This is a genomic window from Legionella parisiensis, from assembly GCF_001467945.1.
Taxonomy (GTDB): domain Bacteria; phylum Pseudomonadota; class Gammaproteobacteria; order Legionellales; family Legionellaceae; genus Legionella; species Legionella parisiensis.
Map to the genome: position 1 here is coordinate 750,792 of NZ_LNYQ01000013.1, position 57,671 is coordinate 808,462.

Here is a 57,671-nt window from a genome sequence, read left to right on the forward strand (position 1 = left end):
CATTTTTGTCTGTCGCACTTCTAGTTAGAATTGGCCGCCGCCGCCAAAAAAGTTCTTTTCATTTTCTATGGGCATTGGTGGGGCAGCTAGCTATAACAAAATAACAATAATTCAAAAAACAATGCTAAATGAATTTAATAGAAGAGCACGTTATTTTTCCCATAATTAGAATTAATCCTGCTTCATTACAATATCTATGTAATCCAGATAAAAAGCCTGTTAGGATGGTTGTATACCCCAAACTAACTAGATAATTCAACTTTAAAAGTATAGGGCAAAATTGTGCGAAAATTAAATATCGGCAATTACCTTCTGATTGCATTCCTGTTTCCAACGATTGCTTTTGCAAAAATTATCTATGGTGAGGTAATTAAAATCTCAGATGGTGATACTCTCACCATCTTAACCAATGAAAATAAACAAATAAAAATAAGACTTTCTGAAATTGACGCTCCTGAAAAAAATCAGGCCTATGGAAAGGCTTCAAGGCAATCACTTGCTGCCCTCTGCTTTAGGAAACACGCTGTTATCAATTCAATAGGCAACGATAGATATGGACGTACCTTAGGAAGAGTCAGCTGTGATGCTATTGATGCAAATGCCGAACAAATTAAAATGGGTATGGCTTGGGTGTATGACAAATATGTTACAGACAAAAGCCTTTACGACTTACAAAAAACTGCCAAGAACCAAAAACAGGGACTCTGGGCTGATGAAAATCCGACCCCCCCTTGGTTATTTAGACGTAACCAATTTCAAAGGGGTTCGATCTGACAAAAGTTGCTCACTCTATCCATGTGTTTTCTAATATTGAATCGTTCTAATGCGCTAACAGGATCGACAGTATTAATTTGATTAAAGTTAATTTCGACCCATTTACTCAGCTCAATTTCTACTGAAATAATATACATGTCTTCAATTACTCCAGTTGCAACATTATTGTGCTGAACATAACCCGATAAAATAATTTTTTTTAAGGCTGGTAAGGCTGCAAATATTTCTCCTGTTATGCGAAATAAAATAGCATGTACCAAATGACAAAAATCTTTTCTTGATTGAGTATCCGACCTTTCCTTAATTAGTAACTTATATCCTCTAGAGGGTATCTCCGCATATTTTTTAGGCATGCAAAGGTAATTGTAAAAATCCACTCTGAAGATAAGAACAACCATTCATTGCCTTGATAAATGGAACGCTCAGTTTCAACAATAGCTAAAAGAAGTGACAAAATAATTATGATCGTAATTATTTTATTTAGGACAGATAAACCTGGTGATGTCCTTAAAGCAGGATCTAATGATTTTGCAATCTTTTGTCTTAATGACATATCCTCATCCTTATGATAAATAATCCTTACATGTAGACGCTTTAACTAGGGGAGTATCGGGTAGGTAATAAACTAAACTTCCTAAACTAAGAAACTACTAGTGTGATTCTCTTATAAGAATTACACAACTTGCGATAATCACAGCAAATTTTAAACTATCTAATCCTCCATTACCCATAGTTTCAAAAATACAATTACAAAGTACATCCCAATCTTATTGCTTTAGCCAATTCGAGTGCATTTGCATAGTAGTCATGCCTATATCCATACCTTAAATTTCAAATTTATATATACTAATCAATGATATAGGATAGTTCTCAAGGAAATTGATTTTAATCGCAATTTTAAGTATGTAAGAGTTGCAATTTGCAGCGATTTATATGCCTGGATTGTAACGCATCTTACAGTACTATCTTATTTACAAATGAAATAATAATCTCAATATGCTGCAGTATATTTTATACAACTCCTGGAAATTATCTCCACTGTAGAATTAAAGGAGGCTTATGAGAAGTGGGTAATGTATTTCCTGATGGCCAACCAAGGATAATTGGAGCTACAGCAGTCATTTTTGTAGGGATCTCCAGCTCTTTTTTCCATTCTGGTAAATTTAATGCTGGGACTGCAAAACCAACCACACAGGAAGAAAGACCATAAGTAAGCGCAGCAAGCATTAAGTTTTCAGCTGCTAACCAGCAGTCGGCACTGACAAATTTTCCTTTGAAGGTACTGTATATGACAATTAAAGTACGGGCATTATAAAATACATTAAATTCCTTTTGTTGTACTACTTTCAAGACGTGCTCCTCTTGTAAATCTAGACTTTTCTTTTTATTATCCATGGTTAAAAGCTTAGCACTTTCTGATATACGATCTAATAAAGATTTATTCTGGATGACTACAAATCCTCTAGATTCTTCATGAAGTGCTGAAGGGGCATGTGTCGCAGCATCTAAAAGCTGATGAATAATTTCTGAGTCGACTTTTTGGGGTAAATAGTTACGGACAGCTCTGCGATTATATATAGCATCTATTACATCTATTTTGTATCGATTAATTGATTCTACATTTTCCATGGCCTGCTCCTGCTCTTGTTCCGAAGTGCCTATTCATAGCTTATTATAGCAAATTTTAGAAGTTACATTATTGACATTGATTATTCCAAAAACTCCGTGCGAATTGGTTTCTACTCTTTCATTGTTGGGTTTATTTACAATAGTTGTTTAATTCTTTTTTTAATTGAGCGGCAAGCTTTTCAACGGCACTTTGGACACATGGAGAAAGAGTTGAGTCCATAACAATAACATCTATTTCAATTCCATAAAATATGATGTTGTTGGGTAAAGTATTAAGCGCACTGGCTAATTGGAGTGCTTGCAAAACTCCTAGGTCGTGAGTTGAGAATTGATTCCCCGGAGCAATGATATCGTCCTTTTTAAACTGATGTATCGTTCCTATCCCTTTATTTGATTTTATTGCATCAATGAGAAACACTGTATGTGCATCATTTATTAATTCAAGCAGACGAATTCCAGGGCGATCGTAACTTTCTATCATCACGTGTTGAATTATTTCGGAGGGTAAGACGATTTGCTGCTTTAAGGTTTCTATTACTTTCCAGCCAGCCTGATCGTCTCCAAAGGGGGAGCCAATACCTAAAATTTTTATCAGATTCACTCTCGACTCACTTTGATATGTAAAAAATGTGTTGAACAAGAAATGCAGGGATCATAATTGCGTATAATCATTTCGCTGTAGGAACGTAATGAATCTTCATCTTTATCCAAGCCAAATTGCGATAAGGAAATCGAGAGATCCTCCTCAATGCGAGCTTGGTTTTGGCTGGTGGGCGGGACGATTCGGGCTGTTTTAACTTGCCCTTTTTTATCAAATCGATAATGCTGCCATAAAAAACCCCGTGGTGCTTCCGTGCATCCAATTCCTATTCCGGAGCGCGGATTAATTTCGTGAGGAAAAGAAGCTTGAGGCGTTTCATACTGCTCTAAAATACGAATGGACTCCAAAACACAGTAATAAATTTCGACAGCCCTAGCAATGATACTTTGGTACATGTTATTTGAAGGGAAGTTGATGTTTAAATTTTGTAAAAGGAGGTGTATGGGTGTTGGTAAGTGGCCAAAACAATTATTGACTCGTGCTAAAGGCCCCACTAAGTAAGGTTTATTCTGCAATAGACAATGTAAGGCATTGGAGTAGGGAACTTGGCTTTCTGTGAAATAGGCATCAAATTCATCAATGCTAATATTTAACCCCTGGTTCGATACCAGCCTGCCTTCATTAAAAGGGTATTCGGTAGGGTGATAGAGTGAAACATAAGTAAATTCGTGTGAATTATTTGGCAGGTTAAGCCCAGCAAGCCAACGGATTAATGCATCACAGTCTTCAACTCTCTCCTTTGCAATTTCTAATAGTAAATTAATTTCAGAAAAGGAAGGAGCCTTATAAAATCCACCCACACAAGCTCCAACAGGATGCACGGAGCGGCCACCGAATAACTTGATTAAATCATTACCAAATGCTTGAAGACGCATGCCTCGACGTACTTCTTCTGGATGGATTTTTGCCATTTCAGGTGCTGATTTGAAACCTAAAAAATCGGGAAGTGCTAAAAAATGAATATGCATGCTGTGACTTTCTAGCCACTCACCGCAATAAAACAAACGACGCATGCTGCGCACCCAAGGGGTCGGTTGAATACCAAAACAATTTTCTATTGCTTGAGTAGCGCTCATTTGGTAGGCAACAGGGCAAATACCACAAATACGAGCCACAAAATCCAGGACATCCGTATAACTCCTTGCCTCCAGAAATTTTTCAAATAACCTGGGTGGTTCATAAATTTTCAACTTTAATGTTTTAATTTTATTATCACGAATTTTAACTTCTAGCGCCCCCTCTCCCTCCACGCGTGCTAAGATAGGAACATTAATTGAGATGTTTTTACTCATTGATGATTTTAATTCCCTTAAAATAGTTCCCTGCTGAATTAAATGCAGGAGCTTGATTATTAATATGGAAAAATTTTTGGGAAATAACTTTTTTACTCATTCCAAGAAGTTCAAACCTGTTTCCCAGAGATTTGGTATTTGGATTGTCTTTTGGCCCATAACATGCATAACATCCGCGTCCAATTGATGGGCAAAGAGAGCCGCAACCTGCTTGGGTTACTGGACCCATACAAGGTTGTTTTTGAGTCACCAGCACACACACATTTCCTTTACGTTTACATTCCATACATTCAGAGTCTCGCTTGATACGAGGAGAGGCATTTGATAATAAAGAGCGAATTGCCTCTAATACTTGTTTTCCATTAACTGGACAGCCCCATAATTCCCAGTCTACTTTAACATGGTGGGAAATTGCAGTTGAGGTGCTTAAGTGTTGAATATAATCTGGTGATGGATAAACACTATTCACCCATTCTTTAGAGTCAATCACTTGACGTAGACCCTGGATACCTCCTGCGGTAGCACATGCGCCAATCGTAATAAGGTATTTGCTGTTATCTCGGATTTTTTTGATTCGAACCTCTTCTTCAGGTGTTGAAATGCTACCTTCTACAAAAGCTATATCTATTGCGGCATTGTTATCTACTGCTCCTGCTTCTGAAAAATGCTCGATATCAACCAGATCAAATAAAGTAAGCAAGGCCTCTCCGGCATTTAAAAATGCCAGTTGACATCCATCACAAGATGTAAATTTATGCACTGCCACGCGTGGTTTCATGATAGTTAAAATCCTGGCACATTAAATAACTCCTTAATTTCTGAATATGCAAAAACAGGACCATCTTTGCATATAAAAAAACCACCATATTGGCAATGACCACATTGTCCAATTCCACATTCCATATTCCGTTCCATACTCATATAGATGTTATTTTCAGAGACATCTTTCTTCTTAAGTAGATTAATTGCTGTGTGCATCATGATTTCAGGCCCACACATCATTACTACTGTATTTTCTGGATTCAGATTGATTTTATTAATCATATCCGTGACATAGCCAACACTCCATGGCCATTTGGGGCCTGCTTGATCTGCTGCAATATGAATTTCAGTATCAGGTGATTTTTCCCATACTGCATATTTTTTCCTAAAAATAAAATCATCACTGTGTTTCACACCTTGTAAGATACTTAAATTACCATATTGTTTTCTTCTTGCTATGACATAATCAATAATAGACACGGAAGGTGCGCAGCCAAGCCCTCCTGTGAGCACAATAATATCTCTATTTTGTGTTTGCTCAAGAGGCCAACCACGTCCATAAGGGCCACGAACGCCGATTCTATCTCCTGCTTGTAGTTTCTGTAATGCCCGGGTTACTCGACCTACAGCCCGGATGGTATGAGTCAGAATATGTTTTTTTTCTGGATCAGAAACAATAGAAATAGCTACTTCCCCAACCCCATAAAGGTAGAGCATATTAAATTGGCCAGGATAAAAATTAAATATGTCATGATGTGAAGGCTCAAGAAAACGCAAATGCAGGGTAAAAATAGTAGCTGACTCCTGGACACGCTCTATAATTTCAGCTTCAAGTGGTAAATAAGGATCATTTGGTTGAATCACTGTGTTGACTCCTTACATTTGATTCACCTGAAATCGCTGCCAATTCTTCAGTAATGTCAATCCCAACAGGACACCAAGTCATACATCGCCCACAGCCAACACAGCCACTCGTATCAAATTGATCAAACCAGCTGCCTACTTTATGAGTTAGCCACTGTCTGTATTGTTTTCGAGTATCTTCACGAAGTACTTTTCCATTTAAATTACTATGGCCTGTTGTAAAACAAGAATCCCACTCTCGTTGATGTTCACTTTGGGTACCATCTAAGCTAGGTTTTTCTACTTCAGTATGGCAAAAACAAGTAGGGCATACCAACGTACAATTCCCGCAAGACAGGCATCTTTGCGCTACTTCATCCCAACGCGGGTGATTTAAATTGGAAAATAGTAAATCACGTAACTCACGTTTGTTATTTAAAGGGATTCTTTTGTTTTGCATTGCGCCAGCTTGAGCTACATTGCCTCTTGCCTGGTCGCATTGGTCCGTTTTCGCTTCTAATAAATTTAAATTGCTAACAATTTTCTCGCCACGTTCACTACCTGAGATGATCACAAAACCTTCAGCGATTTCAGTCATAAGGATGTCGAAAGGATTTCTAACTTCAGGCCCAGTTTCTGCTGAAACGCAAAAACAATTATCAGAGGAATAAGTACAATGTACCGCAACGATAAATAATTGCTCACGGCGTTTTTTATAGCGTGGATCAGGATGTGCGCTTTCAATAAATACTTTATCTTGAATACTCATTGCTACTAGATCACAGGAGCGCGCACCAATGAAAGCAATGGGCATTTCATCTGCTTGATGGGGTTTAAACGTTAATTTTCCCTCCGTGTTACGTTCCACTTTCCATACTGTTTCATGAGGTTTAAATAATACGGGTTTTATTGCTTGAGGGCCGTTTGCAAAAGCAAAAGCCTTATGCTCAGGAATTTTTTCTAAACTGTAACTACCCGGAGTTTGGGTATCGCGCACTCCCCAGGGCAACTGATCTGCATGTTTGAGTACATCATAAACAATAGCCCCATCTCGTATTTGAGGGCCAACGCAGGAAAAACCAGCATCTTGTAACGCTTGAAACAGGTTTTGCAATTGCATGTAAGGTAAAAAATAGGATGTCATAAAAATTCCTTTAACAAATTCGTGGCAATTGCTCTCCTGCCAGCCAGTCTATAATTCTCATTCCGCCCAGTTTGGTTTTTAATTGAACAAAATGATGCTCATCTTCAATGACTTCACCAATATCTTCCGCATATAGACCCAGGGGATGTGAGCGCATCGCTGTTAATAGTTTGTGTGCATTATTGGCGGCGCAAATAGCAATTAGTTTTCCTTCATTAGCAACGTATAGAGGATCCAGACCTAGTAGTTCGCAGGCACTGGCGACTTCAGTTCGAATTGGTATTTTATTTTCATCAATTTTAAATCCAACTTTTGATTGTAATGCTAATTCATTTAAGGTTGTTGCAAGTCCACCACGGGTAGGATCACGTAAACAATGGATATCAGATACAACATCGGTCATGCAGCGCACCAAATCATGCAGCGAAGCAGTATCGGATTGTATTTTTGTTTGAAATTGCAAATTATTACGATGTGCCATAATCGCAATGCCATGATCACCTATATATCCACTGACAATGACGCGATCTCCCGGATTTGCCCGATCACCTGAAATATGAACTCCTTCTGGTAGCACCCCAACCCCAGTGGTAGTAATAAAAATGCCATCTCCTTTACCGCGTTCAACTACTTTAGTATCACCAGTAATAATTGCGACATCGGCCTGTCTTGCTGCATTAGCCATGGATTCTACAATTTTTTGCAAATCAGCAAGTGGAAATCCCTCTTCTATTATGAAACTGGTTGATAAGTATAATGGTTTGGCGCCAGCCATCGCGATATCATTAATTGTTCCGTGAACAGACAAAGAACCAATATCACCTCCGGGAAAAAACAAAGGTGAAATAACATAAGAGTCCGTTGTCATAACCATTCGGCCTAATGATACTGAAAAACAGGCTTGATCATTTTTTTGAGCTAACCATTGATTGTTAAAAGAGGCCAAAAATAATTGATCGATTAATTGAGCCATAACCCGGCCACCACTACCATGAGTTAAATTAATTATTCCTTCTTTAAAATTAAGTCTGGGTGCTTTTATTTTTTTAGTTATTGTGGCTTCTGTCATCATGAATTTATCCGTCCGTAAGCATATACTGCGGCACATGCACCTTCGGAAGAAACCATACATGAGCCTAATGGATTTTCCGGCACACATGCTGTAGCAAATAATTTACATTCTATTGGTTTTTTTACGCCTCGGAGTACATCACCACAAAGACATTGTTTGTGTTCCTGTGAGATAGAGTCAGGTAATTGAAAACGTTGTTCTGCATCAAACTCAGCATATTCCGCTCTGATTTTTAAAGCACTTTTTTGAATAAATCCAAGACCTCGCCATTCAAATTGATCACGTAACTCCAAAACTTCGGCCATAATTTGTTGAGAGGTTGCATTGCCTAAATGATTCACTGCACGAGTATACTGAATTTCTACTTCACAACGTTTTTCATTAAGTTGTTTAATTAACATTAAAATAGAGTGTAACAAATCTAAAGGTTCAAAACCTGAAATCACAATTGGCTTATGATATTTTTTACACACTGCTTCATAGGGCTTACTTCCAATAATAATGCTGACGTGTGCGGGACCAACAAATCCATCTAATTTAACCTCGTTGGATTGTAGTAAGCTTTCCATAGCGACAGGCGTTAAGACATGATTACAAAAAACACTAAAATTAGAGCATTTCAATTTTTTTGCTTGTTTTATTACCCATGCTGTTGGTGGTGTCGTCGTTTCAAAGCCTATGGCAAAAAAAATCACGTCCTTTTGAGGGTTTTCCTGAGCTATTTTTAAAGCATCATTCGTTGAATAGATCATTCGAATATCAGCCCCTAGTGCTTTGGCATGTAATAGATTTTTTTGTCCAGTGCCAGGAACACGCATCATGTCTGCATAAGTAGTAAGAATAACATTGGGTAAAGAGGCTAGGGCAATCGCTTTATCCGTAATCGCCATTGGTAATACACAAACCGGGCATCCTGGCCCATGGATCATCTCAATGTTATCAGGGAGGAGGCTTGGAATCCCATAACGATGTATGGCATGCGTATGTCCGCCACAAAACTCCATAAATTGATAGTGCTGATTGGAGCATACCTGGATAGCAATTTCTTTAGAAAGTGCTTTCGCAAAGTCGCCGTTTCTGAAGTCTTCGATGTATTTCATATCGAGTCATCCTGTGTCATTTGTGCAAATAGCTTTAGGGTTTTTAGAGCTTCTTGCTCATCTAATCGTGTTAAGGCATACCCCACATGAATAATAACGTAATCACCTTCAGTTACCTTGTCTAATAAGGCAATTGAAATTTCTTTGATGATACCGCCTAAATTAATTAATGCTCTTTCCTCATCAAGAATTTGAGTAATTTGTGCGGGTATTGCTAAACACATAAGAGTTATCCTTTTATTCCTCCAATCCAGGCCTGTCCCAAAGAAATACCTCCATCATTGGGAGGCAGTTTTCGTGGTAATAGAGGAGTGATCCCGGATGCACTGAGTGTTTTGATTAATCCCTCAGCCACTATTTGATTCAAAAAGCAACCGCCACTTAATACTACAATATCAATTTTTTTTTCTCGACTTATTTTTTTAATCCATTCTGTAAGGCCAGCTATAAGTGTTCCATGAAAGAGATTGGCCCCTATTATGGTATTTTCCACGCTCAAGAGCTGCTCCAATGTGGGCATCATATCAAAATGCTGATCATTTATTTGCCAGCCATTGGGTATGATTTGTAATTGAGTAACCAGGCTTTCCAATTGCATTGCAGCGTGTCCTTCATATTGTGATATCAGTTGAATTCCTAATAAGGCACTTACCGCATCAAACAAACGACCACAGCTACTAGTACCAGGACTATTTATTTTTTTATCTAAAAGATGATGAATTGAATTTGCTTGGGCACAGTTTGGAAATCGTTTGGCAATTTCATGGCTTAAGCCTAATGCATGTAAAACACTTGCTCCCATTCTCCAGGGTTCACGTGCTGCTCTATCACCTCCAGGTTGTAAAATTGGGTGAAAAGATCCGACCCGTTCAAATGAATCATGATTCAGCAGCAAAAGTTCACCTCCCCAAGCTTCTCCATTTAAACCGTATCCATACCCATCTAAGGCTAAACCAAGAACTTGTCTTTGGATGCCATATTCTGCAATTACTGAAGCCAAATGGGCATGATGGTGCTGAATTGCAAATGTAGGTAGGCCATATGATTTCGCAAATCGTGTAGTGTAAAAATCAGGATGTAGATCATGGGCAATACGTTCTGGTTTTACGTTCAGAAAACGTAATAAATGATTTAATGATTCATGGAAGAAATCGATTGTTGTCTTGTTATTTAAACTGCCTATATGTTGCGAGACAAAAGCCTCATCACCACGAGTAATACAAAAGGTATTTTTAAGATGCCCTCCGACAGCGAGAGTGGTAGGTATAGCATACGGAAGCTGAATAGGAACTGGTAAAAAACCACGGGCACGTCGAATAAATATAGGAGAATCTTGGGTAAGTCGCATCACTGAATCATCGATGCGCGTGACAATTTGTCGATTATAGGTCACAATTTTATCTGCAATAGCTCTAAGCTCATTTTTGGCACTGGTATTTTCCTTAATGAGAGGGTTTCCGCCTAAATTGGCACTGGTAACCACTAAAATCGTAGGTTGATATTCATCTAGCCAATCACAGTTATTTTTGTTGCCTGCAAATGCATTAAAAAGTAAGTAATGTATAGGGGTATAGGGGAGCATTATTCCAAAATGATTTAGATTTGGAGCAACTCCAGCAAGTGCAATTTTTTTTTTGAGTAAGACTATAGGACGTTCAGTGCTTTCTAATAAAGCCTGAGATTGTTTACTGATTTCAGCAATTCTAGCGACACTTTTGCTATTAGCCATCATTAAAGCAAAAGGTTTTTTGTCACGTTTTTTTCTTTCCCGAAGTTTGATTACAGCGGTTTCATTGCTGGCATTACAAAGAAGTTGATATCCGCCCAATCCTTTTAAAGCAATTATTTCTCCTTGTAATAAGGACAGTGCGATTTCTTCTATGGATAATGAAAGTTTGGGACCGCAATGAGGACAAGCAGTAGGTTGGGCATGATAACGTCTATTGTCAGGATTGAGATAGTCTGCCTCACATTGTTGGCATAGAGGGAAAGCGTCCATGGATGTATGGCTGCGATCATAGGGAAGATTTTTTGTGATAGTAAACCTGGGACCGCACTGCGTACAATTTAAAAAAGGATAGCGAAAATACTGACTTTGAGGATCAAAGAGCTCTTGTAAACACTCAGAACAAATGCATGTATCAGGCGAGATAATCGTATTCGACTCACCTTTTTCACTTTCAATAATATTAAAGCCATCTTCATTTGTTTTAATAGAGACAGTTTTAAGTTGAATATGATTTATTTTAGCAAGTGGGGGTAAATTAGCTTTTAAATAAGTGACGAACTGGTAAGCTAAGATTCCTTGAACCTCCACTAAAACACCGGCAGAATTATTTTTTATCCAACCTGTCAACTGGAGTAGTTTTGCTATCCGATAAACATAAGGCCTAAAACCAACTCCCTGAACTCGACCTTGAATACTAATCTGCAAGCGCTCGATTTTCATGAGTGCTCACTTACTTCAATTTTTGTTTTAACCAGCTATACCAATCATCTAATCCATGCTTTTTAGTAGTTGAAAGAGTGATTATGTTCACATCGGGTTTGATCCTGCGTGAATATTCGATACATTGCTCGAGTTTGAAATCTACGTAAGGGAGTAGATCGGTTTTAGTGATTATTATTAAATCAGCACAACGAAACATCTCCGGATATTTAAGTGGTTTATTATCACCTTCAGTTACTGAAAGTATGACTACTTTAAACTGTTCACCTAAATCAAATAATGCAGGGCAAACAAGATTACCTACATTTTCAATGAATAATAGTGATTTTTCTTTTATAGAAAGATCTTCTAATGCATGGCTTACCATGTGCGCGTCTAAATGACAGACTCTTCCAGTATTTATCTGGATGGCATTGCCGCCACTGGATTGAATTAATTCTGCATCATGATTGGTTTGTTGGTCACCAACAATAACGGCAATATCTAATTCGCTTTTTAAATCATGAATTGTTTTTGCCAACAGAGTGGTTTTACCTGAGCCCGGACTGGACATCATATTGATTGCCAAAACATTTTTATTGATTAAATAGTTTTTATTATCAAGAGCAAATTGTTGATTTTTGGCTAAAATATTTTGCTCAATATGAATTAAATGTTTGTCATGAGTATGATGCTCATGCTCATGCTCATGCTCATGCTCATGGTGAGCAAAATCAGTATTTTCTCCAGAACAGCCACATATTCCACACATTATTCCACCACCATTGATTGAACACGTAATTCTTCACCTTGAAGAATCTTCAATGAATGACTCCCACAAGCTGAGCATTCCTCATAATACTGTCGCAAAGGAACTACTTTTTTGCAAGACTCACAGAGTGCCTCTGCCGGGATATCAATGATTTCAAGCACGGCATCCTCTGCTACTGTGCCTTTACTGGCTATGCTAAAGCTAAAAATTAAAGAATCTTTTTCCACGGCAGCAAGCTGTCCAATCTCTAATATTACTTTTTTTACATGAATATGTTCTTTTTTAACTGTATTTTTCTTAATAATTTCGAGAATATTTTGACACAACCATAGTTCGTGCATATCAAGGCTCTATGAATATACTTTGAGACAATTCATTATGCCAACGATGAGACTAAAAGATGCAATGATTAGTCCGGACATACGTGACAATAATAATGACCTCGTATCTGCACGCTGGATTAACGTTGAGACAAATAAACCATTTAGTCCATCTGATGTCATCATTCCCAACATGAACACGATACCTAGTAATCCTGAAAATAAAAATCCTGCCATGGCCTTAGCTGAGAGTGAAAATAAAACAACCTGACTTACTGTATCAAAGGAAAAGGCGAAAAGTATTCCAATAGAAACGATATAGATGGGATTAATATTTTTTTTGATTAATTTTCTTGATAGATAATTTTTTAAACTAGTAGGAAGAGGTGATTTTGATGGATGTTGAAAAACATTCCAGAGAGTTAAGAAGGCAAATAAAAAGAGAAAAGAAATAGAAATGCTGTCTCCAACTTCATTTAACCATTCTGGAATATGGGATGGAGCAAATCCATTTCCAACAATTAAGCTAATTAAAATGACTACCAGGCCATGTCCAAACGAGAATAAGAAGCCCACAACTTTTGAAAGGTATCGATTGGGGCTAACGATTCTTGTTATAGAATCTATAGTGGCCAAATGATCCAGATCAAAACCATGACGAATTCCTAAAAGGTATGCCATTATAATTAGTGTTTCTTGCATTTTTTTTCTTCTTTTTTAACTGTACTTCAAGGAGTTACAATTTAAAGTTTTGTTTTTTATTCTGTCGCTCGAAGAATTATCTGGGCGTATTTGACTTTAATATATCAAGCCTCTATTCGATTGAGAGTTTTTAGAGCGTTTTTTCATTTCAGTAGGTATGCATTAGTTTGCTCCCTGCTAAAAAACTCTAAATGTCCTATAAATTTGTTTATTTTGATCCATCTTAATGATTTGTCAAGTTGAAGCATTCTATATTCAAGTAATGAGGATGTATGCAATGCTTAGGTAAGAACTAAAATGACTTGATGGATAATTTTTTATTCTGAATCATTAGGTAAATCTATTTTAATTTTTGTTCCACACGTTAATCTTAATGCATTAAGAATTGCAAGAATATCAATAAGTTCTTGCAAAAGCGCACCAGTAACAGGATTAATGAGTCCTATCGCAGCAAAGATCATACCAATAAGGCTCAAAATCATACCACCAAGGGCGCTTTGTAATGTAATTTTGCGTGTATATAAGCTGAGGTGGATTAGTTCATCAACTTTACTTAATGTATTTTCCATAATCACGGCCCCAGCTGCTTCAGCTGTAACATTACTGGCTTGTCCAAAAGCAATTCCAACTGTAGCAGCTGTTAATGCCGGTGCATCATTAATACCGTCTCCCATAAAAACCGTAGGGGCTTTTAATCGCTCTTGCCGAACAAGTGCAAGTTTTTGCTCGGGACTCTGGGATGCATACAGCTCTTTTACATTTAATAATTTGCCCAAATAACTTACCTCCGATTCACGATCCCCGGATACAAGCATTATTTTTTTAAATTGATGATAGGGTGTTAAATGACTGATAAATGATTTGCTCTCCGGACGAGGGGAGTCGTGAAAACGTAATGCAGCAGCATATTTCTTATCAACTAAAACAATGCACTCCAGGCCAGGTGATGTTGGAGGAAGTAAATTGGCATATTGAGGTAAGGCTTCCAATACCTTTTTTCGCCCAGTAATTTCTATGAGGTGTTTATTAATAATACCTCGCAATCCCTGACCTGGCTCTTCAGAAACATTTACTGAGTTAAGCAATATTACATTCTCTTTTCTCGCTGCATTTAATACTGCGTGTGCTAACGGATGCTTAGAATATCGTTCTATGCTTGCAACATATTGGAGGATCATTTCTTGTGTATAATTTGGGGCCGTTATAATTTCAGTTAAAGTCGGTTTACCATAAGTAAGAGTACCTGTTTTATCAAAAATTGCTGTTTTACACGTGATTAAACGTTCCAAAACAGTTGGGTCTTTAATGATAATTGCTTGTTTGGCTGCTCTTGAAATGGCACTAATCAACGTAATTGGAATAGCTATTAGTAAGGGACAAGGTGTTGCTATCACTAAGACAGAAAGGAAACGTACTGCATCACCAGTAAAATACCAAGTAGCAAATGCAAAAACAAGCGCAACTGGAGCGAAAATTGCTCCAATTTGATCTCCTAAACGCCTGATGGAAGGTCGTTTTTGCTCGGCCTCTTGTAGCACTTTAACAATAGAAGCAAATCGTGAGTCCGCTGGTAAGGCTATTGTTTTTACTATCAACAAAGATTCCCCATTGATAGCTCCAGACAATACATTAGTGCCTGGTGCTTTTGATATTTGATACGGTTCACCAGTCAAGTAGGACTCATCCATTGACCCATGTCCTTCTATAACGACACCATCCACAGGACAAGTTTCATGAGGATAAACCAATAGTTCATCGTGAATATGAATTTCTTGTAATGAAATATCTTCCACATCTTTTGCTATTTTTCGATGAGCAATTGATGGCATGCGTTTTACTAAGGCGAGTAAAACAGAAGACGCTTTACGCATTGCAAAAACTTCTAAGGTTTGCCCACTAGCTAGCATTAGGATAATTAGAGATGCGGCAAGATATTCATCTAAAATAACACCGGTTAGTAAAGCAATTGCTGCTAATAGATCAGCCCCTAAATTACCCTGAAATAATTTAAACAAAATTTGTAAAAATAGCGGTATTCCGCCAATAATAATAAGGAGGAATAGGGGAAACAGTGATAAGGATGGATCAAAAAATCGCATGAATAGATGTACACTAATAGCAAGCAATGAGAAAAATGCGATATACGATTGCCATTGGTATTTATATTGAATTGAAGTCATCATATTCTATTGAATTAAGTGAATTTTCTAACATAGTCAACAACTCCTTTTGCAAGAATATTGGAAACGTCTATTTGGTTCGTTGAATGTATTATAGTATTACAAGTAATTAGTTGCTTTGCTCCCGCACGTAAGAGCATATTTTCTGTTTGATTGTTAAAAAGGGCATGTACGCCAATACATATTGGATTTTTAAAGCCATTGTTTATTAGTTGTTTTAACGATTCGAACATGCTTACTCCCGAAGAAATGATATCATCAACAAGAACGGGAGTATTTTCAATGTCCTGTACCTCAGGTAACGATACGACAACTCGTTTATCACCCAGACGTATTTTTTGAGCAATTACAAAAGAAAGGTTGCTAAAATTGGCTATTTCAGAAACCCATTGCTTACTTTCTTCATCAGGTCCTATCAGAATAGGATTTTTAATATGGGAAGATATCCATTCGGAAATATTTTTTGTGGCATGCAGTGTGAGCAGCGAGGGCATACTATATATTTCAGAAAGCTGGTGTATGCGATGTAAATGCGGGTCAATGGTAATCATTCCATCAATGCAGCTCGAAAGTAGCTGAGCAAAAATAGTTGATGTAATTGCTTCGCCAGAATGAAAACGTTTATCTTGCCGCATATATGCGAGATAAGGCGCTACTAAGCAAATTTTATTTGCTCCAAGCTCCTTAAGGGTTTTAGCCATAAATATAAGTGGTAGTATTTTGCTGTTAGGCTTATCAAGAGTACAGACTAAAAAAACCTTTTTATTTTTAACTTCTGAATTAATTCGAATATAAGATTCTCTATCAGGGAATGGACGTATTTCTGCTTTACCAATTTCAACAGATAGCTTGTTGCTTAACGCTTGAGTAAGTTCCTTGTTTCCTGGTAATGAAAAAAGAATAGGGTTGTCCATATTATTGACCTAAGTTTTTTCTGATGTGATTTTAATAATATTGGGCATCGATAAAGCATAAGTACAGGCGTAGTCCAATGTTCCTTTAGACTCCGCATGGATTCGATACAGCAATTGCCCTTTTTCCACATGCGTATTTAATTTTGCAAAAAACTCAATACCTGCTGCAGGCTCATAAGGAGCACCTGCCAATTTTGCTACTTTAGCTAGATTCCTATTATCAATTTCAGTAATCCGTCCATTTTTTATTGCAACAACGTCATGTGTAAATAATGCGGTAGGGGGAACTTTGAAACCACCCTGGGCTTCACAAATTGCTAAGAATTTTTTTAAGGCAGTACCACTTTCCAATATTTTTATTGCTAACTCGGTGGCTTGCTGAAGGGGTATTTTTTTTCCCAATTCAAGCAAGATTGCAGCAAGTGTAATTGCTTTATTTTTTAAATCGATAGGTGCGTCCTTATCATTATAGAGTACAGCTAAGATATCTTTTGCTTCTAAAGCGGGGCCAATCCCTTTTCCAAGTGGCTGATCTCCATTTGTTTTTAAAGTAATAACATTCAGCTTAAAAGCGTTACCGACTAAAGAAAAATAATTTTGATATTTTAAAAATTCAAGCTCAGAGCGAATTTTCGCTGTCGGTCCAACCGGAATATCTATCAGCACATGTGTAGCACCAATCGCAATTTTCTTGGACAGTACTGATGCTATCATTTGCCCCATAGGATCAATATCCAGCACCCTCTCTACTCGAATAAGAATATCATCTGCCGGGCTTAAGCCTAATGCACCACCCCATACCATGCAGCCCCCTTCTCGTGCCACTACCTTTTGAATTTTTGAAAGAGGCAGATTTACTGCTGTCATTGTTTCAATCGTATCGGTAGTACCTGCAGGAGACGTAATTGAGCGTGATGAGGTTTTGGGAATAATGAGTCCAGCTGCAGCAACAATAGCTACAACAATGGGGGTTGTTCTATTACCTGGAATACCTCCAACGCTATGCTTATCAAGAATAATAGGATGCTTCCAATGCAATTGTTTCCCTGTTTTAACCATAGCTTGTGTGAGGTAAATAATTTCTTCAATGCTGAGTTTGTCATGACCACAAGCAGTAATAAAACTTGATAGATGAATGTTGGAGTATTTACCGTCTACGATGTCACTGATAATTTCATAAAATTGCGATGCTGTTAGTGTATTTCCATATATTTTAGAACGCACATAGTTTATAGAAGCTACCGGAGGTAGGTGATATATATTAATCGAATCACCTTCTTTGGCACCAATTTGCTCCCAAGCGCTTTCGGAAAGACTGGCTTCATATTCCTGTAAAATATCAGAATGAATAATGTTTATGGATGCGATTATCGATTTTTTACTTAACTGAACGATAACCCGTGCTTGTGTTTCGAATCCCTCCGAGATGCAAATGAAACAATCTGAACGGATAAAAAGAATAAATTCCTGTCTCGTATCGATACCTAATTTAACTAATTTTAATTTATTTGATCTTTTATGTAATTCGTTATTCATCTTAATTTTTCTTGATCTAAATAGTTAGGAATCACACAACTCCAATGAAATCTTTGTTCAATTTTCACTTTAAGAGATTCGGCAGACTCTTTTTCTCCATGGGTAATAAAAATTTTTCGAGGTGCAGTTTTTAAGTGTGCTAACCAAGACAGCATTTCCGCATAATCTGCATGTGCTGAAATATTTTCCATCTGTATAATTTCAGCTCGAATTGGAATCATTTGCCCAAACATTTTTATTTCTTTCTCACCCCGAACCATTCTATCCCCACGAGTTCCTCCTGCCTGAAAACCGCTGAAGATGATGGTGTTTCTATAATTGGGAGCAAAATTTCGTATATGATGTATAACGCGACCTCCGGTAGCCATACCACTAGCAGAGATTAAAATCATAGGCATTTTTTGTTGGCTCAGTGCAATAGACTCTTCTGTGGTACGCACATATCGAGCAACACCACAAAGTTCAGCACATTGATGGAGAGTTAAGCGATTTTCCTTCGCATGATGGGAAAAGATTTCTGTTGCATTCGTCGCCATCGGGCTATCAACAATAACAGGAATATCCGCAATTACTTTCTTTGATTTTAATTGTTGAATGTAAAACAGCAAGCATTGTGTGCGACCGACTGTAAAAGCAGGGATTAAAACGATACCACCTCGTTTTACTGTACGGTTAATTATTTCTCCAAGTTGTTCCTCAGGATTCGTTTCCTCATGTAAACGATTACCATAGGTTGACTCGACAACTAAGTAATTTGACTCTAATGGTGCTTGGGGGGGATTCATAATGGGATCCTGTGCTCGCCCAAGATCACCTGAAAAAAGTACAGATACATTATGATGACAAATTCGTATAAAAGATGCTCCAAGAATATGGCCTGCATAATGAAAGCTTGCATAAAAATCTTCATGTATTTTAAATGCCTTGTTGAGGTCTGTAGGAAGAAAATAGTTGAGCGATAATTCAGCATCTTCGCGAGTGTAAAGAGGAAGGGCGGGATGGTGTTTCGAATAGCTTCTTTTATTTGCATAAAAAGCTTCCTCCTCCTGAAGATAGCCGCTATCAGGTAATAGTATTTTACACAAATCATATGTAGCCTCAGTACAAATTATTTTTCCACGAAATCCATTTTTTACCAACAAAGGAATGTACCCACTATGATCAATATGGGCATGTGTGAGCAAAACATAATTAATATTTTGAGGCTTAACAGGTAGTGATGACCAATTGCGTAAACGAAGTTCTTTATAACCTTGAAAAAGACCACAGTCGACAAGGATTTTCATATTTTCGGTTTGAACTAGATATTTGGAACCCGTGACTGTTTGAGTAGCACCTAAGAACTGAATTTCCATGAATCATCCTTTAGTGTATCGATATTATCTATTATAGGTTGGTTTAGGAGAAATCTGAGAATTCATAATGAATGAGACGTTTGGTTATTAGACTACTTCACATGGAATAACTTTTTTATTATCTTCACATGATTGCCGCACCTGCGAAAGCCGTACCTAGCTTTTTGAGTCATCTGTGGAGAAAGACGTTCGTATGGTTGTCATTAATTCTGCAGGATCATTGAAACCTGGAAAAAAGGTTAGATTTTAGAGCAGAAGATCGAGAAATAGCTCAGCCACATTAATTTATTTTATTGCCTTTATCACAATTTGTTTTTAAACCACTCTGCTCCCAAGCTGTACCTCAATGCATCAAAAAAATGAGATATTATTATTCGCTAAGATGATAATTGTATTTGTAGGTGCGACTTTGTTGTAACATAATAAAAAGTAAGTTGGGAACTTATATAGACAAATGGTTTCTATTTTTTTCAAGGGATGAAAGGAACATATATGAAATATAAACGTATTATGGTAGCTGTGGATAGAAGTAATATTTCAAATTTAGCTTTAAAAGAAGCAATCCAATTAACTAAAGATCTGGGCTCAATTTTAAGAGTTATACATGTTGTTGATGAAAACATTGTTCAGTTTAGTGATGGATTTGTTGATGTAAATAATTTATGGGCTGCGTACAAAGAAGAAGCCCAAGAATACATGCAAAAGTTAAATCGGGATATTAAAGAGGAATATATACAATTCGAAACTCATTTAGTAGTCCTAAAGACTTTAGAAGGTCATCTACCTGAAAAAATTATTAAGGAAGCTGAGGAGTGGAAGGCAGATTTACTTGTTATTGGCACCCACGGACGTCGTGGATTTAGTCGCTTCTTCTTAGGAAGCATAGCAGAAAAACTGCTCAGGATTGCAACCTTGCCGATTCTCTTAATACGTGGAAATTCAAATAAAAGAGTTTGAAGGTTACAATGTAATACGATTGGCAGTATTCATAATGGGTTGTGATCATAATTGAGTAAAAAATGACTCTTAATCTCTTGGTCACACATCGAACCCTATACGCTACGGTCTATCAATAAAATTAAAAAACTCCAGCCAAGCCTCTGACTTGACCGGTTTTAATATTTAATGAAATATTCCTTATTCATACTGAAAGATTTAGATTCTTTTACAGACCCCTCAAACTCTTCTAATTCGGTTCTATCAAACGAAGCATTAACAGTTTTAAAAATTTCATTAACATCTTGAATTGAATCGCTTTTAACCGTTAATTCTTCCTTTAATTGTCCGTCGTTGCCAATGAGTTGTTGATGAAAATGGCGCAGGTAATTACGGAAAGAATGTTGTTTGTAGCTGCTGTAATTTTCACTAACAATTAAATGGTCGATTGTCTCTACTAAAGTTGTAGAAAAAGATTGGGTGAACTGAAGCATTTTTTCGCCATCCATCTCCTCTCCACTCTCTAATAAATGCCTGATTGCTTGATTCATTATGAAGCGCAGATGATGTTCCCATGCATTCATGGTTTGGCGAGCATGCCTTTTCCCATTAGCATTATGACTAAAGAAGAATGAACTATCGTATTTACCAGCTTTTGTCTCATAAGCTTTTTGATAGTTTTTTCCTTGCTGTATAACCGCCTCAATATTATGGATCACACTAAATAATTCTTTTATTTGGGCTGTTTGATCGCTTGTAATACGTTTCATCAATAATCGAGAATTATATATATTTAATGTTGAAAGGTTTGCAAGATCTGCGACAAGATCCAATTGTGTATCTTTTTGTTGTACTGAAGTAGTAAGTGTTCGATTTTGTCTATCTCTTTGGAAAAGAGCCTTTTCATTTTCTGCATTAAGTCGTTTCAAACTTAAATTTTCTTTTTTGGTGTCGGTTAATTCAACACCTATTCTTCTCAACTCCTCCTGTAAATCATTATATTCATGTATGCTCACTGCTGGGCGAGATAAATAGTTTCTGACAATTTGAAAAAAGCCGGCAGTTTGGTGTTCCTCTTCAAGCATTTTTGTTTCAAAGTTGCTGCTCTCAATAAGAACAAAGCCTTCTTCCTCGGCAACATCATGAGTTTGTAATTCAAGGGCCTGGATAATTTGTGCAACAACAGTGCGACGTCGTTGCAGAACATCAATCAGTTTTTTTATGGTTTCATCCTGAGATTGCTGTGCTTGTTGAATCAGTTCATCATATTCGGCCAAGATATTTTTTTGTTTTACTAAAATAAGCTCGGCTTGACGATTCAATTCTTTTGCTTGTGCTCGAGAAATATCTGATTGAAAAGCACTATTTGCCATATCAAACTCGTCGCCAAATAGGATGTTTCCGCGCTGTACGACTTCATTGGCTTCTTTACTGAAGTCTTTTAGTGCATCAAAGCAATCAAATGGAATACTCGCAAATGCGGCACTAATTTGTCGCGATGCAGTGATAAAACAATTTCGTACTTGAACTAGGGGACGTTTATCTAAGTAAAAAGGTTCCCATAAACTACGGGCTGAACTGGAAGATTTACTTCGCTCTCGGTAAACCTTACCACAATCTGCCTCAAACTTTTCCAAACAAACATGTAACTCACTTTTGACATGATGAATGTCTTTCAAGTAAGGTTCGGACAATTTTATAAAATCATTAAAGTAACTGATTTTGTTGCTGCTTGTGAACTGATGAAGTCTTTTTAGCTCATTTTGCAAGACACGCAATTTATCTCTCAACTGTAACAGCTTAATTAAGTTGTCTCGTTGTCCTTGTTCAAACTGTTCCCATAAAAAATTACCCTTCTCAGGTAATTGATAATCAAGTCCTTTATAAAGATGGAGGTAGGCATCTTCTTGAAAGGCAGAGGCAGGGTAGCCAAATAGTACTGACACAAAGTGGTCATCAATAACTTTTTGTTCTGTGGAAGTCAGAGTGGCTATACCAACTTTTGCGTACAGATCCTGCAAATGCGTCGCATCAATTTGATTTTGCCTACTAAATAATGGCAGCATGTGATTATCAATTCCAGCAAGCAATTCATTTAGCTGTTGAGTAGTATCTTCGATAGTTTGGTAATAGGTATCAATTTTATTTTCTTGATCTACATCTTCATGTTGTGCAGCTGCAAATATACGCTCAAGGGCAGACTTGCATGAAATAAGTTTCTCATCTTGGCTGCTAGTACTTTGGATGTCATTGTGCCTAAGTAATTCGACAGTAAAAAGTTCAATTCGTGTTTTGTATTTTTCTTGTTCCTGAATGGGTTTTTCCAATGCTTGGCGGCAAAGGTGAGCCAATAGAATCATGGCTATAACTTTGCCATGCGAAATGTCATTCAAATTGGCACGGCCAAAATAACGGTTTTGATTATCTGCAATGTACTGATAACACGTATTGTATACAAAGTTAAAGTAGTCACAGTTGCTTTTAATTTCCTTTGAATGATTTTGTTCTTGTATTCTCCTGGACATGCTGGATAATCCACCTGGCTGAGGATATTCCAATCCCTCTATCATCCCTTCTTTATAGGTCAAACCAAATGTATAGCCCCAACCTTGGTGTTCCACAGGGATTTCAACGATGCTGGTGTGGGCAATATCCATGACTTTTACTTGTAAATCTTTATAGATCGTCAAAATTTCACGGATTAATGGAGTTTCTCTGAATCGAATGGTTGGCATAATTAACCCTGTAAGTATAGAAATTTTTTATAGCGGTAGTTTATAAAAATTTTCTTAAGTTTTTATTAACAAAGGTGCTTTTTTCCATAAAAGGAGCGGATTATTAAGAATTTCTTATTCTTGAGATAAATATCTATTTAAAAATTTTACACTCCGTTGCAAATTAATTCAACCACCAAATCAAGAAAATAAAATTTGACCTATAGTATTAACAAGAAATATTTGAAGTCGACGGATGTAATAATGGGCATGTTATCTGAATATTTAATTTATTCTATAGAAAAAAATTATAGACAAAAGCAGGCGCTTATATTTGAAAACGCCAGTGTTTCCTATGAAGAGTTAGAAAGAGCCGCGAATCGCTTTGCGAACTTTTTATCGCAAGAAGAAATTAAGGGCGAACGTATTGCTTTTATGCTTCCTAATTGTGTTGAAATCATTTCTATTTATCTTGGCTGTTTTAAGACGGGTTGTATTGCAATGCCTATAAATCGTCGTTATGCACCCCATGAACTGGAAAGAGTGCTTCAGGATGCTGAGCCTTGTTATTTAATTATTGAGGAGAAAAAATTATTTTTACTGGAAGACATTAATTTAGCCGCAACACACATTAAAGAGGTGTTTGTTATTGGCAGTAAAGGGAAGTCTAGTGAATACTCTTTGTTTCAAGATATCATGAATACATCGTCTGAGTTCCCAATATCGGAGCTTCCCAATAATAATCCTGCCGTGATTTTTTATACTTCAGGTTCTACTGGACAACCGAAAGGGGTAGTCCATACTCTAAACTCAATTGAAGCAATATTAGATTCAACTTTCAGATGCTTTAGATACGATTACTGCGCAAGATAAAATAATCGTGTGTGAACCACAATGCCATATAAGCGGCTTCATGGAAACCTTTGCTACTTTATCACGAGGTGGCACTGTTCTTGTCTATGATGGTTTTTATCTGGATGGTTATCTAGATGGATTAATGAAACACAAGCCGACTTTGGCTGTTCCACATATTGATACCCTGATGAAACTTTTGGATTCTGGACGTTGTACCTCGGATACTTTTGTCTCACTACGCGGGGTGTATACAGGAGGGAATGTATTACCTGAAGCAGTTCAAAAGCGATTTATTGCCTGTGCCGGGAAGCCGATTCATGTGGGTTATGGAATGACCGAGGGTATTTGGATGACAGTTTGTATGGAAGAGAACCCTAAAAGTGGTTGTATTGGTAAACCTCTTCCTGGAGTACAACTACGTTTGGTGGATAAATCGGGCAAAGAAGTTCCGCAAGGGGAGGATGGGGAAATCTTGGTCAAGGGGGATATGCTCATGTTGAATTATTGGCATAATCCAAACGAGACACAAAAAGCATTTATAGAAGGTTGGTTTAAAACGGGTGATAGCGCAAAGCAAGACAAGCAAGGGAATTATTATTTTACCGGGCGTATTAAAAATATAATTATTCGGAATACGTCAAATATAATGCCAGGTGAAGTTGAGACTGCGATTTATCAGCACCCTGCAATTAAGGCTGCTGGAGTAATAGGCATTCCTGATCGTCATGAAGGAGAGGTACCTGTCGCATTTGTGGTACTAAAAAGTGGTAAGAAATTGACTGAATCAGAACTTAGCCAATACCTAACCCAATTTATAGCAAAATATAAAATTCCGGTAAAAATATATTTTATTGAGGATATGCCATTGACTAATAGCGGAAAAATAAGCCATAAAAAACTTTATGATTATTTACCGCAAACAAACAGTGGTGACTCTAATAAACGAACTTAGGAATGGGAATAAATGAGCATTAAAGCAATTGTCGGATTCTCTTTAGCAACTGGATAGTTTGTTCGATTCTGTGGTTTGCGTCATTTCACTATCTGCTTTCTGTCGTTCATTTCTTCTTTGCATCATCAGTTTCTGGCGTGCCTTTTTTTGTTTATTAACCATTAAATCAATACGATTTTGTTTTGCATTTTCCAAAAAATTAAGCATGCTCAGTTGTTTTATACTTATTTGGTCATTTGGATCCTGCCAATCTCTATTTTTATGTAAGGTCCTGCGTACATTAGAGCTGGAATACCATTTGCCATGACAATAGGAATACTTCTTTTTATCCGTTGAGGGAGAAAAAAGTGTACCAGCATAATAATCAATAAATGCATCGAATAGAACCAAGTTGCTATTGAATTTTTCCGCTAAGGTCTTCTGATTCCCTTTATTATTACAAAAATAAAGTTTTATATTACTAATCTTATGATGCACATAAACAAAATCACAGTTAAAGCGCTCTGCTATTTTATCAATGCCAAGATAGGTAGGTTGATTTGTACTAGAACAAGTGCTGGCCAGCTGAAAATATTCCAATAAATTATCAACTCCATGTGCAAGTACATAAATGGTGAGGTAGTCATGTTCCATTAATTTATAATTTATGGGCTTGCCATGCTGTACTATAACTATGTTTTCATCATTAAGTGTTTCTTTCCAATGCAGTGCGTGAGCAATGAGATCATTTTCTTCATGGAATGGGATATAAAGGATTATCATGTCAGTAACTATCCGTTGTTTATTCCGAGCTCTTGAGAAATGATGAGTGTAGCATTTTGATAATGAATTGTTCACACAGATGAAGTTGTTCAATCGCAACGAACTCATCAGCACGATGAGCCTGCTCTATGCTGCCTGGACCGCAAACAATAGTAGGTATTTTCGCCTGTTGGAATAAGCCTGCTTCAGTGGCATAAGCCACTTTTATTTTTTTTTCATTGCGACAAATTGATTGGGCAGCATGAACAATTGGTTCAGATGGGTGGGTATCCAATCCAGGGGCTTCAGCGAGGGTTTCTAAAATCACATTCGTGTTTAATTGTTCTTTACGGAGGGTAGGGAGTAATTCACTATCTATGAAATCAATTATTTGTTGATGAAGTTGAGCGGGGTTATCAATCACCAAGTTTCTAATTTCAAAAACAAATTCACACAAACTGGGAATCGTATTATACGCATTCCCACCCTGAATGAGATTCGTGGATACTGTAGTATAAGGTACATCATAAGACTCATCTCGATTTCCTTGAGATTGAAATTGGTGAGCCATTTTACGAAGGTAAGAAATAAATGATGCAGCATGCTCTATTGCATTACATCCTTCAGGGGTCAATGATGAATGAGCCGCCACACCATGGATTTGACAGCGATAGCATTGTATTCCTTTATGTCCGATTACAGGTTGCATGGAGGTTGGTTCACCCACAATACATGCTTTGGGTTTATAATTTAGTTTTGTCATTCTCTCAATGAGGCTCGGCGCGCCAAGGCAACCAATCTCTTCATCATATGAAAAAGCAAAATGTACTGGGAATTTGAGGTTAAGCGCTTGCAATTGGGGGATAAGGTTCATCACTACTGCAATGAAACCTTTCATGTCGCACGCCCCTCTACCATATACTTTTTGGTCTTTAATCGTTGCCTGAAATGGATCGCTACCCCAGGTTTGCCCATCAACAGGTACTACATCTGTATGACCCGATAAAATAAGTCCACCCTCAAGTCGACCAAGACGATCGGGGATAGAGGCGAGTAAATTTGCTTTAAGTCCTTTGTCGTCATGGATTAAAATGGGATTAATCTTATAGTCATTTAATGTATTTGCCAGCGTCTCTATCAGAGATAAGTTGGAATTGCGTGAGGTGGTATCAAAGGCGATAAGTTTTTTCAGCCAGTCCAGGGTATTCATATATATTCCTTTTTAAATAAGTGGCAGAGTCATGAATGTGCCGCGATTCAAGAATTATAATCTTTCTCAATATACAAAACACCAAAAAGCACAAGCCTATAATTTTTTCTCTGATATCCTGATTGTGACATTTTACATGAAGCAGTCTACACTCTGGATAGTGGAATTTTTAATCAGTTGATTGAGCGTGAGAGCGTCATTGTATCTATTATTGGTTACATAAGGAAATGAACAAAATGAAAATGATGAAAGCTGTGCAAGTAAATAAGTCAGGAGAATGGGAGTCCGTTGAAAAAGACATTGTGATGCCGGCAGCAAGTCAAGTACGTATTAAAGTTGAAGCATGTGGTGTATGTCATTCGGATGTCTTTGTGAAAGAAAATTTGTGGCCTAATCTTCAGTTCCCAAGAATTCCAGGACATGAGGTGGCAGGAGTAATTGATGCGGTTGGGACTAATATTACTCAATGGAAACCAGGTCAACGTGTTGGGGTAGGTTGGGCCGGCGCTCTATGCGGTCAATGTCTTTCCTGTCGCCATGGTGATTTTATTCTATGTGAAAACCACCAAATCACAGGATTACATTATGATGGTGGATATGCCCAATATATGATAGCTCCAGTTGAAGCACTTGCTGCCATTCCTGATGAACTTTCTTTTGCTGATGCTGCGCCATTAATGTGTGCCGGTGTAACAACTTTTAATGCGCTGCGACATAGTTTTGCTCGTCCAGGTGATTTAGTTGCAATACAAGGCGTGGGAGGACTAGGGCATCTGGGCGTTCAATTTGCTAATAAAATGGGATTTAAAACGGTTGCTCTATCCTCTGGGACTGACAAAGAAGAACTTGCTAAAAAGCTAGGGGCTCATATTTATTTAAACTCTGACGATCATGATGTTGTTCTTGAATTGCAAAAATTAGGTGGGGCCCGAGTTATTTTGGCAACAGCGCCTAGTGGCAAATCGATTTCTCCTTTAATTAATGGTCTTGCAAATAAAGGTGAACTTCTTATTGTTGGTGCTTCCAATGATCCAATTGAAGTGATAGCAACTCAGCTTATTGGTAACAAACGTTCGATTAGAGGGTGGCCATCGGGAAGTGCAATTGACATCGAAGAAACATTGAAGTTTTGTGCTTTGGCGGGGATTCGCCCCATGATTCAACAGTATCCACTTGCGCACGCGGAAGAAGCTTTTGAAGCGATGATGTCAAATAAAGTGCGATTTCGTTCAGTGATAATGATGAATGAAAAATAAATTATGGGAGCAGTATTGTTGCTCTATACTTAGTCATGTCTACTAAAATTATTTCACGGAGTGAAGTTATTATGAAAAAAATAGTATTAATTATTTGTTCGCTTACACTGTTCAATGCAGTTTCCTACGCAGAAAAAATAATAATTACTGGCAAGCCAATTATCCTGGAAAAACGAGGTGATATTTACTATGTGCCAAATGATTATGAATCTAGAAAATCTTATTACTATGTAATCGTAAATGGGGTACGTCAAGTGTGTTATATGGATAAGCAACCCGAATTATCTGCTTTAAATGTCTCAACACTTGAAGTCAATTACATTGGTTCATCATTGACTTGGGTTTGTTATCCTTTAGACCCTAATTATTTCGAAGCCCCATAAAAATATTCCAGGGTCAACAGACCTGATGTATCGTCATCCATATACACCTACCTCCCGCGGTGTGTACGCCGGAGGTAGGAATAAGGGATTTAGACCATCAAAAAAGTAGGCGATGCCGAGGCTCAATAACCTCCTGGGTTTTAGCTCAAAATATCTTCTTTTGGAGCGGATAAATTGAGTCCATTGACTACTTCTTGCAGCAATTTTGAATGAATGGGCTTGGTTAACACTTTATTCACTTCAGAACACAAAAGTTCATTTTCTACTTTACCGGAGGTATTGGTAGTTAGGCCAATAATTGGTATAGGATTTTTCTGTGTTTGTTTTTCCTGCTCGCGAATACAATGAATGATGTTCTTATCTGCCATGCCGGATATGCCTACATCAGTAATGATTAAATCAAAATCATTTGTTTCCAGCAGCTCTAAAGCATGTTCACCATCAATTGCCGAGTAGAACTGATATTTAGCCTGCTCTGCAACATTTTCAAGCATATGCAGAGAGATAATATTATCTTCTACGAGTAAAATTAGCGGTGAATTAGATTCTGTTTTCTCTTGCTGTAATTTACTTTCGTTTGTTCCATAGAGAGATGGGTTGTTCTCATTGTAGCCAATTTTCATCGTAAGGGTAAAATAAAAAGAGGAACCTTTTCCAACCTCACTTTCTAGATTTATTTCTCCACCTAATAGGCTTAAGTATTTTTGTGCTACGTGAAGCCCCACACCATAACCGCTATGTTGACTTTTATAAGAAGGAATAGCACGGAAAAAACGATCAAAAATCTTATTTTTTAATTCAGGAGGTATACCAATTCCTGTATCGATTACACTAAATCGGAGTTGGGCATAACTATTTTCATGAGAGAGAGTTTCTACTTTAATTGTAACAACACCGGTATCAGTGAATTTAATCGCATTGCCTACAAGATTTAGCAAAACTCGATGTAATTTTGTACCATCAGTAATAAAACTATTTGGTGTTGCTTCATCAATCTCAATATTCAATCTGATTTTCTTCATTTCCAGGGTTGGTTGTACAAGATGTGCAATATCCTTAATGTTTTTGCGTAATTCGAATAAATCCTCATGTACATCACGCTCCCTGAGGTTATCTGCTGTAACGATTTCCATTACACCGTTGAGCAAATCCAGTAATTGTTCACTACTTTCATGAATCCAGCGTGCATATTGTTTTCTTTCGGGGTCTTCGGCTTTTTCTTCTAAAAGTCGTGACATTCCCACAATACCACTTAATGGGGTATAAATATCATGGCTCATATTCTCTATAAATTCAGTTTTCGCCTGGTTTGCAACTTCTGCGTTTTCTTTAGCACGACGCAATGCGACTTCCATTTTTTTTCGCTCTGTGATGTCCAGAGAAATGCCTAAAACACCGATAATCTCATTTTTTTGATTGCGTAAGGGAACTTTTTGGGAATAATAAATACCCATTCCATTAGTCATGACCGCATATTCTTCAGCAGTATGTGGTATGCCTGTTTCCATTACTAATGTATTGAGTTTATTTAATTCTTCTGCCTGATCTTTCCATGGCATGTCGTAATTAGTTTTACCCACGATATCTTTTCTTGATTTCAAACGAGCGCTTTTAGCTTGTGAGTCGTTACAACCTAAAAATATATTATTTTTATCCAACCAATAAACATGCCCAGGCATTAAAGAAATTATATTTTCATAATAATCATGAACAGCTTGTAATTCATTTTTAAATTTTAATCTTTCTTCTTCAAGAGAAAGAGTTAATTGATGAATTTGGGCATTTTTTCGATTAATAATTTCTTGTAATTCTTTTATTTTTTCAGAATCCATTTTTCACCGTATAAATAATCTTAATAAGCGAGATGATGCATTATTAAGAAAAATATTGTTTAACTGTAAACACTATATTAATGGAGCACCTCATGACGAGTATACTAAACCATCCAAAATGAACTGTCTTTTTTTAATAATAGTGAGGATATTATAAACTATTTATGAGAAAAATGGTTATTTTTTCTTCAAAATGAATTATACTATTGCTATATTTTTAATTGGAAATTTCAATTTTTTGATTTTAATTCATCTAAATAATACTAATTCAAGTACGTAATATCATGATTTTAAATAATTTTAAAGCCACGAATGAATCGCTAGCGTACTGAAGTGATAAATTAAACACGAAGGAAATATGTAGATGCCAAAAGTTAGAGGCCCCAAAGACGGTACATTTGTTACCGCAAGTTTTGATTCAGTAAATAAAAGAGATAATAGTAAAAGTCGTTTTCCCTCTCTAAAGACTACGAAAGATTTAGTCCTTTTAAGTATCGTAGGAAATGAGTTTTGTGCCGGTGATTATTTAAGCGCTATTGTGCAACAATCTGTTGTTACACATCAAACTCCCGTTGAGCATACTGGTCCTAAAGGTAAAACAACATTTTTAATTGCTGATGAAATTTATTGGCACAATCTTAAGGGTAAGACTACGACTCCGGGCGAAGAAGAGGCGCTTAAGAATAAAGCTTTGGAAAAAGGTGAAAAGTATTTTGAGAGTAATTTAATAGCTTTCCTAGCTCCTTTGGGTATGAGTGTTGATGAGTTCGAACTTAAGTATCCTAAAGCATCAATGAATGAAAAAATTTCTATTATCAATCAGCTTGCTTTGGAGCAAGGAAAGAATTTCGAGATCGTTCGTTGGCATACATGGATAGCTCAGAATGATTTTAATAAAACATTAAAAGACATAATACCTTATTATGAGAGAGTAGAAGGTCTTAGAGATGCTATTGAAGATGCAGTCATTGACTTTGTGAAGCGTCATTCTAAAGATGGAGGAGATAGGGAGACATGGACCGAACGTTCTCGAGGCTATCTAACAGAAGAAAGTCCTTCTATTATGCTGTTGGCAGCGCAGTTAGGTTATAATTTTATTATTTATCCAGGGACTATTTTGCCTCCTTTTTCAGCAACAAAAGAGTACTTTATTGTTGATAATCATGTTGCTCGTATTGAAAAAGGCCATAGCATCAAAGACGAGTGTACTCACAATGAATTTTGTCTGCATACGGAGAATCCTTCCCGTTTGGTCAACTGGTTAGAAGTTAATTTTACTAGAAGCCATGTAGCTCCAAAATCACGCGAAGTTCCAAAACCACGTGATGTTACAACACCATCTAAAGTTTCAGAAACTCAAGAAGTTCCAAAACCACCAGAGGGGGGAGAAGTCCCAGTTGGAGTGAAATTACCAGGGGTAGGGAGTACAACATTAGAAGAGGTTACAAAATCAAAAGCTCTTACTTTTTTTGACCAAAGAAGATCTACCGTAGTTCCTCCTAGAAAAGTAAATAGACTCCTAATAACAGAGATTACAGATGAAGACGGAAGGGTATTGCAGGTGGTGCCTAAAACCGAGGACATCATTTCCTCAATAGTGCAGGGGATTTCTTATGCTCTTGAGAATCATATTCCTGGTCAGACGGGTAAATCAGAAAAACGTATACAAACTCCATTAACACATGTTTTTGAAGGTATTGCCAAAGGGGTTTTAGAAGCAGAGCATCTTTCTATGACAGATAAAGTAGAATTTTTAACCGAACTGGTTAATTCTTATGTTAATCGCTTGGTACATGAGGAGCGAGAGAACGCTCCTTCTAGAATGTCGATGATTATATAAAAATATCTCCAAGGCCCATATCGATCCGTTATATGGGTTTAATTTATGGTGCATACTGCTCCCAAATTATTTCAACATCTCAGGATTAAAAGGTTGTCCATTCACAAATATCTTTTGGTTTTCTAACTTGAAAGTAAGGACATAATCATTTCTTTCAATCTTTAAAAGACCTTTATTGACCAAATCTTGTAACAGTTTTTCTGCTTGGGTTGTCGCTTGATTATCCGGATTAGCGAGGATTTGTGTCGGGCTTATTGGACTTGGTGGTGCTGCCTGTGCATCTGGAGTGGTTTGCGTATTGTTGGCTAGATTATTCTTAATTGAAGTGGTCACAAGTGCTTTTACTGTTGTTATCGGCGCTTTAAAATACCCTTCGCCAGACATCTTTTGCATCATCTGAGACAGGTCATCGCCTTCGCTTTTTGGCAGTGAAATTTTAAAATTACCTATAATTTTACCATCTGGTACATTCAAAGCCATTTCCTTAAGTTCTAAAACTGCTCCTTTAGCAAGGAGTTTGGGTAATTCAGTTGCAAATGCAAGCGTAACTAAATTTGGGTCGCTATTATTTTGAATCAGATTGAATTCTTGTTGATTGATTTTCGCTGCAATGACTGGATCCAGATTTCTAAAACTTATGTGTAAAATACCTGGTCCATAATTCTGATTATCCGTATATAGATTTTGTAATGACAGCTTAAAATCAATGTCCATTGCATCATCATGAACATTAGAACCAGCCGATAAATCAAATCCTCCCAGGTCGAATACTTTTTCAGCTGCCAGATTGATTGTAATAGAAGGAATATTAAAACGAGATTGTCCAAGCCATAACCAGTCTTGATGTCGTTTAAATTGATAATCATAGGTTATCTCACCAATATCAAAGGCTAGATTATTCTTCATATTGGATGGATTATTGGCAGCTCCTTTGACTCCTGATAATCTTAAGTTACCATCAATATCATCAAGATTCGAAGAAACACTGAGCAAAGAAGATAAGCCCTGCCAATTTAACTGGAAGTCTCCTTCATTTTGTCCAATCCTGCCTTCTACGGCGAAGGAGGGAAGCGTATATCTAAAAATGGTTTTATTCAGATAATTAATAAAGGCTTCATAATGAGTTTCAGGTTGGGTTGTGACAAGACCTATTCCAAAGCGTAGGCCATGGTCTGTCGTTATAAAAGGTCCATGTTTGATAAAAATAGGGATGTCTATATCAAAATCAGCTGGTGGTTCAGTTTTGGTGACACCATTTTTATCTGTTATATTTTGTGCAGGGATATGCATCTTAAATGTTAAATTCGCTTTTGAGGAAAACCAGCCTCGGTGGTATTTATCTAAATGAACACTAAATGAAGAGGTTTTAGGAATTGAATTTATATTTTTACTTAAGGTATTCTCGATTGAGAAACCAATACCAAAGTAAGCTACTAGGATAAGCACTATTATAGCTATGATGAAACCAGTCCATTTTTTCATGAGTACCCACATTAAAATCCCTTTGTTAATATTATGTAGCCTAAAAATTTTATTTTGTAAATTAAATAGATATTTATCTTTATTTCACGCCCGCCCCAAATTTATAAAGACCAGAGTTCTGGCCTTGCTTTTAATAATTAAAACTTAAATTCTGGAGTATTTCCGGAATTGATCTAGGAGTTGGCATTGTAAAGAATGAATTGCGCATTATTTTTTTAATATACTCTTGATAACCTTCTGATTCAGCAACACTCTTTTGAAAATATTTTAAATTTAATAACTTGAACTGACAGCCCTGTTCGAGGATATTACTAAATTGGGCATCATCCATGCTGGAATATAAGCCGCCTAACTCTTCCCATAACTTTTCCTTGACTTCTTTTTTTATTGCATGCCAGATGGGGAGTAAATTGTTTTCAAGAAGTGAAAATAACTGCATTAATTCTCTATATTCTTTGACTGTCTGAGGGTTGGTAAACGATTCTAAATGTCTCATTGCTACTTGCTCAATAATTTTATCCCGTTTGGCGGCAATAGCAAAAGTTAATGCTTTTTCGAATGGAAAAAATTCATGATAGTCAGGTTCATAAACGAATACTTCGCCTGTTTCAAATTCATAGAACCATCCATGGATTGAGAGTTCTTTCTGCTCCAGTTTTTTCGCAATTAGTGGATATGACTTTAAATGTTCGATCTGTGCCAAAATGTTCAACTTGGTCGCTTGTCGTACTTTTAAAGTGAAATTATCTGAGTGAAGTTCTTTAGAGTCGTTCACTTGCTTTAAGACAGAGTGTGAATGAGTAAGCCATGAGGCGACTTCAGGAAGATGCTCCTGGAGATTAGGGGTTAACAAGCCTTTCATAGCACCACAATGGGAATGACCACAAATAATAATGTCTTTTATGCTATTAAGTTCGCTAAGAGCAAACATGAGTCCTGCTGCTTCACTTGAAGGAACGTGAGAGGGCGGTATGATATTTCCTACATTACGAATGACAAATAAATCACCAGGCTTAGTTTGTGTTAAAAGATTTGGCAATAAGCGTGAGTCAGAACAAGTAATGAATAAAATTTCAGGATTTTGCGCTGCACTTAATTTCTTAAAATCCTCCTCCATTTGTTTAAATGATTCATTTTGAAACTGACGTACCCCAAGCATCAATCTGATTAACATAAATACTCCCTTTTAAGTAAATGGCCGGTTATTGTACTACACAAGTAAGAATAAAGATTATTATTATTTCACAATTGTTAATTTGTATAACAAAATTGTAAAGAATAGCAAAAAGAGTTTTAGTTGGGAAGAATGGGTTTAAAGCAAATTAGAAGAATTTCATACACGTATTTTTTCTTTTCAGTGGTCAAGAAGTTGTTGGGTTGAATTATGCCGGTCCATAATAAAAGGCTGCTGTCATGTATTTATGCCGCAAAAGAGGTCGGCAAAAGTAAAAGACTTACAGCCTTACGTTAGTTCAAAGCAAGCCCTCAATTTTTGCTAAAAAACTGGTGTATTGCTAGGAGGCACTGAGTTGTAGAGTGCTTTCTGAAATGTTTGAGTAAGTGTTGCTCTTAGTTCGGAGCTTGGAGCACTCGTAATAATGCTCAATTGCTTGCCAATAAAGTCAATTAAGTTGTTTATTGTATTTTCGATTTTACTAGGCTTATTCATTAAGAAACTTTCTAACTGGATCACTAATTCTTCGATCGCTTGATTAAAATAATTTCTTGCTTCTGAGATTGTAGGGGTAACTGATATAGGGCTTTGATATCCATGACTAAATTGTTTATAAGGGCCAATCAGTTGTCCATGTTTAAAGTACAACTCCTTCACTTTACTAAATGCTCTGCTATGTCCGGGATCTATTTTAAGTACTTGTTGATACAGATCGAAAGTTAATACAATAGCATTTTGTTTTTGAATTCCATCCGCCCCATATTTACCGAAGAAATCGGCGATAAGAGAGAGTAAATTCGCCAAAAATTTTGGATTGGAGGAATCATTCGTTATTTTTTCCAGACTGGATTGCAAGGCTTTACTGTAAGGAAGCATGTCTTCTGATGCCTGTGATTGTGATGCAGTGCTAAAAAAACCTTGTGGTGCTGCACCAAATCCTAGAGCACTAAAGGATGGGCTTATCACTGTGCTCTGTGTCATTAATGGAGCCGAGGTTCCAACGAAATTTACTGGGGAAGGGGTAGGTGCAGGAGGTTGAACGACTCCAGAGCCCGTGTTTTGATAGTCTATTGAGACAATAGGATGGTAGGGGCTTAAATCAGACTCAACGTTTGTTTCTTCCAAATATGAAGTGGCATCAGTTTCCTCCGTCTCTTCCATATCTTCTAGCTGACTTTCTTCAGGGACGAGATGAATTAAGTTTTGGAGATCTTCCAAAATGGGATTTTCTTTTTCCTCCTCAGAAAGCAAGGCAAAGAGTCTTTTACATTCATGAACGAGTTCACTAATATCTTCATGATTAAAAAGAGTGAGTCTTGCAACATAGCTGAGTAGTTCGAGCTTTCGCAAAGTAGATTCAATGTTTACTTCCAGGAGTTTGTGTTTACTTATGTATTCAGACATTACTCTGAGGCTGCTTTCATCGTTTGTCTCTTTATAGTGGCGTTCAAGTAAATTTAAATAGCCTAGACTGCTTGAGAGCTTGGGACGGTTTTTTGTGGTCATCTGGAAGTCAATGGCTCGATTCATCCACTGAATCGCTTGTGGAAGCGTAAGAGTTGTTTCTTCACTATCTTCCTCTATACAATCGACTATCGCATCACTCACTTCTTCACAAACGGAGGCGAGCAGCTCTTTAGTTTTTTTAATCACTCCTTCTTCATTACTAATGGAGTGTTTTCTTCCCGCAAGATGTTCTTTGTGCGTAATTTCCATTTCATGCAGCAAACTGGGGATCTCTTGCCAATAGGTTGCAATGGCGATAATGTTTGAATCCTGAGCGTTACAACGTATTATTGTAAGCTTGGTTGTTAAAACCTCGGAGAGTACATAAACCAAAGCATCATAAAAATCAGTGTATCGAGCGTTGTTAGAAGCGGCATGTAAATAAAGAGTTTTTAGCGCCTCTGAGTAATGATTCAGTGCTTCTTCATATCTTTGCTCGTTATAAGCGAGATCCCCTTGTTGTTGTCTGAATGTATTAAAGTAAAATCCCATAATCGTTACTCGTAGCCAAAAAGGCTATTGTAACTTCGTAATTTTTTTATTCAACAAGTAAATATATATTTCAGTTATCAATAATTATTGAGAAGGTGTTTTATTTGCGCATTAAATAAGCGTTTTATTATTAGTTGCCGTTACTAATGCTAGGAAATGTTTTTTTACGATATAAAAATAGAAATTTTTTACTGGTTTTTATTGTGTATTCATGACTTGATTGAAAATCCGCTTTGCTAATCGTTTTAAGGGCACATGGTTCGTATTAGTAAGTATGATAATACTCACATGATCATCAATATGACGCTCCATCCAACTACTGTAGCCTCTTATAGCACCGTTTTTGAAAGCAAGGCGATTACCATAGATAGAGGAAACTTGCCACCCTAAAGACCATGCCCAATTTTTTTGACCTGCAAGTGTACCATTTTTTAAAAAGACAGGTGTCCACATTTGACGATAGGCTGCGGGTGTTAAGATTTTTCCGGCCGACATGGCGTTATCCCATTTTGCCATATCGCTGATATTCGATACGATACCACCCGAGCCCCACATTTGACGCCATGGATTTTGATTAGGGTTAGGAGTAATTTTGCCTTCTTTTGATTGATATCCTGTTGCCAGATTTGGAGGAAAAAGTGCATTAGGAAAACCAGTATGATACATCTCTAAAGGGTTAAAAATGGTATTTGATAAATAATCACCTAAAGTTTGGTGGCTCACATTTTCAATGACACGTCCTAACACTCTGTAGGCGAAATTATTATAGGTAGTTGCTGATCCCGGTGTAAATTGCATGGGTTTTTTAGCTAAGTCGTTCCATACATTAATCCAAGGAAGATGCGGCCCTTGATGCTGAGGAATACCACTAGAATGTGAAAGTAATTGCTGAATCGTCACACTCTGCCATTGTTTCGGTGCTCCGGATACGTAGTCCAAAACAGAATGATTTAAGTCTACCTTCCCTTGTTGTACCAGGGTCATCAGTGCAAAAGCAGTGATGACTTTAGAAACGGAGCCAATACCAAATAGTGTTTCTGCATCTACAGGGTCTTTTGTTTCAATATTGGCATAACCATATCCTTTTATGAGGAGAGGCTTGCCATCTTTGAGTACAGCTAATGCTAATCCAGGGACATTGTTTTTCTGCATAAAAATGGCGACTGCATTATCAATTCTCTGTTTTATTACTTCTGAAGTTGCATTGGCACATTGCAAAGGAATAAAAAGAGACACAAAAATAATAAATCGTAAGCTTTTTTTATACATTTAACTCACCTTATTCTTTTTCCATTAGCAACGTGTCAATAATCGAATGTTTTTTTGATGTTCGTATATAGAGAGTAGGTGACAGGAACAAAAAGTACCAAAATATTTTGGTACTTTCTTACTAAAATTGGATTAGATATAGGAAAATCCAGCCTCATTACTATGATCGGCTAAGTAGGGTTTCATAACGATGTCGCAAATCATTTCCATATCTTGCTGCATAATATCGGCTGCACAAAAATTAAGGGTGTACTTAGCCAAAATGTTGGACTCATCTGTATCAAGTAAAGATTTTTCTTGAGATGCAATTCCAGCGGCCAATGATTCGATTTTACTGTCTTTCCTTTGAGCCTGTCGAAGATAGCTTTTTGCAATGGGCTGCTTTTGTCGAATCTGAGAATCATAATATCCTAAAATTACTTGCAGATCCTCTTTTAACGCACACACATCACCAAATAAAGATTGATAAGGTTTCCCGGTGCTTACAGCATCTTGAAGTTTCTGAAAGCGATTTTCCATATTCTCGATAAACTCTCGATTGTCAGTTATTTTTGAATTTTGACGTGTATGAGAGGTGAGTACACTTTTACTAATATTAACCAATTGTTTAAAGTGAAATAAAATAGATTCAATTTCTTTCAAATCCGAAGAGTTAGTTAATATATGAAAAGCTTCTTTGCTGGGTTTGGGAATAGATTTGTCGTTAAAAAATTTTGATTCCATAGTATATATCTCGCTTAGTGTTTCTTTGTTGATCAGAGTGCGCATTATAATACCTAATTATACCTTATTGTGTCAAGTATTGGGGCAGTGTGGTTGTTAATTGTTCTTATCTGTGGTCGATAAACTAATGCAAATTATAGCGTTTGAACATTAAAGAAATCTTTGTGAAAAGATAAAAAATAATAGAATAAGGCAAAGTGTTGGGCGAATCGGCCCAACATTTGTCATATTAATAATTACTTATCGTAGTTCTAGCTTAAAAAGGATTAGATAATTGGCATCCCAGACCAAAGCATCCCATGTTGCTCGGGGGGGGAGTAGTGCAGGTTACAGGTCCGAAAGTAATTGAAGAAGGAGATGCGGTAACTGCTGTGGCAGTAGTTGTGCATGCTTGATTGCTGGTGGTCGAGGAGACAGTAATCTTGGCACCACGATAAATCAAAAACTGTGGCCACGGAGTTACCGTACTTATATTAGGAGCTAGTCCAGAATTTGCAGGTATCGTCACATTAATGGTTGGATGTTGTCCCGATGGGTAAGTAATTCGCACCTTAAATGATGACTGGGTAGGAGGAGTCGTACCAAATATGGTTAATAGAGTGCCATTTGTAAATCCTTGACATCCCGTTGCAGACACCATCTTATTATCTGGAATAAGACCTGCACTTTTTTGAACACAATTGGAGTTAAAAAGGCCGTAATTTTGTTCTGCTGTAGGGCCTGCTTTTGCGGGTTCATCATAGGCCTCAAAGGCAAGAGCTCCTATCTTATATCCCGATGTCTTGACAAAATTGTTTGTGTTCAATTGATAAAGAGTTCGGAAATAAGCAGTAGCATTGGGTACTGATGGTACACATGGGCCAGGAGAGTTACATGCATATCCTGCAGTAGTTCCCGCTGTTGCCCAACCTGTTTCTGCTGCCAATAGAACACGTCCCGATGTATAAAAGGGTTGTGGGTTTGACGTGGGTAAAGCAGGAGGGGTCGTTGACCCTACCACTTTTATGTAATCCCATGCGAGTGAATTGGTCTTTTGTACTGTTGAGCTTAATGGAGGTGTCCATACTGCTGCTGTTGCTGGAGCTACACCAAATTGAAAGGGGTAGGGATCGAAGGCCAAGGGAGCTGTAGAAGAATAAGAATTTATCAATGTTTGCATATCGGTGGAAATTGCAGGGCTTGGTGTGACGAAATTACCACTAAGGACTGCGGAACTAACAGGGGTTGTGAAACCTTGTGCAGTCAATGTGGCTCTTAAAGCAGATACTGCACTTGTTAAATAAGTAACATTTGAAGTGCCCGTGCATGGCGGAATCATATTGCCTGCGTTGCAGTAATTTTCATGTCCCGCAAAAACAAGGATGACGGTCTTATTAAATACAGCAGGGGTCACTGCCTGAATCACTGAGGTTAAAGTGGCTTGAGCGCAGGGAATATAATCTTGAGCACCTAATGGACATCCAGGATACATGCTGTCACTGGGTTGTTGAGGAATCACTGCCTCATAAATAACTTTCATTCCCAAAGCGTTTGCTTGCTTAATAATGTCTATCCAACTGTATGGTTCGGTTTGATAGGAGCGAACTGTGGTAAAACCAGCATTCTGCAATTGTTGAAGCTCTGCATAAACATTAGTTGCAGCGGAATTATTTAGTGTGCCCGTATAGAAAACATCGTGGAAATTGAATGGATAGTTATTGGTATAATGATTAGGATTATAATCAACACCGATCAGTTGATTGAATGAAAAGGATTGTACTGTGGTGGAGGTGCTAAGTTTATTGGAGTTTAGGTTGCCAAGTAATTCAGCTGCGAGGTTAAACGTGCCATTAGCAGGCGAATTGAATATGCCGACAATACTACATTGAGCACCGCTTGCTAAGGTTCCAGTTGTTCCCGATGGAACGCAACTGTTGCTAGTGATTGTGAAATTGGGATGGAGCGGATTATTATTTTGCGTTATATTTTGTGTAAAACTGACTGTTGAAGCATCATAATTTGTAAACGTAAAAGTTACCGTATAATTTGTATTGGCAAAGGTTTGACTTGGTAAAGGTTGAGCCGATGGAAAGTTGGTTGTCCCTAGAATACCCGCTGGAGCTGTTGTTGCTACTGTTGTTAACGCGGGTTGAACGTGAACTACGTTATTATCATACCCAGTGTAACCTACTAAAACCGTTTTTCGGCCAATACTGCCAGGTGTTATGGTAATGCTATAGCTACAGCTTTCATTAGGTTGCAGTTTTTTTCCTGTACATTGATCGTTGAACTGAAAGTCTACTCCAGTGGCAGTACATTCTTGATTAGGGGATGGGCATAGGATCGGGAATACCTGAAATGGTTTTTTAAATGCAAAAGGAAGATTATTGGTAAAGATATATGTAGAAGTGGCACTTCCTCCTAATGTAGAAATCCTTGCGGGGAAAGGTTTATCCAGAAAATGAAGCACAGGATTACCTGCATAGGTCTGGCTCATCATTAAAAATAAAGTGCTTGCTAATTGGAATTGGTTCATTTTCACTCTAATGTTCCCTTTAGTAGTAATAATTTCAACAATAAGAAATGCTATTTAAAATGGGGATGAGTGGTTGCATTAATATACGCAACTTAGGTCATCATGCTCATTTTTATGTAATACAGCGCAGCTTTTCTAATTCATTTTTTTAAGGCAAGAGACACATACTAATTAATGAAATTCAAATTTGCTACATTTTAATTGTTAAAATCATGAAGAAAACAATAAATTTCAATGGACGATTTATATTGTTTCCAAGTTAAAACTGCGGTGTTTTTTCATGAACAATAACACTCAATGGAAATTATTTTCCAATAAAAAACTTAGTGCCTTAAAAAGGAGCATTATGGTAGGATCGCGCGTTTATTATAAAGAAGGGTGTAGTATTTATGAGTCAAGAAAAAAAAGAGAAAAAGACGCTTTGGGATGCTTATGCTTTTAGCGTCAGTTATACAGGACTCACCACTTTAATAGGACATCCGGCAGAAAGACTTAAGGTTGCAATTCAAACAAATCTGTACCAAAGTTCTTATTCTGTTACAAAACAATTCATAGGTGCGAATTTCTATCATTTATCAACAGGACTTATGTCGTGTATTGTTCGTCAACAAAGTAAAATGATATACAGACCGTTATTGATTACATCTATGCCAAAAGAGATTGATAAATACCAGTTTCCTATGGCTCTAGGTAGTTTCTTTAAAGCAGCAGCTGCGGCTACTTTTGATACTTTAGTACTTAGCCCGCTTGAGAATATTAAAACAGTACAAATGAGAACTATAGCAAGCCAGGATAAGCCTATAAAACCTGTTCAAGCAATGCACACTATTTATCAACAAAGAGGATTCCCTGGCTTTTTTGTTGGCAGTACGGCGACACTTGGAAAAGCATTCCCAAGTTGGCTCTATTTATTCATGACGTATCATGCAATTAAAATCAAACGGGAAAAACAAAATTTTTTATCAACGATTCTGTGGGCAACTGCTGCTTCAGTTCCTGTTGTTTTTGCGACGACTCCGCTTGATGTGATAAAGAGCCGGCAACAGGCTTGTACTGAACAACTTAAGCCAACAATAAGGGAAATTGCATCGGGAATTTATAGAGAGCATGGCATTAGTGCTTTTTTTAAAGGATTTAACTGTCGCTTATTACATAAATCATTGTCTACGGCAGGTGCTTATATGATTTTAGATATTGCAAATAAGATGTAAGACATCATCAAATAAGCGTTTGCTCTTTACACAAATAATTTCACTTTGTCATATGAAAATAGTCGTTATCCTGAATGAGGCACGCAGTTTGGTCACAATAAAGAACAATTATTTGAGCTGATAAATGCAAGAGCATCTGTTTTTTCTCCAAATAATTTTCAACCCACTAGCGGTCTCCGACGCCGATGACCGGCGCCGGGAGTACGGAATAATTATAACAAGCAAAATCGAAACCGAGACCAGAATCAACCTGTAAGGGGAACAATTTCTTATCATGAGACAACTCAAACGTTTTACTGAATGAACTCTCGTTATCTAATACGCTCTTTACATCCGAACAATGAATTTGGGCGTCATAAGCGGTCATCTGCCGCCGCACATAACCAATCACTTTTTGCCAAAATAAGTTACGGTTGTCCCAATTACCCAAAGCATTAAAGTTATTGTTGTAGGCCTGATACGCTGCGATTAAGTGCTGCAGATTAAAATGATTGCCTTGCGTAATTTCCTTTGGGCAGGTATTTTTTTTCTAAATCCTTCAATCACGGAGAGACCATGGTCTTCCTCATTGATAATGGCTAATGCAATGGCATTATAATAGGCTTGTAGCTCTGAGGCAGGCATAGCTTATCACAAAACAATCGATATGATCATTAATTATGCTTTGTGATGGCTATTTAGCGCCAGCGACTAATTAGAAGTTTTTACTGTATGTAATATAGTAAAAAAGAAAAAATAGTTTGAAGAATTTTTGCGGCTGTGCAACAGTTCGTATGCGGTACTCCAGACTAGATACCGTCGTAATCAGGGTTTCCGTTGCACTCAAGCTATCATATGAAACGAGTCGACTAATTTATGAATAAAATCACACATAATGAAAAAGATGCGTTAAAAGTAGTTGAACAATTCAATCATTTAAATGCATCACGAGCCCCCATATCAGATTTTTTACCGATAGTTGATCCAGAAAATTTAATAGTTACTCTCCGTGGTAGTGATATAGCCTTTAAAGGCATTGCTGGCTTTGCTGATCATCAAATAGGTAAATTAATCTATTTTGATCAAAAGTTTGAATGCGAACTTATTAAAAGCGATACCCAAGGTGATCATATTACGCTCAGTACCAAGGGGGCTTGGTATGCAAAAATTTGGCAATCTCCTGCTGCTTACAGTCAACAACTGATCGCGGATTTAAGCCATACTTGGATTTTAAAAAAAAGCAAACAATCAACTTATATAATTGTTACCCATATATGTGAGCATTTTAAATATAGAGATGGATTTTCTCCTCGTGATGAGGTCGAGGATTTCCATCTTAATCTGAAATAATTTGGGCTACGCTATAGCAGTTGGTATGGCTGAATGAATTCCATAATCTCGAGCAACATAATTACAGGTGCATAGTACATCCCGTTGGTTTGCTGATCCGCCCACTACCCCCGGTTTATTGTTTAATAAGGGATTAACCCTGATTTAAATGGCAGCATAAAAACAATCCATGTCAACATGAATTATTTTTCGAGGCGATACAATTTTTTCGTTTAAAGGATTTGGCATATGAGCAAAGTATAGCCCACGTAGATCTTATTAGTGTGGCAATTTAACTTATTAAAAGGGTGATCCAATATATATAAGTGGTATAAATTTACACTAATACGATGAAATAAATAGATCAATGCGATCTAAGGCCATACGGTTTTTCATCTTTTTCTAAAAATTCCAACTCAATTTGTTGTTTAAATGCTCTATATAATTTGCTTTGATTTTCTCCCAATAATGTCTGAAAAAATCCTTTTTTAGGTTTAATCTTGTTCTCTAGCATGGATAATAATAATTTAATATCTTCTCTTTCTAGTGACGATTCGTGGGTTAGATAAGCACTTAAATTCGTGAGCCATTTTTGGTAACTCTTTTTACTGTCTAAGTGAGTTGTTATGCGGAAAAAATGGGTTAATACTGTTTGGGTTTTATCAAGAGTCTCTTTTTTAAATGCTGGTTCAAAATGTGCTTTGGAGAGTCTAGATTCAACTTTAGATTGTATTACTTCAAGCGAAAGACGCTTAAAAGCCTCTTCTAAATCAGCTTCGGATTTGATAGTTGCTGCTAATTGCGGTGTTAAAATTTGGCATTGTTCAGGATACATTATAAAACATCGTATGAGTTCATCTAAATGATAAGGGATTCGAGTAACATTGATTGTCGAACAATCACCAACTGTACGACTTTTTAAATCATGCATCACTACATCAAGCGGGATTTCTATGTTATCAAAATAAGTGATTCCATCATTCAAGGCTTGTTCAAAAAGAATCGCCTTTAAAGTCTTTGCTGTTTTATGACGGCCTATTTCAACAAAATAAGCTAATGCGTCATTAACCGTTGTTATCGACTTCTCTTGAAAGCTTTGTTCTTCTAAGTCTTGAATTAATTTTACTAATGTCTTCCTGCGTTTCAAGCTTTGAGAAATAGCCTGATTTGTGATAGTTCGAGCTATATCGAATGAGGAGGGGTAGGGAATACCATTTAATTCCTGCAAAAGTGTTTCAAATGATTTGCGATCAATATCGATATCTCGGCGATCTTTTGTTTGCGAAATCAGACTAGATGTTAATTCCCCCCAGATTCCATCGGTCATTGAAACAATAATATCACCTTCAGTAAGTTCAAGTGTCTGTCTGACAAGTACATCATCTCTATTGGCAGTCGACGTGAGTGTTTGAACTGATGGTGGAGTCCATGTATTAAATCCCCGATAGATATGACGAGCACAAAGGGTATTTTTTATCTTATAGTGTTTATCTAATACAATAATTAAGCCGTCGCCGATATTTGCAAACTCGCCAGAATATCCATCTCCTTGTTGGTATTTATAGATAAAAGCTGCTATGGATGCATGTGCATCATGCTCCCTACTTCCATGAATATTTTTTCTTGAAGGAGTTACTTGGCTAATTAAGTCGAGTGTTGTATCAATATTTTCGTCGCTATCCAAAAATTCTTCACAGGTCGATTGAGATACTTTATGTATCATTTCATCTTCTTGTTGATCGCCAGTTCCTCCACCTAAGCCATCAGTGACTACAACTCGTGCACCATTAATTGTGCCAACTTTATCTGTAGTGACTAATGCACCAGAACAATCAAGTACCATATCCTGTTCCATATCTTGAGACTGATGAGCAAGACTTGAACCAATAACAATAGCGCAATTATGGCTTTGATTCACTGAATAAAATCGTGTCGATAAAAAATTTTCTAAGTCATTGGCTGTGTCTCTTGCAATGGCTTGTGAAAAAATAACTTTTTTGCTTGTGATGATTTTATCTCTCATTGTATTACTCTATATAAATCAGAACGGGCGGTTTTTTTTACGACCATGAAAACTGTCTCGGATATAAGTCAGCTGCTATTTTAACAGAATTTCACGTGTATTTTGTTTAGCAAAGGTTTTAAATTGTTGCGCATATTATAACCGCCCAATTAAGGTACCATAAAATATCGGAAAATTGAATTTATTTACATCATGGTGGTCTATTATTATATATAAGATTGCTTTTTCTATGAGTAATTTTATGGCTAATCTACCCGGACTTTTTTTTCTAAAAGCCTATCCACCTGAAGAAATATGGAGATTGTTTGTTGATGGACGCTTTTGGTCAAAAGAAAATGGTTGGCAAGGTTATGAATCAAGGGAACAAGGTTCTATTAATGCTGCTTTAGAAAGTTTATGTTCAATTGCTTTACAAGTTGATAGGGCAGGAGAGGGTTTTGAATTAAGTGTTGATTTAATAAAGGAAATTCATAAAAAATGCGGGAAAAAAGTAGAGGAGTTACAGGACAAAAACCCAGGTGAAATTAGAATTGATGAACCAGTGTCATTTGGTATTCCTGCAAACCGTGCATCAATTAAAGGTATCGAAGAGTTCCTTGGTTTAGTTTTCCTTTTAAAAGGCGAAGCAGAGTTTGGTCCTGGAAAAATTGGATCACTAGGTTACCCAAAGTTCGATAAAAACTATTTTAAAGATTTGACTGTTGAAGAAATACCTGAGCTTGCTAAAAAAATATATAAAGACATGTGTGAAGATGGTCATAGCAATACGACTCATTTTTATCTCGCAGTACAAAAAAATGTTGATGAGTTCCTGGAAGCAATCACGCGATCTTATAACAAAGAAATTAAAGACGCCCATACCATTGACGCAAAACTTCAAGTAATTGCCAAGCACATTCGATATTATGAAGTATTACATCCTTTTAGGGATGCTAATGGCAGAACCTTTGTAAATAATTTATTAAATATTCTTTTGATGCAGCAAGGTTTACCGCCTGCAACATTTTATGAGCCTAATGTTTTTGATTTATATAGTTCTGATGAATTAGTCGTTGTTATTAAAGAAGCAATTTTTAATACAGTAGAGATTATTGAAAAAAGTAAACAGGGACTTTCTTTATATGGCTACCGTCCAGGCCTGAAAGATAGTGAAGAGTTTATGAAAATGCTGGATAGCCCTGCTTTTAGAAAGATTCATGAAGATGATCTTTTAGATTTAGATATTAAAACCCTGCAAAGCAATACCAAAAAATGCCTCGACTCATTAGCTGCCCTATATCCGCTTCATCGAGGGGCTGTTTACCTGAGCCACCCTAGCGATATAAAAGAAGTTGTATCTATGAATGAGTCTCAGATTAATGAGCGTATAGTGCAAGGTGCTCCTCCACTTTATGTGGGTAAAACCCCTATGCATTTAGCTGTGATGATGCACAATATGGCAATGATTGATGAGCTTATTGCACAAAAAGCTGATTTATCAATTCCAGATTACGATGGCAAAACAGTTCTTCATTACGCTGCGGAATCTGGAAATATGCAAATAATGGAGAAAATATTAAAAGCTATATCATATCAGGATGACTCGCTTAAGCTATTAAAGGTTAAGGACAATCAGGGCAAAACAGCATTCCATTATGCTGCAGAGTATGGGAGTCCAGAGCTCATAGCTATCTTAATATCCACGGGGCATGTTCAGATCAATGAACCTGATAACAGAGGTGTGTCTCCAATAACTTTAGCGTATAGAAATCATAAAATAGCAACATTCGAAGTGTTGTTCGATGCAGGTGCAGATGTTAGTAAAGAGCTTCTGGATATGGTAGTAGCTCGAAAAGATATTGACACATTTAAAAAAATTATTAGTAAGAATGAAAAACTTCTTTCAAATCCAGAAGTTTTAAGACTTGCTATTAGTTTTGGAAGCAGAAGTCTCATAGGAAAGTTTTTGCAGGAAGGAATGGATATTAATACTCCATTGAATCAAGATAATGCAACTCCATTAATGTTAGCTATTAGTAGTGGAAATATAAAGTTAGTAACATATTTATTAAAAAAAGGCGCTAATACAAATGTAACTGATACGACTGGTCACTCTCCTATGCATTATGTTTTTTATACACGTCCAGAACCAAGAGAAGCTTTATTAAAGCTAATCGCTGAAAAAAACAGAGAATTGCTTGATAAACCCAATAAACATGGATGTCCTCCTTTACATTCCACGATTACAATGCAAGATTTCAAATGCATGCAAATTTTATTGGATATGGGAGTAAAGACTGATTGCCAAGATTTAGATGGAAATAACATTTTACATGCGTCTATGGGTAGGTGTGCTTTGCCTGTGATACATCAAATTCTATCGATAGATCGCACTTTGCTTCATCAAAAAAATAATGATGGAAGAAATCCATTGCATCATGCGCTTGCTACCTCATTTGTTCCTAGGCGCCTTGAAAAAGAAGATGAAATTAAGTTTATAGATTTAACTGATTTGCTGATAAAAGAAAAAGTAGATTTAAATACAAGGGATGTGAATAAAAAAACAATATTAGATATCGCCTTATCGAAAAACTATTGTCATTTATGCGTAAAACTGATGAAAGAGGGAGCTCATCCTAATGTGTCTTCAGCTGCTGGATTTCTTGAGAAATCAAGCTCTGACTCTATTTTTAATCGCCCTAAGACCTTTAAAAAAGGATTGATGAAGAAATTGAGTACTGATCCTTTAACTGCAATGGCGCAACTGAATGATTTATATATAAAAATCAAAGCAAATGATATTCGCACCCCTAAGGATTATTTACCGCAGTCAGGTATAACTTTCTTTAAAGGGAAATCAGATGAAACGAAGGCCCATGAACAGGTATTATCCGTACTAAAAGCAGCCTATGATATTAAGCTTAAAGAGCTGCTTGGAAAGCAAGGTGAAAAAGAAGGTTTGGATAAAAGGAAGCCATTCCTTGATGAGAGTCTTAGGTTTTTAATTAGACATCAAGAAATTTCACGGAAAATTGAGAAACCTTCTGAGCAGTTGGTTGAGGGGGAATCCTATAGAATAAAATGGTAACTTCCTCAGAGATAATTTTCTGATTCCCAATATTAACTGTTTTTTCTAACGAAACGTTAAATGAGTCCCAGTTTTTATCATCACCCTACTAGCCGCTCACATCGGCGGATAGTCAAATAACTATCTTATGTTCAAAATCAGTACTATCATACCATATATGAGCTATAAAATATCTTGATGCTTAATATTTGGTTAAGATGTTTTGTGTAAAATGTAATCCAAATTTTTGTAAGACGTGAAAATTAGGAAGTAAAACGATGTTGAGTAGAACAGTTTGGCATGCAAGAACTAGATGTACCAATAGAACTATCTCTGTAGGTGGCAATACACATATCGTTCGTTATTATTCTCAATACAATTGGAAACAGTTCAATGATGGATCTTGTGATATTGCTTCAGTGCTTGAGTCAGGAAAAGGTTCATATCCAGAAGTATTTAGCGATCCTTCTGTTGAATTTACAGCATTAAAATATTCGGTACAAAAAAAAGATGAACTCGCACTGAAACAAAAAGGTTTTGGCCGCTACAAAGGTCACAATGGTCAATCTATTGGTGATTTATTGCTGTTTGAACCGCCACGCCGTTCTTTACAAATAACAGGAGCTTTAATTCCTTTATTGTTAAAAACGCCTGCTCAAAATAATGATTTTGGCGTTTTTGTCCGCAATTTTCATAGAGAACATATTTTACCGGTGATACCGCAAATAAGTATGGTGTCTGAACGACAGAAATATTTGAATTGGGTATATGATGTGCTTCAGGATCCATGCAAACAGAAACATCTTTATGTTCATATGCATTTTACTAAACTTAAAGCAGAGCTTTTAAAACGGAAAGAAAAAGGAGTAATTGACGGATCAGACCCTATGCTAACTGAGTTAGCTATGATTCACTTAGCAGATGAATTTCTAAAAGGTGACATAGATAAGCGAATATATACTCTTTCAGAACGGGTAATTGAAACACTTCTTAAGCAAGCTAAATATGAATCATTACCTCTAGTTTCAGCAATGAAGGCACAGACATTTATTGGTGTCCAAGAAGAAGCACCTAAAAGTTATCCTGACCGTTTCACTGTTTTGATGGCGGGTGGACCTGGTAGTGGCAAATCCATTACAACAGAGAGTTTTGCTTTGCAATTACAACAGCAAACCGGATACGCATTAGATGAGCTGGCTCTTCTTACCGTTGATAGAAAACGAACAATCTATTACGGAGATGAATGTGTGAAAGGAGCTCAAAAAAAGTATATTGGTGCCTTGACGCATGACGAAGCAGTGGTGACTTACAATATGAGTGGTGAGTTCTTAACACGCCGTATGGATAAACATAAACGAGTGCCTAATGTATTCAAAGAGATGTGTAACATTTGGCCTAAGTGGCTTGACATCGGCTTAAAAAAGGATGGTACTTATTTAATAACTATTTCGACAAGAAAACCTGAAAATGCGGTCGATGGCGTGATTCAAAGGGGTATTTCAAATAATGATTTTATTACTCCGCCTGAATATGTATTGAATTCTTACCGCAGTGTTAGTGAGCGTTTTCCATTAGTCATTCAAGAAAACCAATCCAAAAAGGTGATTATCAGTGTGGTAAATAATGAGTTGGCGATTGTGAAAAAGTTCAGTAAAGAGAAAGGAAAAGACTCACAGGAGTCAGGAGATAATAAGCCCGCTATAGTAGTAGATTGTGAGACTAATACCATCTATGTAATCAATCTTTTGCAATATGTCGATTTCATTAATCAAAGCCAACTCAATAGCAAAGCAACCTCTGCAGATGAACTATTTAAAGGCGCAGATATTTCGATTGCGACGAGTGTGGCAAGAGTAATTGACCCAAGTAAATTCGGATCCGCTAGAATTGCATTTGTTCGACAAGGAGTTACTTCAACTTCAATTAATAATCTTAAGAAAAATATTGTCGCCACTGTTCAGGATGGAGCGCTCGATGTGCAAGCTGAAGCAGATTTTGCAGAATTAAAATCTGATGCTCCTGAGCATTTTGAAGTATTGGAGAGTTTAACATCTCAAAATTCACTGCAAACAGCTACAAAATAATATGAAAAGGATTCCAGGGAGGAATCCTGTCTCAGCTTTGAATCGAATATTATTTAAATCTCGGAGTAGGGCCTTGGGCATCCGCTGATGAGGTATTTTCAAGCTCGTTCACAATCGTTTTAACGGGTTTACTTAATTCTGATTCTGTCTCATTTCTTCTGACTATTGACCAATTTATATCTTTGAAAAAACGGTTAGTAGGGGGGGTGGGCTTAATCGTTTTAGGGAGAGAAGAAGTAGTGAATCGTCTAAATAACATCATCTATAAAATCCTTTTTAAATAAAACAGCGTATTAGTTATGATAAGTTTTTATAAAAAATATGCAAGTTTTATTTGTTGCAGATAAATAAAACGTGTATGTTATTGTTTTTTCTTTGGATTTAATTGGTTTTTATCTGGTAATGGATTCTCGTCCAACTGCTTGGCAATAGTTCGTGTATTTTTATTCAATGAATTTATTTGTTTTTTGTCTGTAGTTACAGTCCAGTCTATCGACTTTCCAAAATTTTTGGGTACCTTTTTAGTCATTGATTTTCTCCAAAATGAAAAGAACTACTTTTGTATAAAAAATAGTTTATTTGTATATATTAGCAAAATATTTCATGTAGAGCAGCTGAAAAACACAATAGTTACTCTCGGTGGGGGGTGAAAATGTTTATTGATAGGATATAGGTTTTTTTCTAAGTATCTTTATCTCGCTTTGTCTGGATTTTTCTTCCAGAATTTTCTGCTTGGCGCGTCTTGAGCGTCTTTTCTTTTGTCGTTTTAATTTTTCAATTTTTTGCTGTTCTTTTGTTTTTTCGTCACTCACAATTGAATGTAATTTTTCACAAAGCCGTATTCTTGCAAAATATCGATTGTCTTCACGGCTCCTGGATTCCTGACATTTGATTTCCAAACCGGAAGGTATATGTTTCAAATAAACTGTCGAGGCGGTTTTATGTAGCTTTTGACCTCCTTTACCACTGCCAACGATAAATTTTTCGACGAGATCATCATCTCTAATGTGAAGTTGAATCATTAAGTTGGTTAACTTATCCCATTTTTCTTTATTAATCATCTTGCATTGTTTTTATGTTATATGCTGCAGTCTAACGATTATTCCCGGATTTTTATTATATGATACGCGAATTCAAAAGGATAACTCTATAAATCCAGATTTATTATTGTTGCGATATAATTTTTATATAAAAGTCTAATTTAGATTGGAATGAATAAAAAAATAATTCACTGTCGTATCTCTAAAAATCAATTACGGCTTAAAAATGAAGATAATTTACCGTGATCGAATTAAAAATAATTTTAGGAAAATTGAAATTATTCCTTTAATAGATCAAGGACTTATCGCATATTCCAATGGAAAAACTGGCTTACCCACAATCGGTGAGCTTCTTTTTAATAAAGCAGTTTTTTTATTCAGCTAATTATTTAACATCATAGTGTTATAAAACTTTCTCAAACGCTTAATAAATGATAAAAATGATGTGCATGGAATTCTTGTTTGGGTTAGGGATGCTAATTTATAAAGGGAAAGTATTAACCAAGTTTAAAAATAAGAAGAGCGGTAAAAATCAAGGGGAAGTCGATGGTTTTTATCGTGATTCCGATGGAGTGGAATATTTTATAAAAAAACCTAATGATCCCAAAGAATTGTTCACAGAACTGTTTGCGGGTTTGTTGCTGCAAGAATTTATACGCCGTCAATTGATTGATAAGATATATCATGCATCATTCATTACTGCTCAACTGATTCAATTTGAAGATGGCAGTTATGGACTGATTCAACCTAAAATTGAATTTAAAGAGTTATATAAAATCATTGGCACAGGCTATCGAGATGGTTCCGATAGAGATCCTTTAGTGGAGATGTTTTACGGTCCCCAATCCTACTTATTACTGACCCAATTAAAATCATATTTTGGTCTTGCGATCGCATTGATGTTTTCTTTGCTTTTCGGGGATAACAGTGTGCACAGCGGGAATGTGGTTTGCTTGGATGTCCTGTCCTCAGTTGAGATGATGTTTATTCAATTTGCGCGCATTGATTGGGGCGCTGCATTCCGTTATTACGGTCATAAAAAGAATAATGAAAATCTTTTGAATCCATTCGAGTATCAAGGATGGTTTAATCCCAAAGGATATACGAAGGGATATTTTCTCAATTACAAAAAAATAAAAGGATTGTTTCCTGCTATTGCTGAACAGGCGTTCCTATTACAAAAAAAGGTCAATGAATCATTGTTTGTTGAAATAATTAACTCTGTTTTAAGACAACTCCCAGTACATTTAGTTGATAACAAGACTAAGTTAGAGTTAGCACAATATTTATGTATTGAGTCTTTTGGAAAAATCAATTTTGGTGTGGAAGATCAGCAATTTGCAGTTGATTTGGCACATATTTTATTCAATCGATTAGACAAGATGACTACTCTTCAGGATTTTCCAGATAGTGCAGTTGAAGCAGACTTACCGCAAGTTATGTATGCAGAAAGCATACCAACAGCTATTGGATTACCAGTTAATATTGTTATTCCTTTTAATCAACAAATGAGCATTTGGCTCAATATACTTTCTTTAACCGATGAACGAAGTATTTTTGATTTTAACAGCATTGATCGTACTAAGTTAGTGAAACAATATAATTTTTTTATGGACGCTTTATTGCGTCAAGTGGAGCAATTGGAGTTACTCCTACACTATGATGGCACTGTAGAGGATGAGGTGCGGCATTTATCAATAAGTCATTCTTTCCGAAATCAGTTTGCTTTAGACATGGACTTAAAACCGACCTCTTCTGATACAGCACCAAGTATTTCTTATAAAAAGCCTCACCGGCAGCTGGTTGAAGCTGTGTTAACTACGAGTTTTAATGCCATTATTACGATTAGAGTGATACAAAGTACTCAAGCCACAACAATGCTTGCCAGTGCATCTGCAATTCATTTTCTGTTTGATGCTTTAAAAATGTATCTACATGATTTCAACGCAACTCACACTCTGTTTTTGAAAGAGGTGCAAGATATGCTTTTGTCAATGTCAGGAACACAACTTGCACGAGTTTGTCTCAATGAAATGGAATTTATAAATTCCAGTTTGCTCATCGGAATAGTTCTAAAAAATCCTGAGCTTTGGGAGCGTATGAATCAGGCTTTAACTGAAGAGTACGAGATATTCTACCAAGAGAAAATAGATGATTACCTTGTTAAATTACGAAAATGTCATGCAGATTATACCTTATTTTTAACTTTGGTCAGTGAATCGCTATCGATATCCCAACTCGCTACAAAAAAGCTTGTAGTGGATAAATTAAATAGTCTTTTTGAGAGTCTACCAGAGTTTTTGCAAAAGGAGCTTGCTGCGCTCTTAAATCAAATTCAGGATGACTTTAGAGGTTTGCAGCGCCGGCACAGTCTTAAGTTGGAAGAGCTGGAGCAATTGCAATTGAATGAACAACTTTTAGAAAATAATAATGACTCTTTAGAGGAAAAGAACAATTTCGTAGCACAAACTGATAAAAAAGAGACTGATGTTAAGGAATGTATGCTCTATGAAAAAATCTCAACTGATAAAATCCTTTGGCAAGCAATAGTAGAATCCCAAAGTGAAGAATTACCTCTTGATGACCTGCTTGTCTTAAAAAATTTTTATGACAGAAAAAGGGAGGAGTGCACTGATGTTTCAGGTGAGGCATTAAGCATTTTTTATACCCATGCGTTAATGGTGCGTTTATCGGATAGTTCTTTAACAGAGCAAGCACATATCATTCTATATGATGCTTTAAAAACATTTGACACATCGAAAAAATCAACTATTTTAAATGAGGCAATTCACTTGGTTAATGTCCTATTTAATAAAGTAGGAGAGGTGAAACCTCAAATGATAAACAGGTCACTTTTTTTTAGTCGACATAATTCAGGAGCTTTATTTGTTAATAACAACCCTAGCCAGGATCATTCAGTCTCATCTAGCGGATTAACAGTATCCAGCACACTTGAACAATGATGAGAACAATTGAATGAGCGGTGCAGGATAAGTAAGGAATGAGATATGTTTAAAAAAATTGATGGAATAAAACACAATAGAGAAAAAATAATCAAGGCAATTAATGGATTAGAAGTAGTAACTTATGAGACGGTTTCAACTTTCTTAACTCAGCAACTTGCAGAAGGCACACTAAAACTGGATCACAGTGTCTATAAGCCTGCTGATCCAACTACTGAGATGCCAAGTGGTGTTGGCCGATATCTTCTTTATGATCATACTGATACATCTAATCCATTCTCGATTTGGGTATTTGCATTTGCGCCTAAGCAAAAAACAACAATTCATGATCACAAATATAAAGGCACAGTTACTGTTCTAGAGGGGCCTATATCCGAAAAATATTACCAACCTACTACTGCATGCACTGCACGACTCGTGAATCGTGTTGATCGTTATCCCTTTCACTGCAATCGTGATGACTTAAGTGGGGTTTTTGTTCATCAACTCAAACGAAGAAAAGCTTTAGGAATAGGGATGAGCGTCACGTTGCATATATACAATATGGAAGCCCATTTTGTGGATCTTGAAGGTAAAAAAATGGATCGAAGAAATTTAAATATAATCTATTCCAAGGATAAAATAATAAATAAGGAGAATATTCCTGGCTATTCAGAAGCTCATCCTGAATTAACCTATAGAATGTAATCTGTTGTTTTAGGACAAAATGAACCATTTTCAGGGCGGTTAAACCTGGCAAATAAATGGTGAATTTTGTCTATTTTTACCTAATGTCTCAGTCAAAAAATTCGCATAAATATAAACGACTACTACAAATAATACTTTTTGATCTGATAATGGCGTGAAAGTATTGCGCGTGCCATTTTGATCGTATAGATTACAAGTTAAGCGAAATAAAAACTAAGGGACTAATGTTATGTCAAAGTGTTTCGTTCCCACCACACAAAAAGATAGTTTATCCAATCATAAAACCTTACTGTACTTGGTACAGAGGGTTAAGAGTCCATTGGCAATAGAAAAACTTAAGTAGTCTTTCCCCTTATACAAGGGGGATTAATAAATACAATGTAACTCACATAAAAAACGTCAAGGAATATAAAAACAAAAAAAGGAGCCAATATGTTTGATGTTGATAATAGTGGTAAAGGCAACTGTATGTACTACGCATATAGCATTTCTCTAATGTATTATTTACGAGCTAAAAATGCTCCTGATATTACAGAAAATATTTTTAACAAGTTAAAGCTTAAAGAAGATGATAAAGTTCTTTTGCGAACATTATTGTCTAAGAATCCTAATTATCAATTTACATCACGTGAAATCAAAACCATTATTGAACCTGTTCTTGGAAAAGCTACTCGAGATTTGGCAGCTGAATATACAATACGAGAGTTTAAATTGTCTCCTCATGATTCACCCTTATTTTCTTCAGCGAAATACGGCTTGGAATTTTGTTTCCGACAAGCACTGCTTGAGAACGGTTCAGAACTGCATCAGCTAATTGATCATGGATTTACTAATCCCGATTATACTGCAGCTGAAATATATAAGATGAGTGGCACCGATCGCGGGATGACAGAGCATGCAATTGGAAGAGTGCCACATATTATAGAGGAGTTTAATCGCCTATGGGCTATAAAGGTAGAAGAACTCAAAAAGGAAGAGAAACAGTTTACTGAAGAAGAAATTAAGGTTTATAAAGAAAAACTTTTTGATAATATTTTAAGAGATGAAACAGTTCACTACTTTTTAGCAGAGAATGAAAAATATTTGAACCTGTACAAAGAACATTTACAAAAAGAATATGTATGGGGTTCAGAAGAAACTCTTTTAGTTTTACACCGTGCAATACAAGGTGAGCGTATGGTGCGAAACGAAAAGGGTACTGTTGATGCGTTTTACGATACGGAGATCGTGTTACATATTCATAGAAATGGCAGCAGTCCTTTTTTTCAATCCAGAAGCCCGGATATGATTTTGAATAATCGAAGTGATATTCATTGGACTTCTACAGTTCCTGATTCAATATTCACAACAACATTAACAGATAAAGAACAAAACCTTTTCGAGATACTTGATGAACTGCGTGTCATGCATTCTAAAATTGTAATCGAAAAGGATCCGATTGCACAAGATTTGCTATCTACTTTAATAAAGCAAGTGGATTTAATTTATGCTAACCCAAGTTATGCAATGAAAGAAAAAGCGATGGAGTCTGTCTTTCAGCTTGTTGGTAAGTTAATAATTAAAACAGGGAGCGATTCTTCCTGGAGACTGCTTCTTGGAAATTTTCTTTCTGCGTTTATCGAGTGTACCCCTAAATTTTTAGCAGACAAACCAATGAGCTCTGAAAGCAAAGAGTTAACTCCTATGCAACCTTCTGATAAAGAACTACTCTCGAAACAAGCTGGAATAGCTTCTTTAAGTATATTCTCTCATCATACTTTATTTAAAAAACCAGAAGAATCTCTGCGAAAAACGTATCCTCAGGAAATTGCTCGCTATATTTCCGAAGGTAAACAGAGTGGTCCCAAAGTAGCTAAAGCGATGAGGCAAATGTATCAAGAGGGGCTTGAAGGTAATAAAATATTTACTCCAGAGAAATGTAGAGAAATTGCTTTACAGTATCTTAGTTATGTAAAGTATAAAAAGCGTCATTTTATGCTGACTGAAATACATCATTTTGTCAAAG

At 36.6% G+C, this 57,671-nt stretch carries 47 protein-coding genes and 1 pseudogene (1 of these 48 only partly in view); 14 read left to right on the forward strand and 34 right to left on the reverse strand.

All coding sequences use genetic code 11. The annotated features are described in order from the left end of the window. Positions 1-282: 282 nt before the first annotated feature. Positions 283-774 carry a thermonuclease family protein gene (locus Lpar_RS09450; RefSeq protein ID WP_115341255.1) on the forward strand — a complete coding sequence of 164 codons (492 nt, stop codon included), beginning with the start codon at positions 283-285 and terminating at the stop codon, positions 772-774. Here Lpar_RS09450 and Lpar_RS09455 read toward each other — a convergent pair. From Lpar_RS09455 to Lpar_RS09545, 18 genes are all read right to left on the reverse strand, one after another. Next, positions 756-1,127, reverse strand: coding sequence for a hypothetical protein (locus Lpar_RS09455; protein WP_133133976.1), 372 nt, complete (start codon positions 1,125-1,127; stop codon positions 756-758). The genes Lpar_RS09450 and Lpar_RS09455 overlap by 19 nt on opposite strands. A 676-nt stretch (positions 1,128-1,803) precedes the next feature. Then, entirely contained in the window at positions 1,804-2,403 is a 600-nt protein-coding gene (locus tag Lpar_RS09465) for a nitroreductase family protein (protein WP_058517715.1), read from the reverse strand. A 130-nt stretch (positions 2,404-2,533) separates the two neighbouring features. Further along, positions 2,534-3,004 carry a hydrogenase maturation protease gene (locus Lpar_RS09470; protein WP_058517716.1) on the reverse strand — a complete coding sequence of 157 codons (471 nt, stop codon included), beginning with the start codon at positions 3,002-3,004 and terminating at the stop codon, positions 2,534-2,536. Further along, entirely contained in the window at positions 3,001-4,296 is a 1,296-nt protein-coding gene (locus Lpar_RS09475) for a Ni/Fe hydrogenase subunit alpha (protein WP_058517717.1), read from the reverse strand. The genes Lpar_RS09470 and Lpar_RS09475 overlap by 4 nt, the downstream gene beginning before the upstream one ends. Continuing rightward, positions 4,289-5,074 carry an NADH-quinone oxidoreductase subunit B family protein gene (locus tag Lpar_RS09480; protein ID WP_058517718.1) on the reverse strand — a complete coding sequence of 262 codons (786 nt, stop codon included), beginning with the start codon at positions 5,072-5,074 and terminating at the stop codon, positions 4,289-4,291. The genes Lpar_RS09475 and Lpar_RS09480 overlap by 8 nt, the downstream gene beginning before the upstream one ends. A 5-nt stretch (positions 5,075-5,079) precedes the next feature. Next, the gene (locus Lpar_RS09485; protein ID WP_058517719.1) at positions 5,080-5,922 is read right to left on the reverse strand and encodes an FAD/NAD(P)-binding protein; all 843 of its coding nucleotides are present in this window, start codon (positions 5,920-5,922) and stop codon (positions 5,080-5,082) included. Beyond that, on the reverse strand, positions 5,906-7,045 hold the full coding sequence (locus tag Lpar_RS09490; protein WP_058517720.1) for a 4Fe-4S dicluster domain-containing protein: 1,140 nt from the start codon (positions 7,043-7,045) through the stop codon (positions 5,906-5,908). Before Lpar_RS09490 ends, Lpar_RS09485 begins: the two co-directional genes overlap by 17 nt. Before the next feature lie 10 nt (positions 7,046-7,055). Beyond that, positions 7,056-8,114, reverse strand: a complete 1,059-nt coding sequence (gene hypE, locus Lpar_RS09495; RefSeq protein WP_058519226.1) for a hydrogenase expression/formation protein HypE — start codon at positions 8,112-8,114, stop codon at positions 7,056-7,058. Beyond that, on the reverse strand, positions 8,114-9,217 hold the full coding sequence (gene hypD, locus Lpar_RS09500; RefSeq protein WP_058517721.1) for a hydrogenase formation protein HypD: 1,104 nt from the start codon (positions 9,215-9,217) through the stop codon (positions 8,114-8,116). Before hypD ends, hypE begins: the two co-directional genes overlap by 1 nt. Further along, positions 9,214-9,441, reverse strand: a complete 228-nt coding sequence (locus Lpar_RS09505) for a HypC/HybG/HupF family hydrogenase formation chaperone (RefSeq protein WP_058517722.1) — start codon at positions 9,439-9,441, stop codon at positions 9,214-9,216. The genes hypD and Lpar_RS09505 overlap by 4 nt, the downstream gene beginning before the upstream one ends. A gap of 5 nt (positions 9,442-9,446) precedes the next feature. Further along, entirely contained in the window at positions 9,447-11,666 is a 2,220-nt protein-coding gene (hypF, locus tag Lpar_RS09510; protein WP_115341254.1) for a carbamoyltransferase HypF, read from the reverse strand. Positions 11,667-11,676: 10 nt separating this feature from the next. Further along, on the reverse strand, positions 11,677-12,417 hold the full coding sequence (hypB, locus tag Lpar_RS09515; protein ID WP_058517723.1) for a hydrogenase nickel incorporation protein HypB: 741 nt from the start codon (positions 12,415-12,417) through the stop codon (positions 11,677-11,679). Next, entirely contained in the window at positions 12,417-12,758 is a 342-nt protein-coding gene (hypA, locus tag Lpar_RS09520; RefSeq protein ID WP_058517724.1) for a hydrogenase maturation nickel metallochaperone HypA, read from the reverse strand. The genes hypB and hypA overlap by 1 nt, the downstream gene beginning before the upstream one ends. 9 nt (positions 12,759-12,767) lie before the next feature. After that, on the reverse strand, positions 12,768-13,439 hold the full coding sequence (locus tag Lpar_RS09525; protein ID WP_058517725.1) for a HoxN/HupN/NixA family nickel/cobalt transporter: 672 nt from the start codon (positions 13,437-13,439) through the stop codon (positions 12,768-12,770). Between the two features lie 317 nt (positions 13,440-13,756). Next, positions 13,757-15,619 (reverse strand): heavy metal translocating P-type ATPase, encoded by a 1,863-nt coding sequence (locus Lpar_RS09530; RefSeq protein WP_082650356.1) that lies wholly within the window; start codon positions 15,617-15,619, stop codon positions 13,757-13,759. Between the two features lie 14 nt (positions 15,620-15,633). Continuing rightward, positions 15,634-16,533 (reverse strand): ribose-phosphate diphosphokinase, encoded by a 900-nt coding sequence (locus Lpar_RS09535; RefSeq protein WP_058517727.1) that lies wholly within the window; start codon positions 16,531-16,533, stop codon positions 15,634-15,636. A gap of 9 nt (positions 16,534-16,542) precedes the next feature. Further along, positions 16,543-18,069 (reverse strand): thymidine phosphorylase family protein, encoded by a 1,527-nt coding sequence (locus Lpar_RS09540; RefSeq protein ID WP_058517728.1) that lies wholly within the window; start codon positions 18,067-18,069, stop codon positions 16,543-16,545. Further along, a complete protein-coding gene (locus Lpar_RS09545) occupies positions 18,066-19,424 on the reverse strand; it encodes an MBL fold metallo-hydrolase RNA specificity domain-containing protein (protein WP_058517729.1) in 1,359 nt (452 codons plus the stop codon). Before Lpar_RS09545 ends, Lpar_RS09540 begins: the two co-directional genes overlap by 4 nt. Before the next feature lie 492 nt (positions 19,425-19,916). On the opposite strand from Lpar_RS09545, the gene Lpar_RS09550 reads away from it, so the two are divergent. Further along, positions 19,917-20,381, forward strand: a complete 465-nt coding sequence (locus tag Lpar_RS09550) for a universal stress protein (RefSeq protein ID WP_058517730.1) — start codon at positions 19,917-19,919, stop codon at positions 20,379-20,381. 158 nt (positions 20,382-20,539) lie between these two features. Here the strand turns inward: Lpar_RS09550 and Lpar_RS09555 are convergent, their stop codons facing one another. Beyond that, the gene (locus Lpar_RS09555) at positions 20,540-23,095 is read right to left on the reverse strand and encodes a hypothetical protein (protein ID WP_058517731.1); all 2,556 of its coding nucleotides are present in this window, start codon (positions 23,093-23,095) and stop codon (positions 20,540-20,542) included. A 243-nt stretch (positions 23,096-23,338) separates the two neighbouring features. Here Lpar_RS09555 and Lpar_RS19535 point away from each other — a divergent pair, with 243 nt between their 5' ends. After that, on the forward strand, positions 23,339-23,947 hold the full coding sequence (locus Lpar_RS19535; protein ID WP_272947092.1) for a class I adenylate-forming enzyme family protein: 609 nt from the start codon (positions 23,339-23,341) through the stop codon (positions 23,945-23,947). Positions 23,948-23,987: 40 nt separating this feature from the next. Next, complete coding sequence (locus Lpar_RS19540; RefSeq protein ID WP_272947093.1) at positions 23,988-24,881, forward strand: class I adenylate-forming enzyme family protein; 894 nt, start codon at positions 23,988-23,990, stop codon at positions 24,879-24,881. 42 nt (positions 24,882-24,923) lie between these two features. Here Lpar_RS19540 and Lpar_RS09565 read toward each other — a convergent pair whose 3' ends face one another. Both Lpar_RS09565 and argE read right to left on the reverse strand, forming a co-directional pair. After that, complete coding sequence (locus Lpar_RS09565) at positions 24,924-25,643, reverse strand: hypothetical protein (RefSeq protein WP_058517732.1); 720 nt, start codon at positions 25,641-25,643, stop codon at positions 24,924-24,926. A 19-nt stretch (positions 25,644-25,662) separates the two neighbouring features. Next, positions 25,663-26,832, reverse strand: a complete 1,170-nt coding sequence (gene argE, locus Lpar_RS09570; protein WP_058517733.1) for an acetylornithine deacetylase — start codon at positions 26,830-26,832, stop codon at positions 25,663-25,665. A 236-nt stretch (positions 26,833-27,068) separates the two neighbouring features. Between argE and Lpar_RS09575 the strand changes: the two genes are divergently transcribed. Continuing rightward, positions 27,069-28,088 (forward strand): alcohol dehydrogenase, encoded by a 1,020-nt coding sequence (locus tag Lpar_RS09575; RefSeq protein ID WP_058517734.1) that lies wholly within the window; start codon positions 27,069-27,071, stop codon positions 28,086-28,088. 71 nt (positions 28,089-28,159) lie between these two features. Further along, positions 28,160-28,471: a hypothetical protein gene (locus tag Lpar_RS09580; protein WP_058517735.1), complete on the forward strand. Its 312-nt coding sequence runs from the start codon at positions 28,160-28,162 to the stop codon at positions 28,469-28,471. Positions 28,472-28,611: 140 nt separating this feature from the next. Here Lpar_RS09580 and Lpar_RS09585 read toward each other — a convergent pair whose 3' ends face one another. Next, a complete protein-coding gene (locus Lpar_RS09585; protein WP_058517736.1) occupies positions 28,612-30,303 on the reverse strand; it encodes an ATP-binding protein in 1,692 nt (563 codons plus the stop codon). Between the two features lie 364 nt (positions 30,304-30,667). On the opposite strand from Lpar_RS09585, the gene Lpar_RS09590 reads away from it, so the two are divergent. Continuing rightward, positions 30,668-32,143, forward strand: a complete 1,476-nt coding sequence (locus tag Lpar_RS09590; protein ID WP_058517737.1) for a hypothetical protein — start codon at positions 30,668-30,670, stop codon at positions 32,141-32,143. A 66-nt stretch (positions 32,144-32,209) separates the two neighbouring features. On the opposite strand, the gene Lpar_RS09595 is transcribed toward Lpar_RS09590, so the two are convergent. The 6 genes from Lpar_RS09595 to Lpar_RS09620 form a co-directional block, all read right to left on the reverse strand. Continuing rightward, a complete protein-coding gene (locus tag Lpar_RS09595) occupies positions 32,210-33,625 on the reverse strand; it encodes a YdgA family protein (RefSeq protein WP_058519228.1) in 1,416 nt (471 codons plus the stop codon). Positions 33,626-33,755: 130 nt separating this feature from the next. After that, a complete protein-coding gene (locus Lpar_RS09600) occupies positions 33,756-34,799 on the reverse strand; it encodes a carbonic anhydrase (RefSeq protein ID WP_058517738.1) in 1,044 nt (347 codons plus the stop codon). A gap of 321 nt (positions 34,800-35,120) precedes the next feature. Then, positions 35,121-36,797, reverse strand: a complete 1,677-nt coding sequence (locus Lpar_RS09605; protein ID WP_058517739.1) for a hypothetical protein — start codon at positions 36,795-36,797, stop codon at positions 35,121-35,123. Positions 36,798-36,995: 198 nt separating this feature from the next. Next, entirely contained in the window at positions 36,996-38,066 is a 1,071-nt protein-coding gene (locus tag Lpar_RS09610) for a serine hydrolase domain-containing protein (protein WP_058517740.1), read from the reverse strand. 132 nt (positions 38,067-38,198) lie between these two features. Further along, entirely contained in the window at positions 38,199-38,834 is a 636-nt protein-coding gene (locus Lpar_RS09615; protein ID WP_058517741.1) for a hypothetical protein, read from the reverse strand. Between the two features lie 211 nt (positions 38,835-39,045). After that, the gene (locus Lpar_RS09620) at positions 39,046-41,304 is read right to left on the reverse strand and encodes a glycoside hydrolase family protein (protein WP_058519229.1); all 2,259 of its coding nucleotides are present in this window, start codon (positions 41,302-41,304) and stop codon (positions 39,046-39,048) included. A 389-nt stretch (positions 41,305-41,693) separates the two neighbouring features. On the opposite strand from Lpar_RS09620, the gene Lpar_RS09625 reads away from it, so the two are divergent. Next, positions 41,694-42,515: an MC/SLC25 family protein gene (locus Lpar_RS09625; RefSeq protein WP_058517742.1), complete on the forward strand. Its 822-nt coding sequence runs from the start codon at positions 41,694-41,696 to the stop codon at positions 42,513-42,515. 468 nt (positions 42,516-42,983) lie between these two features. On the opposite strand, the gene Lpar_RS19350 is transcribed toward Lpar_RS09625, so the two are convergent. Continuing rightward, a complete protein-coding gene (locus Lpar_RS19350) occupies positions 42,984-43,139 on the reverse strand; it encodes a hypothetical protein (protein ID WP_237759383.1) in 156 nt (51 codons plus the stop codon). Between the two features lie 231 nt (positions 43,140-43,370). On the opposite strand from Lpar_RS19350, the gene Lpar_RS09630 reads away from it, so the two are divergent. Further along, on the forward strand, positions 43,371-43,844 hold the full coding sequence (locus Lpar_RS09630) for a hypothetical protein (RefSeq protein WP_058517743.1): 474 nt from the start codon (positions 43,371-43,373) through the stop codon (positions 43,842-43,844). Positions 43,845-43,853: 9 nt separating this feature from the next. Here Lpar_RS09630 and Lpar_RS18490 read toward each other — a convergent pair. Together Lpar_RS18490 and Lpar_RS09635 are read right to left on the reverse strand one after the other, a co-directional pair. Further along, positions 43,854-44,072 (reverse strand): annotated as a pseudogene (locus Lpar_RS18490) (Y-family DNA polymerase); the annotation flags it as partial. Positions 44,073-44,187: 115 nt separating this feature from the next. Continuing rightward, a complete protein-coding gene (locus Lpar_RS09635) occupies positions 44,188-45,846 on the reverse strand; it encodes a hypothetical protein (RefSeq protein ID WP_058517744.1) in 1,659 nt (552 codons plus the stop codon). A 241-nt stretch (positions 45,847-46,087) separates the two neighbouring features. Between Lpar_RS09635 and ankX the strand changes: the two genes are divergently transcribed. Beyond that, entirely contained in the window at positions 46,088-48,913 is a 2,826-nt protein-coding gene (gene ankX, locus Lpar_RS09640; protein ID WP_058517745.1) for a Dot/Icm T4SS effector AnkN/AnkX/LegA8, read from the forward strand. Positions 48,914-49,170: 257 nt separating this feature from the next. Next, positions 49,171-50,976, forward strand: a complete 1,806-nt coding sequence (locus Lpar_RS09645) for a hypothetical protein (protein ID WP_058517746.1) — start codon at positions 49,171-49,173, stop codon at positions 50,974-50,976. A gap of 49 nt (positions 50,977-51,025) precedes the next feature. Here the strand turns inward: Lpar_RS09645 and Lpar_RS09650 are convergent, their stop codons facing one another. The 3 genes from Lpar_RS09650 to Lpar_RS09655 form a co-directional block, all read right to left on the reverse strand. Continuing rightward, positions 51,026-51,238 (reverse strand): hypothetical protein, encoded by a 213-nt coding sequence (locus Lpar_RS09650; RefSeq protein ID WP_058517747.1) that lies wholly within the window; start codon positions 51,236-51,238, stop codon positions 51,026-51,028. A gap of 99 nt (positions 51,239-51,337) precedes the next feature. Further along, positions 51,338-51,505 carry a hypothetical protein gene (locus tag Lpar_RS19095; protein ID WP_165482436.1) on the reverse strand — a complete coding sequence of 56 codons (168 nt, stop codon included), beginning with the start codon at positions 51,503-51,505 and terminating at the stop codon, positions 51,338-51,340. A 127-nt stretch (positions 51,506-51,632) separates the two neighbouring features. Continuing rightward, positions 51,633-52,037 carry a peptide chain release factor family protein gene (locus Lpar_RS09655; RefSeq protein ID WP_058517748.1) on the reverse strand — a complete coding sequence of 135 codons (405 nt, stop codon included), beginning with the start codon at positions 52,035-52,037 and terminating at the stop codon, positions 51,633-51,635. 428 nt (positions 52,038-52,465) lie between these two features. On the opposite strand from Lpar_RS09655, the gene Lpar_RS09660 reads away from it, so the two are divergent. The 3 genes from Lpar_RS09660 to Lpar_RS09670 all read left to right on the forward strand — a co-directional run. Next, a complete protein-coding gene (locus Lpar_RS09660; RefSeq protein WP_237759384.1) occupies positions 52,466-54,979 on the forward strand; it encodes a LepB GTPase-activating domain-containing protein in 2,514 nt (837 codons plus the stop codon). A 45-nt stretch (positions 54,980-55,024) separates the two neighbouring features. Continuing rightward, positions 55,025-55,666, forward strand: coding sequence for a cupin domain-containing protein (locus Lpar_RS09665; protein ID WP_058517749.1), 642 nt, complete (start codon positions 55,025-55,027; stop codon positions 55,664-55,666). A 432-nt stretch (positions 55,667-56,098) separates the two neighbouring features. Beyond that, positions 56,099-57,671: the 5' portion of a hypothetical protein gene (locus Lpar_RS09670; protein WP_058517750.1), read on the forward strand. It continues 110 nt past the right edge of the window; only the first 1,573 of its 1,683 coding nucleotides appear in the window; the start codon lies at positions 56,099-56,101; the stop codon falls past the right edge of the window.

Coding starts and splice junctions, on each gene's coding strand:
- Lpar_RS09455 (WP_133133976.1), bottom strand. CDS start 1,127: ATGCCTAAAAAATATGCGGAGATACCCTCTAGAGGATATAAGTTACTA.
- Lpar_RS09465 (WP_058517715.1), bottom strand. CDS start 2,403: ATGGAAAATGTAGAATCAATTAATCGATACAAAATAGATGTAATAGAT.
- Lpar_RS09475 (WP_058517717.1), bottom strand. CDS start 4,296: ATGAGTAAAAACATCTCAATTAATGTTCCTATCTTAGCACGCGTGGAG.
- Lpar_RS09480 (WP_058517718.1), bottom strand. CDS start 5,074: ATGAAACCACGCGTGGCAGTGCATAAATTTACATCTTGTGATGGATGT.
- Lpar_RS09490 (WP_058517720.1), bottom strand. CDS start 7,045: ATGACATCCTATTTTTTACCTTACATGCAATTGCAAAACCTGTTTCAA.
- hypE (WP_058519226.1), bottom strand. CDS start 8,114: ATGACAGAAGCCACAATAACTAAAAAAATAAAAGCACCCAGACTTAAT.
- hypD (WP_058517721.1), bottom strand. CDS start 9,217: ATGAAATACATCGAAGACTTCAGAAACGGCGACTTTGCGAAAGCACTT.
- Lpar_RS09505 (WP_058517722.1), bottom strand. CDS start 9,441: ATGTGTTTAGCAATACCCGCACAAATTACTCAAATTCTTGATGAGGAA.
- hypF (WP_115341254.1), bottom strand. CDS start 11,666: ATGAAAATCGAGCGCTTGCAGATTAGTATTCAAGGTCGAGTTCAGGGA.
- hypB (WP_058517723.1), bottom strand. CDS start 12,417: ATGTGTGGAATATGTGGCTGTTCTGGAGAAAATACTGATTTTGCTCAC.
- hypA (WP_058517724.1), bottom strand. CDS start 12,758: ATGCACGAACTATGGTTGTGTCAAAATATTCTCGAAATTATTAAGAAA.
- Lpar_RS09525 (WP_058517725.1), bottom strand. CDS start 13,439: ATGCAAGAAACACTAATTATAATGGCATACCTTTTAGGAATTCGTCAT.
- Lpar_RS09530 (WP_082650356.1), bottom strand. CDS start 15,619: ATGACTTCAATTCAATATAAATACCAATGGCAATCGTATATCGCATTT.
- Lpar_RS09535 (WP_058517727.1), bottom strand. CDS start 16,533: ATGGACAACCCTATTCTTTTTTCATTACCAGGAAACAAGGAACTTACT.
- Lpar_RS09540 (WP_058517728.1), bottom strand. CDS start 18,069: ATGAATAACGAATTACATAAAAGATCAAATAAATTAAAATTAGTTAAA.
- Lpar_RS09545 (WP_058517729.1), bottom strand. CDS start 19,424: ATGGAAATTCAGTTCTTAGGTGCTACTCAAACAGTCACGGGTTCCAAA.
- Lpar_RS09550 (WP_058517730.1), top strand. CDS start 19,917: ATGAAATATAAACGTATTATGGTAGCTGTGGATAGAAGTAATATTTCA.
- Lpar_RS09555 (WP_058517731.1), bottom strand. CDS start 23,095: ATGCCAACCATTCGATTCAGAGAAACTCCATTAATCCGTGAAATTTTG.
- Lpar_RS19535 (WP_272947092.1), top strand. CDS start 23,339: ATGGGCATGTTATCTGAATATTTAATTTATTCTATAGAAAAAAATTAT.
- Lpar_RS19540 (WP_272947093.1), top strand. CDS start 23,988: ATGGAAACCTTTGCTACTTTATCACGAGGTGGCACTGTTCTTGTCTAT.
- Lpar_RS09565 (WP_058517732.1), bottom strand. CDS start 25,643: ATGATAATCCTTTATATCCCATTCCATGAAGAAAATGATCTCATTGCT.
- argE (WP_058517733.1), bottom strand. CDS start 26,832: ATGAATACCCTGGACTGGCTGAAAAAACTTATCGCCTTTGATACCACC.
- Lpar_RS09575 (WP_058517734.1), top strand. CDS start 27,069: ATGAAAATGATGAAAGCTGTGCAAGTAAATAAGTCAGGAGAATGGGAG.
- Lpar_RS09580 (WP_058517735.1), top strand. CDS start 28,160: ATGAAAAAAATAGTATTAATTATTTGTTCGCTTACACTGTTCAATGCA.
- Lpar_RS09585 (WP_058517736.1), bottom strand. CDS start 30,303: ATGGATTCTGAAAAAATAAAAGAATTACAAGAAATTATTAATCGAAAA.
- Lpar_RS09590 (WP_058517737.1), top strand. CDS start 30,668: ATGCCAAAAGTTAGAGGCCCCAAAGACGGTACATTTGTTACCGCAAGT.
- Lpar_RS09595 (WP_058519228.1), bottom strand. CDS start 33,625: ATGAAAAAATGGACTGGTTTCATCATAGCTATAATAGTGCTTATCCTA.
- Lpar_RS09600 (WP_058517738.1), bottom strand. CDS start 34,799: ATGTTAATCAGATTGATGCTTGGGGTACGTCAGTTTCAAAATGAATCA.
- Lpar_RS09605 (WP_058517739.1), bottom strand. CDS start 36,797: ATGGGATTTTACTTTAATACATTCAGACAACAACAAGGGGATCTCGCT.
- Lpar_RS09610 (WP_058517740.1), bottom strand. CDS start 38,066: ATGTATAAAAAAAGCTTACGATTTATTATTTTTGTGTCTCTTTTTATT.
- Lpar_RS09615 (WP_058517741.1), bottom strand. CDS start 38,834: ATGCGCACTCTGATCAACAAAGAAACACTAAGCGAGATATATACTATG.
- Lpar_RS09620 (WP_058519229.1), bottom strand. CDS start 41,304: ATGAACCAATTCCAATTAGCAAGCACTTTATTTTTAATGATGAGCCAG.
- Lpar_RS09625 (WP_058517742.1), top strand. CDS start 41,694: ATGAGTCAAGAAAAAAAAGAGAAAAAGACGCTTTGGGATGCTTATGCT.
- Lpar_RS19350 (WP_237759383.1), bottom strand. CDS start 43,139: ATGCCTGCCTCAGAGCTACAAGCCTATTATAATGCCATTGCATTAGCC.
- Lpar_RS09630 (WP_058517743.1), top strand. CDS start 43,371: ATGAATAAAATCACACATAATGAAAAAGATGCGTTAAAAGTAGTTGAA.
- Lpar_RS09635 (WP_058517744.1), bottom strand. CDS start 45,846: ATGAGAGATAAAATCATCACAAGCAAAAAAGTTATTTTTTCACAAGCC.
- ankX (WP_058517745.1), top strand. CDS start 46,088: ATGGCTAATCTACCCGGACTTTTTTTTCTAAAAGCCTATCCACCTGAA.
- Lpar_RS09645 (WP_058517746.1), top strand. CDS start 49,171: ATGTTGAGTAGAACAGTTTGGCATGCAAGAACTAGATGTACCAATAGA.
- Lpar_RS09650 (WP_058517747.1), bottom strand. CDS start 51,238: ATGATGTTATTTAGACGATTCACTACTTCTTCTCTCCCTAAAACGATT.
- Lpar_RS19095 (WP_165482436.1), bottom strand. CDS start 51,505: ATGACTAAAAAGGTACCCAAAAATTTTGGAAAGTCGATAGACTGGACT.
- Lpar_RS09655 (WP_058517748.1), bottom strand. CDS start 52,037: ATGATTAATAAAGAAAAATGGGATAAGTTAACCAACTTAATGATTCAA.
- Lpar_RS09660 (WP_237759384.1), top strand. CDS start 52,466: ATGGAATTCTTGTTTGGGTTAGGGATGCTAATTTATAAAGGGAAAGTA.
- Lpar_RS09665 (WP_058517749.1), top strand. CDS start 55,025: ATGTTTAAAAAAATTGATGGAATAAAACACAATAGAGAAAAAATAATC.